Raw genomic sequence first — 57,671 nt, forward strand, 5'->3', positions numbered from 1 at the left:
ACTGTGGCCGTGGCCGTGGCCCACGGTGCCGTGTCCGGGGGTGCTGTTCTCCGCCGGGCCATGGTCGGCCGTGGTGGGGCCGGCGGTGTCCTGGTCGACCGAGCCATGCCCGGTGGCGCTGTGGCCGACGGGCTCGTGATCGCCGGCCGTGTGCCCGACGGGGCCGTGGTCGCCGGTTGCGGGTCCGGCCGCGCTCCGGCCACCCCCGCGCTGGTCCGCGAAGTCGCGTCCGCCGACACCGCGATCGGCGGCACCGGCAGGGGCTGGTCCGGCTCCCCGCGGGGCTGGCCCCGCTCCACCCGGCGCCGTCCCCGCCCCGCCCTGCGCGGCATCCGCCCCGCCGGTCCGCGCGACCCGCATCAGCCGCAGTGCCGTGGCCACATCGCCGCTCAGCAGGGCGACCGCCCCGCACTCCCGGAACGTGGGCGACACCGTGCACGCCGCCTCGTAGGTCTCCGTCACCGGCGACGCGGGCGACGCCGAGGCCGTCTCGGCCAGGCACACGACATGGATCCCCGCGGTCGGCCCCTCCAGCGCGAGCCGTGCCACCGCCTCCCGCACATCGGCGCCCCCGGGATCGCCGTCCACGACGACCACGGTGTACGGCCCGGCGAATCCGCCCGCCGAGCCGGCCGGGTCGTCGGCCAACGCCCAGGAGGGCCGCCGGACGGCACCCTGCGCCGGTGCCGGGCCGCCCATGCCTCGCGCGGGGTCACCGGCACTGCCTGCGGCCTCGCCGCGCGTGTCCGTCGCCATGTCCTCCAGGCGGCGCAGCAGCTCTTCGGTGCGGGCCATGGCCTGTTCGCGGTCGTAGGCCAGCAGCAGACGGCAGTCCTGGCCATGGCCGGGGCGGACATGCGGGAGCCAGCCCAGCCAGGCCCACTCGGCGGTGCGCTCCTGCACGGTGCGGGAGCGGTCCGTGCTGATCAGGACCAGCTCCAGCACGTCCGGCGAGTGCAGCGCGGCGAGCTGGGCGATCACCGCACGGGCCAGCCCCGAGAGCCGCTCGCGGGGGCCGGCCAGCCCCAGCGCCCCGGCCTCCCGCAGATCGGCGGTCACCGGCACCGCGGGCAGCAGCCCCGAGCCGTCGGGTGCCGTCCGGTCGGCCGTGCCGAGCCGCACCGTGAGCGCCTCGGGGTGCCCGGGTGCGCGCTCCCACAGCCGGGGCCCGGGGCCGAGGGCCGTCAGCAGCAGGGACGCGGGGTCCGGCCAGGTGTCCGGCAGCCGAGGACCGCGCGTGACGGAGGGGAGGTCCCTCGTCTCGGCCGGCGAGTCGTCGTCGGGCCTGCCGCGCCGGGCGGCCGTGCCCTGGTCGCCGCGTCCGCCGGTCAGCCGCCGCGCCCACGCACCGAGCCCACCCCGCTTGCGCACTCCGGGCGGTACGTCGGTGCCCCGCAAGGGGGTTCCCTTGCGGCGACCGCCTCCCGTCCCACCGGCTGCGGGCCGGGCTCCCTCGGAAGCATCGGCCGTACCGGACCCACCGAAGCCGTCGGAGGCATCGAATGCACCGGACCCACCGGACCCACCGCTCGCCTCGGACCCACCGGACCCACCGGACCCGCCGCCCGCACCGAGCCCATCGCTCGCACCGTACCCATGCGCCGTATAGCCGCCATCGGACGCCTCAGACGGAGAGGACCGCCGTCCGTCCCGCCCGCCCCCGCCGACCCCCGCGCCATGCGTCTCGTCGCCCCGCGGCCCCGGTGGCAGCGGCCTCTGGGACCCGCCCTGCCATTCGATCCGCGGCGCCCCGCCCTGCACCGGCACGACGGGCGGCTCGACCCCACCGTGTCCGTGTTCCTGGGCGGACGAGCCACCGCCGTCCGCCACGCGCGCGTGAGGCACCGTCGCGCCGGCCCGGGCCGACCCCACCGCGCCGTCGCCCCGAGGGCCGGCGGCACCGACGGCCGCGTCGCCCACGCCCCGCCCGCCCACGGCGGGCACGCGTGTGTGCCCCTCCCCGTCCGGCTCCGTCGGCACCCGCGTCCCCGGTCCGCCGGCCGGAGCCAGCCGCAGCGCGGACTCGCCGATCCGCAGCAGCGCACCCGGCGCGAACCGCACCGGGCGGGTCGTGACACCGGAGCCGTCCAGTGTCGTGCCGTTGGTGGAACCGAGGTCGGCGACGGAGACGCGGCCGTCCGCGGCGACCGTGACCGCGCAGTGGAGGCGGGAGACGTCCGGGTCGTCGAGTGGGACGTCGGCGTCGGCGGAGCGGCCGATGCGGATCTCGCCGCCGTGCAGCAGATGGACGCCGCCCGCGTCCGGGCCGGCCACGACATGCAGCTGGGTCGGGGCGTCGTCCAGCTCGGGGTGTGGTTCGGGTGCGAGCGGGGCGCCCAGGGAGAGCACGGCGCCGTCCGTGAGCGGGGGCTCGCCGAGCGTGCTGCGGCGGTCGTCCAGGCGCTCGGCCCCGGCGTAGAGCACGACCGGGCCGTCGCCTCCGGACACCGCCGAGGCGAGTGCCGACGCCACCGCGGCCAGGGCCGTGCCGGCGGGCGCCGTGACCAGCACGTCGCAGCTCGCGGCGCGGCCCCGCGCCGGGGCAGGTGGGGCCAACGGGTCTACGACGGTCAGCCGGATCTGCATCGGCGTCAGCGGTCCCTTCTGCGCGGGCGCGGACCGGGGCCCGGCCGGGCCCTCCCCACGCCACACGAGCACATCGGCCAGTACTGCACGCATCCTCGCACCTGCCACTGACACCGCGCCCCCCGCCCGAAGGCAAGTGATCTTGATTGGTCGGCTCTGCCCGCAAAAGTGCCTGACAGTTGCCTTACCGGCGATCGCTTGAGATCGGTCACGTCCGCTTCGGGCAACCGGGAGACAGAGGCGAGCGTCTTTCCTTCGAACATGTACGGGAAGCCGTACGTAAGACGCACAGAATGACGACAGGCCGGTGCCCCGGGGGACGGCACTACAGTGGGTCGGAACGTAGGCAAGCAGCAGGGAGCGCGACGTGCGGCCGGTAGGCAGCAAGTACTTCCTCGAGGAGCCGCTCGGTCGCGGCGCCACGGGGACCGTCTGGCGAGCCCGCCAGCGGGAGACCGCGGGCGCCGAGGCGGCCGTGCCGGGCCAGCCCGGCGAGACCGTCGCGATCAAGGTCCTCAAGGAGGAGCTTGCCAGTGACGCCGACATCGTCATGCGCTTCCTGCGGGAGCGGTCCGTCCTGCTCCGGCTGACCCACCCGAACATCGTCCGGGTCCGTGACCTGGTCGTCGAGGGCGAGCTGCTGGCCCTGGTCATGGATCTCGTCGACGGCCCGGACCTGCACCGCTACCTGCGCGAGAACGGCCCCTTCAGCCCGGTCGCCGCCAGCCTGCTCACCGCGCAGATCGCCGACGCGCTGGCCGCCAGCCACGCCGACGGCGTCGTCCACCGAGACCTCAAGCCCGCCAACGTCCTGCTCCAGCAGAACGACGGCCAGATGCACCCGATGCTGACCGACTTCGGCATCGCCCGGCTCGCCGACTCCCCGGGCCTGACCCGCACCCACGAGTTCGTCGGCACGCCCGCGTACATCGCGCCGGAGTCCGCCGAAGGCCGCCCGCAGACGTCCGCCGTCGACATCTACGGCGCCGGCATCCTCCTGTACGAGCTGGTCACCGGGCGCCCGCCGTTCGGCGGCGGCTCCGCCCTGGAGGTCCTGCACCAGCACCTGAGCGCCGAGCCGCGTCGCCCGTCCACGGTCCCCGACCCGCTCTGGACCGTCATAGAACGCTGCCTGCGCAAGAACCCCGAGGAACGGCCCAGCGCCGAGAACCTCGCCCGTGGCCTGCGCGTCGTCGCCGAGGGCATCGGCGTGCACGCGAACTCCGCGCAGATCGCCGCGGCCGAGGGCGTCGCCGCGCTGCTCGCGCCCGACCCCGCGCCGACGACCGTGCCCGGCTCGGCCGACCCCACGCAGGTGCTCCAGCACGGCGCGGGCGCCTTCGACCCGAACGCCGCGACCAGCGTGATGCCGCACACCGGCGCCCCCGGCCCGGCGGGCGCGGCGGACCCCACGGCCGTACTGCCGAACACGGGCGGCCCGGGTGGCCGCGGCGCCGCCGACCCGACGGCCGTCATGCCCTCGATGCCGCCGGGTCCGCCCGGACAGCAGCCGGGGCAGCCCGGCCCCGAGGACCCGCACCCCTGGCAGAACCAGCTGCGCGCCGCCCGGGACCGCAACGAACAGACGCAGGTCCAGTACCTCGACCCCGACCAGGACCCGCTGCGCCGCCGCCCCCAGCGGCAGGTCGCCCGCCCCCAGCAGCAGCCCCGCCCGCAGCAGCAGCCCCGCCGGCAGCAGGGCCCGCCGCAGGGCCGCCAGCAGGGGTACGGCCACCCGCAGCAGCACCAGCCGCAGCCGTACGCCCCGCCGCACCAGCCCCAGCAGCAGCCGCAGCGGTACGCCCCGCCGCCCACGCCGCAGCCGCAGCGCCCGCAGCGCGAGCCGCGGCAGCGCAGCGCGAACCGGATGCGGATCCCCGGGCTCGGCTGTCTGAAGGGGTGCCTGTTCACGCTCGTCATCCTGTTCGTCGCGGGCTGGCTGATCTGGGAGCTGAGCCCGTTGCAGGAGTGGATCGGCACGGGCAAGGGCTACTGGGACCAGCTGAGCGACTGGTTCAGCACCGTCACCGGCTGGATCGGCGACCTGAGCGGCAGCTCGGGCGGAGGATCGGGCACCGGCTGACCCAGGACGGCGCGGCTGCCGCCAGTTTGGAAATTTGTCGACATCTGGCGGGTGATTTCCGCCGCCGCGATGAAGGTTGGTCTGCCGAGCGCGTAGTTTTGTCGACCGGGGTTCCCGGGATTGTCGGCTGGGGGTCCGGGGGTCATCCCCCGGAATGACGCAGCAGCGACACAACGCGTCGGTAGGAGCAGTCTTGGCACGGAAGATCGGCAGCCGGTACACCGCCAACCAGATCCTGGGGCGGGGCAGCGCCGGCACGGTGTGGCTGGGCGAGGGGCCCGAGGGGCCCGTCGCCATCAAGCTGCTGCGTGAGGATCTCGCCTCCGACCAGGAGCTCGTCGGGCGCTTCGTGCAGGAGCGGACGGCGCTGCTCGGCCTGGAGCACCCGAACGTCGTCTCCGTGCGCGACCTGGTGGTCGACGGCAACGACCTCGCGCTGGTCATGGACCTCGTCCGCGGCACCGATGTGCGCACCCGCCTCGACCGCGACCGGCGGCTGGCGCCCGAAGCGGCGGTGGCGATCGTCGCCGACGTGGCGGACGGACTCGCGGCGGCGCACGCGGCCGGGGTCGTGCACCGGGACGTCAAGCCGGAGAACGTCCTGCTGGACATGCAGGGCCCGCTCGGACCGGGCGGCTCCCACCCCGCCCTGCTGACCGACTTCGGCGTGGCGAAACTCATCGACTCACCGCGCCGCACCCGCGCCACGAAGATCATCGGTACCCCGGACTATCTGGCCCCGGAGATCGTCGAGGGCCTGCCGCCGCGCGCGGCGGTCGACATCTACGCGCTCGCCACGGTGCTGTACGAACTGCTGGCGGGCTTCACCCCGTTCGGCGGCGGGCACCCCGGCGCCGTACTGCGCCGCCATGTCACGGAGTCGGTGGCGCCGCTGCCCGGCATCCCCGACGAGCTGTGGCAGCTGATCGTGCAGTGCCTGGCGAAGGCCCCGGCCTCCCGGCTGCGGGCGTCGGAGCTCGGGGCCCGGCTGCGGGAGCTGCTGCCGCTGGTGGCCGGGATGCCGCCGCTGGACGTGGACGAGCCGGACGCCGAGCCCGCCGAGGAGGAGCCGCCGGCCGTCCAGGAGACCGCGGGACCGGGCGCCGGCGAGGAGCGGGTGCGGCGGCGCGGGGCGGTGCCGCTGGTGCCGGGGGCCAAGCCGGCCGACTCCAACCGGGACACGCATACGTCGATGAGGGTGCCGGCCCCCGATGAACTGGCGGGCGGAGCGCGGGGCACGGCGCGGGTGCCGAGGCCGGTGGGTGCGCCCCGGCCGGGTTCCGCCCGGCACCGCGCGGTGGCCCGGCGCAGGCGGATCGCCCTGGGCGCCGCGGCCGTGGCCCTGGTGGCGGCGGCCGTGGTGGGCACCTGGCTGGCGACCTCGGACGACGACGCCGACGCCACCCCCCAGGACACGAACAACTCGGCCCCGGCGACCCCCTAGGGGGCGTCTCCCCGCCCCCTGGCTCCCCGCGCCCTCCGTCGGCCGAGGGCGCCCGGGCCGTGCCGCCCGGCGGAGCCGTTACGCTGGAGGCGTGGCAGTCGTCGATGTATCCGAAGAGCTCAAGTCCCTCTCCTCGACCATGGAGTCGATCGAGGCCGTTCTGGACCTCGACAAGCTGAGGGCAGACATCGCCGTGCTCGAGGAGCAGGCGGCAGCGCCGTCCCTGTGGGACAACCCGGACGAAGCGCAGAAGATCACCAGCAAGCTGTCCCACCTCCAGGCCGAGGTGCGCAAGACCGAGGCGCTGCGCGGTCGTATCGACGATCTCGCCGTGCTCTTCGAGATGGCCGAGGAGGAGGACGACCCGGACACCCGCGCCGAGGCCGAGTCCGAGCTCGCCGCCGTCCGCAAGGCACTGGACGAGATGGAGGTGCGCACCCTCCTCAGCGGTGAGTACGACGCCCGTGAGGCGCTCGTCAACATCCGCGCCGAAGCCGGCGGCGTCGACGCCGCGGACTTCGCCGAGCGGCTCCAGCGCATGTACCTGCGCTGGGCCGAGCAGCGCGGCTACAAGACCGAGATCTACGAGACGTCGTACGCCGAAGAGGCCGGCATCAAGTCGACCACCTTCGCGGTCCAGGCGCCCTACGCCTACGGCACGCTCTCCGTCGAGCAGGGCACGCACCGGCTCGTGCGCATCTCGCCCTTCGACAACCAGGGCCGCCGGCAGACGTCCTTCGCCGGTGTCGAGGTGCTGCCCGTCGTCGAGCAGACCGACCACATCGAGATCGACGAGTCCGAGCTGCGCGTGGATGTGTACCGGTCCTCGGGCCCCGGCGGCCAGGGCGTGAACACCACCGACTCCGCGGTGCGGCTCACCCACATCCCCACCGGCATCGTCGTCTCCTGCCAGAACGAGCGGTCGCAGATCCAGAACAAGGCCACCGCGATGAACGTCCTCCAGGCCAAGCTGCTCGAGCGGCGCCGGCAGGAGGAGCAGGCCAAGATGGACGCCCTCAAGGGCGACGGCGGCAACTCCTGGGGCAACCAGATGCGGTCCTATGTGCTGCATCCGTACCAGATGGTCAAGGACCTGCGCACCGAGTTCGAAGTCGGCAACCCCGAGGCCGTGTTCAACGGTGAACTCGACGGGTTCCTCGAAGCCGGAATTCGCTGGCGCAAGCAGCAAGAGAAGTAAATTTGTCGACAAGACAACTGCCGCCGTCTCGGCGGCAGTTGTCTTGTCTGTGCCTGCATGTCTGGGTTTTACATCACACTCACAGCCTCCAACCCCCGGCATAGCTCCCGTAATTGGACATGGCGCCCGCAAACGCCCTTGACGTGTCTTTGAAAAATGGGAAGGGTAAAGCGCGGCATGCGTATCTCTGGGGCGCATGTGAACCGGGGGGCTCACATTCGGCTACTCCCGTCGATCACGGCCCCGAGCGCCGCCTCACTGACGATTCAGCTACTGGGGGTAGCAACCACATGACGAAGAAGACGCGGGTCCGTATCGCGCGAATAGCGGCCGGTGCCGTGATCGCGGCCGGCGCCTCGCTGACCGCCGCGGGTGCGGCGTCCGCCGCCCCGAACGACGACGACTGCATCCTCGGCATCTGCATCGGGGACGACGACCCGAGCGACCCTCCGGTCCCCACCGACCCGCCGACGGACATCCCGACCGACATTCCGACCGACCCGGTCCCGACCGACGAGCCCACGGTCGACCCGACCGAGCCGACGCTCGAGCCGACCGAGCCGACGGAGCCCACCGACGAGCCGACCACCGACCCGGCGGACCCGGGTGACGACGGCGACAACGGCGGCGGCAACGACAACGGCGGCGGCAACAACGGCGGCGGCAACAACGCCGACCCCGACGGTGGCACCTCCCCGCAGCAGGAGGGCTCCTCCGGCCTCGCCGACACGGGCTCGGACGCCAACACCGGCACGGGCACCAGCACCTCCGCCCAGGGCGGTGGCGGCGAGCTCGCCGAGACCGGTGCCGCTCAGACCACGTTCCTGCTGGTCGGCGCTGCCACGATGATCGCCGGTGGCGTGGGCTTCCGCATCCTGCCGCGCCTCGTCGGCGGCCGTGGCGGTGCGGCTGCCTGACGGTAGCCGATCCTTACGCGGTGTGATTCACGCCGTACGGCCGAGGGGCCCGGAGCGCGCTCGCTCCGGGCCCCTCGCCATGTCCGCGTACGGTCGCCTCTACGGCGCGGGCGGCGCCCTAGGCGGTCTGGTGGGCCAGCAGTGCCACCGCGGCGATCAGCACCGCCAGCAGGGCGATCAGGGTCATCGGGTTCAGGCCCGCGAACAGGTTCTCCTGCTGGAGTCGCTCACGGTTCGCCCGGCAGACGGGGCAACGGCCCTCACTCACGGGTGCGGCGCAGTTCGCGCACACCAGCCGGTCGTACGTCATGCGCCACCCTCCTAGCCACTGGTTCCCTCTGGACAACGCTCGCGGGCAACCGAACGTTCCCCCTCCACTGTGCCAGGTTCCCGCCGAACCCGCGCCGGGTCGCTCGCACAGGGGTGGTGGAGGGCCCGGGGCGTTGCGCCTGTCCGGCACAAAAGGGCACAACCCTTGCGCAACCCCCACCGGTGCCTGCGCCGGGACACTCGGTTCGCGTATGGTCACGCTCATCTACCCCCGGCGACCCGTGGTGCATCCGTGATCCGATTCGACAACGTCTCCAAGGTCTACCCCAAGCAGACCCGCCCCGCACTCAGGGATGTGTCCCTGGAAGTGGAGAAGGGCGAGTTCGTCTTCCTCGTGGGATCCTCCGGTTCCGGAAAGTCCACCTTCCTGCGGCTGATCCTCCGCGAGGAGCGGTGCAGCCACGGTCAGGTGCACGTGCTGGGCAAGGACCTCGCGCGGCTGTCCAACTGGAAGGTGCCGCAGATGCGGCGCCAGCTGGGGACGGTGTTCCAGGACTTCCGGCTGCTGCCGAACAAGACGGTCGCGGAGAACGTGGCCTTCGCGCAGGAGGTCATCGGAAAGTCGCGCGGCGAGATCCGCAAGTCCGTGCCGCAGGTGCTCGACCTCGTCGGGCTCGCCGGGAAGGACGACCGGATGCCCGGCGAGCTGTCGGGTGGTGAGCAGCAGCGCGTGGCGATCGCGCGGGCCTTCGTCAACCGGCCCAAGCTGCTGATCGCCGACGAGCCCACCGGAAACCTCGACCCGCAGACCTCCGTCGGCATCATGAAGCTGCTCGACCGGATCAACCGGACCGGCACGACCGTCGTGATGGCCACGCACGACCAGAACATCGTGGACCAGATGCGAAAGCGCGTCATCGAGCTGGAGAAGGGCCGCCTCGTCCGCGACCAGGCCCGCGGCGTCTACGGCTACCAGCACTGACCGCCCCGTCCACGGAAAGGCCCAACCAGTCGCCATGCGCGCCCAGTTCGTACTGTCCGAGATCGGTGTCGGTCTCCGCCGCAATCTGACGATGACCTTCGCGGTCGTCGTCTCCGTCGCCCTGTCGCTCGCCCTGTTCGGCGGGTCGCTCCTGATGAGCGACCAGGTCAGCACGATGAAGGGCTACTGGTACGACAAGGTCAACGTCTCGGTCTTCCTCTGCAACAAGAGCGACGCCGAGTCCGACCCCAACTGCGCCAAGGGCGCGGTCACGGAGGACCAGAAGAAGGAGATCCTCGGCGACCTCGACAAGATGTCGATCGTCGAGAACGTGACGTACGAATCCCAGGACCAGGCGTACAAGCACTACAAGGAGCAGTTCGGCGACTCCCCGCTGGCCGCCTCGCTCACGCCGGACCAGATGCAGGAGTCGTACCGGATCAAGCTGAAGAACCCGGAGAAGTACCAGGTCATCGCGACCGCCTTCAACGGGCGGGACGGCGTGCAGTCCGTGCAGGACCAAAAGGGCATCCTGGACAATCTCTTCAAGTTGCTCAACGGCATGAACTGGGCGGCGCGCGCGGTGATGGCGCTGATGCTCGTCGTCGCGCTGATGCTGATCGTCAACACCGTGCGTGTCTCGGCGTTCAGCCGTCGGCGGGAGACCGGGATCATGCGCCTGGTCGGCGCCTCCGGCTTCTACATCCAGGCGCCTTTCATCATGGAGGCCGCGGTCGCCGGGCTCATCGGCGGCGCGGTCGCCTGCGGATTCCTGGTGATCGCCCGGTACTTCCTCATCGACCACGGGCTGGCCCTGGCCGACCAACTGACCTTGGTCAACTTCATCGGCTGGGACGCCGTGTTGAAGTACCTGCCGCTCATCCTGGTGACGAGCTTCCTGATGCCGGCGTTGGCTGCGTTCTTCGCGCTGCGCAAGTATCTGAAGGTGTGACCAACGCCAAGGGGGCCGTACGGGCAAGGGACCGTACGGCCCCTTTGCGTTGTCCTAGACTCACCGGCATGTCAGGTCGTGACCTGTTCTGTCAGCCCCGCCGCTTCGGCCGCGGGGCCGCCCTGACATTGGTCTTCGCGAGCGTGCTCGTCGCCGGCGCCGCCACCGGCACACTGCCCGGACCGGAGCGGAAGTCCCCGTCCGGCGCGGCCCGTTCGGCCGCCCCCGTCGGCGGTCACGAGGAGGTGGCCCGGGCGGCGGCCGAGGCCATGGCCGCGGGTAAGTCCCCCGTGGAGGCCGCCGAGCGCGCGGTGAGCCGCAGCGGGGACCGCTGGGGCGCCGTCTACTCCCAGGGCGAGTACGAGGAGTTCGAGGAGGCCCTGGACGGCGAGTACACCGGCGTCGGCCTGTGGGCGCGACGCGAGCGGGACGGCCGGATCGAGGTGACCAGGGTCCGCTCCGGGTCACCGGCGGCGACGGCCGGGATCCGCGCGGGCGACCGGCTGCGCAGCGTCGACGACCGGAAGGTCGACGGGCGCCCGGTCAGCGAGGTGGTCTCGTTACTGCGGGGCGACGCGAAGGACGCGCGAGCCGGTACGGCGGTGAAGGTGGGCCTGGAGCGCGGCACGCGCGCGTGGGACCTGACGCTGCGCCGGGCCAGACTCTCCACCGACTCGGTCACGGTGCGCACGCTCGCCGACGGGATCACCGTCATCCGGATCGCCTCCTTCACCAAGGGCTCGGGGGACGACGTCCGCACCGCGATCCAGCAGGTCCCCCCCGAAGCCGGCCTCGTCCTCGACCTGCGCGGCAACGCCGGCGGCCTGGTCACCGAGGCCGTCACCGCAGCCTCCGCCTTCCTCGACGGCGGCCTGGTCGCCACCTACGACGTCGACGGCGAACAGCGCGCCCTGCACGCCGAGCCCGGCGGCGACACCGCCCGTCCCCTGGTCGCGCTCGTCGACGAGGGCACCATGAGTGCGGCCGAACTGCTCACCGGCGCCTTGCAGGACCGGGGCCGCGCGGTCGTCGTCGGCACCCGCACCTTCGGCAAGGGCTCGGTCCAGATGCCCAGCCGCCTGCCCGACGGCTCCGTCGCCGAGCTGACCGTCGGCCACTACCGCACCCCCTCCGGCCGCACCGTCGACGGCCGGGGCATCACGCCCGACCTGGAGGCGGACCGGCAGGTCCTGCAGCGCGCCGAGACGGTCCTCAGCGGCCTCGGCGAATCGTAAATCGGCTTTCCCCGCACCCGGTCCGTAGTGCGAAAATGGACGGCACTATGAGCAAGGGAATGTACGTACCGAAGGAGTCCCAGCCCAAGCAGGGCGGGAGCGCCGCGAAGGCCAGGGACGGCGAGAAGGGCGGCAAGCGCAAGATCGTCGCCCAGAACAAGAAGGCCCGGCACGACTACGCGATCATCGACACCTATGAGGCCGGCCTGGTGCTCATGGGGACCGAGGTCAAGTCGCTGCGCGAGGGCCGGACCTCACTGGCCGACGGCTTCGTCCAGATCGACCGGGGCGAGGCGTGGCTGCACAACGCCCACATCCCGGAGTATCACCAGGGCAGCTGGACCAACCACTCCGCGCGCCGCAAGCGCAAGCTGCTCCTGCACCGCGAGGAGATCGACAAGCTGGAGGCCAAGTCCCAGGAGACGGGGCACACGATCGTGCCCCTCGCGCTGTACTTCAAGGACGGTCGCGCGAAGGCCGAGATCGCCCTGGCCCGAGGCAAGAAGGAGTACGACAAGCGTCAGACGCTCCGGGAGAAGCAGGACCGGCGGGAGTCGGACCGTGCGATCGCGGCGGCGAAGCGGCGGCAGCGCGCCCAGTAGCGGCCCGCGAGGAATGCGCTGGCACGGTCGTGCGTTGGTCACGTACGATGGCACTGCACCTCACAGAGGGTGCGCGCCCCTCTCAGGTGACCTGAGGGTCCTGAGGGGATTGATAAAACAACATGGGGATGATCGGTTTCGACAGCGGCTGTTTGAGCAGGGGAAGCGTGTCGAGGAAGCGGCAATGATCTCGTAAACCATATGTCGCAAAAAATAATCGCCAACACCAAGCGCGATTCCTTCGCCCTCGCTGCCTAAGTAGCGACTTGCGAAGTGTCAGCCCGGGGCTGTTCCCGACCCGGATCCTGGCATCAGCTAGGGAACTAAACCTTGATCCCGGTCACGGGGTGAAGAGGGAAACCAAACAGTGACTGGGCCCGTCGGCGACTTGTTCGCGTGATCGCCGGGGCCGAGAAAATCACAGCGGACTGCACACGGAGAAGCCCTGTTTTTGCACCGTTGGACGCGGGTTCGATTCCCGCCATCTCCACGATCGGGAGATTCTCGCGAATCTCCTTACCCATGTGGGCGAAGGCCCCGCTGCTTCCGGGCAGCGGGGCCTTAGTCATGACCAGCTCCGACGCCGCCCGGCATCCGCTCCCGGGCCGAGTGATCTGTGACACCCCTGTGACCGGAGGTGTGGGTTCCGCCACAGCTCATGCGGCGTGGGCCCTGGTGAGGTGAGCGGATGACCATCGCCTCCCGTGCCGTTCCCGCCGCCGTCGCCGGTGTCCTGCTGCTCGCCGCCTGCGGCTCGGAGCGCTCCTCTGACCAACCCGGCGCCGCGCGGGCGGGCGGTGGCGGGGGGCCGGTCGCTGCGGAGGCGCTGTGTCCGTCCGACTTCGCGCAGTACGGCAGCCCTCCGCCGACCGGCGGACCGACGGCCGACCAGACCCCCTCCGGTACGCCGTCACCGCTTCCCCTGCCGCAGCTCGACGCCACCGCCGACCAAGACGCGAAGGTCACCGGGCTCTACTTCTGGGGACCAGGCAGCGGCTGCGGGGCCGACTATTCCGCCGACGTCGAGATCACCAACCGGCAGAAGGTGGCGGCCACTTACACCGTCACCATCAGCTTCCTCTCGGCGAGCCGAGGGGCGGTCGGCGACGTCGTGGAGACCGTCGAGTCCCTCGCGCCGGGGCGCACGGTCAAGCGGTCCGTCGCCCTGAGCGAGCCGGCCGCGGCGACGGCCGAGGTGACGGGTGCCAAGGTGCTCAAGGTGCGCAGCGTCCCCGACGGCGAGACGGCGACCGCATCGGGGCAGTGCCCGGCTTCCGGGGTGCACGTCTTCACGGACCGGGGGGACGCGGCCATGGGCCTGCGTGTCATCGGCCTGCATCTCGTCAACTGCGGTACCGAGCCCTACCGGATCAACGGCTATCCGAAGCTCGAACTCCTCGACGAGAGCCACGACTCGGTGCACGGTGTGCGGATGCTCCAGGGGACCGAGCGCATCAGCACGGGCGTCGGTGGCCAGGGCAGCCCACGGCCCGTCGTCCTTCAGCCGGGCGAGGCCGCGCAGGCGATGCTGGCCTGGCGCAACACCACCGGTGCCGGCACAGCGGTGAACGCGCCGTACGCGCGCGTGTGGGCGAAGCCGGGGGCGCGGCCCGTGACGGTGATGCCGGAGTTCGACCTGGGGACGACCGGGCAGCTCGGTGTCGGGGCGTGGAAGAAGGACGAGACGTACCGCGCCGACGCCCCGGCCGACGACGCCGGTCGGCCGACGACGCCGTAGGTCGCGCCGAACGCACATGGCGGAGGCGGCCGTTGTGTTGTCCGGCCCTATGTCGACGGGTCGTTCACGCTTCTACGGTCCGTCCGCATGACACAGACCAGAGCCGCAAGCCGTCCCATCACCGTCGGGGTGACCACCCTTCTCCTCGCCCTCGTCACCGCCCTCCTGCCGGGCCGGGCAGCCGCTGCCTCGCTCCAGGAGGTCACCGGGTTCGGGAACAACCCAGGGGCGCTGCGCATGTTCCGGTACGTCCCCGACGGACTGCCCACCGGGCGGCCCGTGGTGGTCGCGCTGCACGGCTGCACCCAGAACGCCTCCGGCTACGGCACCGGCAGCGGCTGGACGGAGCTCGCCGACCGGTGGGGCTTCTCCGTCGTCCTGCCCCAGCAGCAGAGCGCCAACAACCTCTCGTCCTGCTTCAACTGGTTCCAGAACGGCGACATCGCACGCGGTCAGGGTGAGGCCGCGTCCGTCTCGCAGATGGTGGACCGGCAGCTCGCCGATGTCTCCGGCGACGCGTCGCGGGTGTATGTCACCGGGCTGTCCGCCGGGGGCGCGATGACCTCCGTGATGCTGGCCGCGTATCCGGAGAGGTTCGCGGCGGGCGGGATCGTCGCCGGACTGCCCTACGGGTGCGCGCAGGCCGCCGGGTCGCCGTACGTCTGCATGTACGTCGGTGCCACCCAGACCCCGCGCCGGTGGGGCGACCGCGTGCGAGCCGCCCGCCCCGGCCACACCGGTCCCTGGCCCACCCTGATCGCCTTCCATGGCACCGCCGACCACACCGTCAAGCCCGTCAACATGACCGATCTGACGCGGCAATGGACGGACGTGCACGGCACGGACCAGACCGCCGACGCGACCGACACGGTCGCCGGCTACCCCCACCAGGTCTTCCGTGACTCGGGCGGACGCACGGTCGTCGAGACGTACAGCCTCACCGGCATGGGCCACGGCCAGCCCGTCGACCCGGGAACCGGCAGCGAACAGTGCGGCAGCGCCGGGGCCCACCTGCTCGACGTGAACCTGTGCGCGGCGTACCGGATGGGGCGGGCCTGGGGGCTGGGCTGAGCACGCACGGATGCGGGTCAGACCGCCCTGCCGGTCGGACGGGCCGTCAGGGAGATCAGCAAGGCCACGGCCGCCGCCGTGACCGGCGCGCCGAACCCCGCCGCCGGGGACAGGTGTTCCACCAGCCAGCCGCCGATCGCGCTGCCGCAGGCGATGCCGCCGAGCAGCGCGGTCACCGCGAGGGTCATGCCCTCGTTCAGGCGGCCCGGCGGGGTGCGCCGCTGGACCAGGGCCATGTTGGTGATCATGGTCGGTGCCGTGGCCATGCCGGAGATCAGCAGGGCGACGGAGAGCGCGAGGAGGGAGCCGGTGAGTGACGCGGCGAGCAGCGGCAGGGTCAGCAGGGCCGTCATCGCCGCTATGCACCACGGGTAGCGGTGCTCGGCGGGACCGGAGAGCCCGAGCCGGCCGTACCACAGGCCCGCCGCGCAGGACCCGGCTGCCTGGAGGGCGAGCACCGCGCCCGCCGCCGTACGGTGTCCCTCGGCGTCCGCGAACGCGAGGGTCACGACCTCCGTCGAGCCGAACACCGCCCCCATGGCGAGGCAGACGGCCAGCAGCCCGGGCATGCCGGGGGCGCGCACGGGCGAGGTCGCGCGCCTGCCCCCGGTGTGGCCCCGTGCCGGCGGCTCGGTCGACCGCTGCGCGGCGAAGACCAGCACGCCCGTCACGAGGAGCACCGCCCCGGCCAGCGTCCCCGCCTCCGGGAAGAACGTCCCGCACAGGAAGGCCGCGAGCACCGGGCCCAGCATGAAGCACAGTTCGTCCGCGGCCTGTTCGAAGGAGTTGGCGGTGTGCAGGGACTCGGCGTCGTCCTTCAGCAGATGGGCCCAGCGGGCGCGGGACATGCCGCCGGTGTTGGGCATGGTCGCGGTGGCGGCGTAGGCGGCGAACAGCGTCCAGTCGGGGGCGTCGTGGCGCACGCACAGCAGCAGCGCGAGGCTGCCCAGCGCCGCGAAGACCGTGGCCGGTACGGCCACCCGCGCCTGCCCGTACCGGTCGACGAGCCGCGCGGTCCACGGGGCGACCACGGCCGTCGCCGCGAGCCCGGTCGCGGTGACCGCGCCGGCGAGGGCGTACGAGCCCCGCGAACCGGCGATCATGAGGACCGCGCTCACACTGAACATGCCCATCGGCAGCCGCGCGACCAGGTTCCCGAGGGTGAAGGCGAGGGTGCCGGGCCGGGCGAAGAGCCTGCGGTACGGGCCGGGCGGGCGGTAGCGGCCACGGGGGCCGAAGTCGACGGCCACGAGGGTGTCGGCGGTGACGGTGAGCAAGGGGGCGTGCCTGGGGCGACTTGCATGGGTGGCGTTGCTGGCGTTGCCGGCGTTTCTGGCGTTCACGGCGGGCGGTTGCGGCATGGCTTCACCCTCGCCCGGAGCGGATCATGGGGTCCAACACCGGTTCGGCGGGCATTCACGCACCTGTGTTGTGAAAGGGGCGGGTGGCGGATCCGCCGCGGGAGGTAGTTTCCCCGCATGCCCGCACCCGCACCCGCACCCGCTCACCTCGACCCGCGCCTCCTGCGCTGCTTCCTCGCCGTCGCGGAGGAACTGCACTTCACCCGCGCCGCGGCCCGTCTGTACGTCGCCCAGCAGGCGCTCAGCCGGGATGTCCGGCGCCTGGAGCGGGAGTTGGGCGCCGAACTCTTCGTGCGCACGACGCGGCAGGTGACCCTGACGGCCGACGGTGAGCGGCTGGTGCCGTACGCCCGCCGTGCCCTCCAGGCCCAGGACGATCTGCTCGCCGCCTTCGGGCAGGCCCGCCCCCTGCTGGTCGACCTGAACTCGCCGGGCCTGGCCACCAGTCACAGGGTGCTGCACCGGGCCCGCGAACTCGCCCCCGACCTCGAGCTCATGGCCCGCTACGAGAGCGGCCTCACGGGCGCGGCCGGCGAGATCGTCGCGGGGCGGCTCGACGCCTCCTTCGGGCGGTTCGCGGGACTGGACCCGGCCCTGCGCGCCGGCCTCGACCATCAGCCGGTCCGCTATGAGCCGATGGCGGTCCTGCTGCCCGAGGACCATCCACTGGCCGCACAGGAACGGGTGCCGCTGGCGGCACTCGCCGGCGAGACCGTGTACGCCGGTGCCGGCAACCCCCGTACGCCGGAATGGACCGACCTCGCCCACCAACTGTTCGACGGGCGGGGCATAACCGTCGCCCCGCCGGCGCCGCTCGCGGTCGGCCGCGAGGAGTTCCAGCGGATCATGGCGAAGACAAGGTGCCCCGTCCTTGCCGTGGTCGACTTTCCGGCCATGCCCGGCGCGGTGTTGCGGCCCTTGATCGATCCCGTGCCCTTGTCACCCGTTTCGGTGGTGTGGCGAAAGGGGCTGGTGCACCCTGCGTTGGACGCCCTTCGGCGGGCTGCGGCCCAGGTGGCGGCCGAGGAGGGGTGGTTGAGGAGGCCCTCTGACGGATGGATTCCGGCCATCGATTCGACTGTTATGTACATGCACAATTGACACATCGCCCACAGGAAACCTCCCCGTGCGCTACATTCTCTGTCTGAGCACATTGTGGTAAGGGGGGCGCTCGGCCGGGTGGGGGCTCGGTACGGCGACGGTGCTCAGGGTCGTACGCGCACCCGGAACGGTCCTGTGGGGGGATGTGCGTGCGCGTGAAGAAGTGGCAAGAAGACGCCCAACCGGAGTGGCCCGAGGTCGCATCAGGGCCCGGGGGCGGCTCCTCGCCGGCTGGTCCGAGACTCGACACCCATGCGGTCGAGGCGGCAGGGGAGACCGAGGTGCTTCCCGGCGGCCGGCGTGCCTATTCAGCCAAAAGTGACACGGAAGTCTTGAGCGGTCCCGACGCGGACGTGCGCCCGACCGGCGCGGCCGGGACGGACACGGAGGTGTCCGTGTCCGGGACGGACAAGGGCGTGTCCGCGTCCCCCGTCCCCCGGACGAAGCGGCTCCGCTCGCGCGGCGCATCCGGCGCCACGCCCGTGGCGACCGCGAACTCCGCCTCGCCCGCAACCGCCGTCCGCGACCCGTGGGCCGAGTCCGACTCCTGCGAGGGCGACCCCGCGTGCGCCTCCGAGGGCGATCCCGCGGGCGATCCCGCGAGCGACCCCGAGGGCGGCACCGACCCCGCGCGGCCCGACGGCCCCGGCGCCACCCACGACCCGCACGAGGTCACCATCCAGCTCGACGGCGTCTCCCTCCAGCGCGACACCGTGCTGAGCGCGGCCAAGGACGCCCCGGGCGGCGGCGAGAGCTCCGACGGACCGGTGTTCGTCGACGAGTCGGGCCGCCGCAGCCGCCGCTTCCGCCGTATCGGCATGGCCGTGGCCCTGGCCTGCGCGGTCTACGCCGTGGTCATCGTCGCCACGGTCCTGTCCGGCAACTCCGACGCGCCCTGGCTGCCCGTGGAGCGCCCCGAGGAGAAGCCGGCCGGCCAGGTCGACACCCCGCCGCTGCCCGCCGAGTCGGCCCCGCAGGAGTCCACCGGCACCGGCGACGTCCTGCCGGGGACCTCCCCGACGGCCACCGCCGACGCCACCCCGTCCACGGGACCCGCCGCCAGCACGCCGGACGCGGCGGCCGACGCCGAGGAGCCGGGCCGGTCCACCGCTCCGAAGCCGAGCGCGACCAAGAACACCCAGGGCCCCGGCACGGATCCCACCCCGGACCCCGACCCGCCCGCCGAGCCCGGCACGCCCCGTCCCGAACCGACCCCGACCGACGGCGGCGGCCCCACCGAAACGCCGACCGACACCCCGACCACGGAGGAACCCGCGGGCGGGACCGTCGCGAACGGCCCGAGCGACCCCACGCCCGTCGCGCAGGAGCCGGCCGACACCGCCTCCTCGCCCGCCGCCCCGTCCCCGGAGTACGTCCTCTGATGGCATCCCGCACCCGCCGTCCCGGGTCCGCACCCGCGGCCCGCGACGGCTCCCGGCGCCGCCGTGTGCCCATGCGCCTGCTCCTGCCCGCGTTCGTTCTCGTCGCCCTGATGGCGATGCTGATGCTGCGGGGCTACGTCCACAGCGAGATCCTCGCCGACCACCGGGTGCGGCCCGCCGCGGCCAACGACAAGGTCCCGCGGGAGGTTCTCGAGGGCGGGCCGGTCATCGACACCCGCGGCGGCCGGTCCACCACGCTGAGCGTGCCGGACGACAGCGTCGTCCTCACCTTCGACGACGGCCCGGACCCCGAGTGGACGCCGAAGGTGCTGGACGCACTGAAGCGCAACGACGCGCACGCGGTCTTCTTCATCACCGGCACGATGGCCTCCCGCCATCCCGAACTCGTCCAGCGCATGGTGGACGAGGGGCACGAGATCGGCCTGCACACCTTCAACCACCCCGATCTCTCCTACCAGTCGAAGAAGCGCATCGACTGGGAGCTGTCCCAGAACCAGCTCGCGCTCGCGGGCGCGGCCGGCATCCGCAGCTCGCTGTTCCGGCCGCCGTACTCCGCCCAGGCGGGGAGCATGGACAACAACTCCTGGCCGGTGACCGAGTACATCGGCAGCCGTGGCTACATCACGATCGTCAACAACATGGACAGCGAGGACTGGCGCAAGCCGGGCGTCGAGCGGATCATCCGCAACTCCACGCCCGAGCCCGGCAAGGGCGCGATCGTCCTGATGCACGACTCCGGTGGCGAACGGCACCAGACGGTCCAGGCGCTGGACCGGCTCATCCCCGAACTCAAGAGCCGCGGCTACCGGTTCCAGAACCTCACCGAAGCCCTCAAGGCCCCCAGCGCGCACACCGAGGTCAGCGGCCTCGAACTGTGGAAGGGCCGGGCCTGGGTCTTCGTGGTCGACATCTCCGACAACGTCACCGCGATCCTCGTCGTCGGCCTGGCGGCCATCGGCTTCCTCGTCTTCGCCCGCTTCGGCCTGATGCTGCTGCTGTCCGGCATCCACACCCGCCGCACCCGCCGCCGGGACTTCACCTGGGGCCCCGACGCGCCGGTCACCGAACCGGTGTCGGTGCTGGTCCCGGCGTACAACGAGGCCAAGTGCATCGAGAACACCGTGCACTCGCTGATGAAGAGCGAGCACCCCATCGAGATCATCGTCATCGACGACGGCTCCAGCGACGGCACGGCCCGGCTCGTGGAGGGCCTCGCGCTGCCGAACGTACGGGTGATCAGACAGCTCAACGCGGGCAAGCCCGCCGCACTCAACCGCGGTGTGGCGAACGCCCGTCACGACCTGATCGTGATGATGGACGGCGACACCGTCTTCGAGCCGTCCACCGTCCGTGAACTGGTCCAGCCCTTCGCCGACCCGCGCGTCGGCGCGGTCGCCGGCAACGCCAAGGTCGGCAACAAGGACACCCTCATCGGCGCCTGGCAGCACATCGAGTACGTGATGGGCTTCAACCTGGACCGCCGTATGTACGACGTCCTCCAGTGCATGCCGACGATCCCGGGCGCCGTCGGGGCGTTCCGGCGCGCGGCCCTGGAACGGGTCGGCGGCATGAGCGACGACACGCTCGCCGAGGACACCGACATCACCATGGCGATCCACCGCGACGGCTGGCGCGTGGTGTACGCCGAGAAGGCCCGCGCCTGGACCGAGGCGCCCGAGTCGGTCCAGCAGCTGTGGTCGCAGCGCTACCGCTGGTCGTACGGCACCATGCAGGCGATCTGGAAGCACCGCCGGGCCCTGGTGGAACGGGGCCCCTCGGGCCGGTTCGGCAGGGTGGGCCTGCCGCTCGTGTCCCTCTTCATGGTCCTGGCCCCGCTGCTGGCCCCGCTGATCGACGTCTTCCTCGTATACGGCCTGGTCTTCGGCCCCACCGACAAGACGATCCTGGCCTGGTTCGGCGTCCTCGCCGTCCAGGCGGTCTGCGCGGCCTACGCGTTCGTCCTGGACCGCGAGCGCCTGACCCCGCTCATCTCGCTGCCGCTCCAGCAGATCCTCTACCGCCAGCTCATGTACGTCGTACTCCTCCAGTCCTGGATCACGGCCCTCACCGGCGGCCGGCTGCGCTGGCAGAAGCTGCGCCGCAAGGGCGGGGTGTCGGCCCCGCCGACCGTGCCGGCCCAGCGGCAGCAGGTCAGGGACGAGAGGCCGGTCGGATGACGTCGCCTTCGGTCGAACCGTCCATGCCGACGGCGGCCGGCGCCCTGCACGCGAAGCCGACGCCGGCCCCGGTCCCGGCCGCCACGCAGCCGGAGGACGGGCCCCGCCCGGCACCGGCCCGCGACCGCTACTTCGACTTACTGCGCGCCCTCGCCCTCTTCCGCGTGGTCCTGTACCACCTGACGGGCTGGGCCTGGCTCCCTCTCCTCTTCCCGTCGATGGGCGTGATGTTCGCCCTCGCCGGCAACCTCATGGCCCGCTCCCTCAGGCGTCCGCCCATGCAGGTCATCAGGGGCCGCATGCGCCGCCTGCTGCCCCCGCTCTGGCTGCTGGGCGTGGTCGGTGTCACCGGCATGGTGATCCAAGGGTGGGGTCCGGACGCCGACGGCCACCCGGGCTGGTGGTGGCTCCATCTCGTCTACTGGATCGTCCCGTTGAGCGACCCGCCGTACGCCGAGGGCCTGCCCGGCCTCCACGGCCTCATCGGCGAGAACTGGGCCGCGGAACTCGCCGGACCGCTCTGGTACGTCCGCGCCTACCTCTGGTACGTCCTGCTCTCACCGCTGATGCTCAAGGCCCTGCGGGCGCTGCCGCTGGTGACGCTCCTCGCCCCCCTCGCCCTGTCGGCGGCGTTCGAGCTGGGGTACCTCGACCTGCCCGGCGAGCGCATTCCGTCCGCGCTCACGGACTTCACCACGTTCGGCGCCTGCTGGATCCTCGGTATGGCACACCAGGAGGGCGTTCTGCGCCGACTCCCGCTCTACGTCGTGCCGTCCATCGCCCCGATCCTCGCCGCCGCCGGGCTCTGGTACGCCCTGCGCCACGACTTCGGCGAGGGCAACGACCTGGACAGCATGCCCCTGGCCCAGGCCCTGTGGTCCTTCGGCACGGTCCTGCTGCTCCTGCACATCAGCCCGACCTGGTCCGAATGGCCCCACCGCCTGCGCCGCTGGGACCGCCTGATCACCCTGCTCAACTCCCGCGCGGTGACGATCTACCTCTGGCACACCACCTGCATCCTCGTGGCCGCGACCCTGTGGGACCGCCTCTGGGACATCGACGTCATGTGGACGCACTTCTCCTGGCTCCTGGAGAGCCCGTGGCCGGTCCTTGCCTTCACCTGGGTACTCATCGGCGCCTGCGTCGTGTGCTTCGGCTGGGCGGAGGACTTGGCAGCCGGGCGGAAGCTGCGGCTGTGGCCGGACGGCTCGCGCAGACGGGGCGGCCACCGGGCCCGTCGCTGACAGCACCTACGCCCCCCTCACCGCGGGCACGGAATCTCGCCGGGCCCCGCCGCCCTGGGGGTGGGCTGGACCCGGCGACGGCCCGGCGCTGGAGGCACTTCCCTTCCATGGAACACTGACCGGGTTGCGGAAGGGAACGGGGCCGTCGGTGTGGGCCGGTGGGGAGTGGGTGGCTGATGAGCAAGCGGCAAGTGCAGAAGATGCTGCGGCTGATGGCGAGCGGGGAGCCCGTTGAGCTCACCAGTGCCATGGCCTCCGTGAAGAAGCTCGCCCGGCTCGCCTTCGTCGCCCAGCAGTTCGGCTACGAGTACATGGACGTACGGCAGAGCGGCGGGCGCAACAACGCGCTCGTCATGCTGATCGTGCCCGACCCCAGCCCCCAGGCCCGCGCCCGCGCCGCGCAGAACTGGGCTCAGTTTCCGAACGCCGGGGACGGGGTCTCGGTGCCGCCGCTCGTGCCCGACGCCTTCGAACTTCTCAAGGCCCGCATCAACTTCGACCTCACCGGCAAGAACGCCGAGAAGCGGATGTGGTGGGCGGCGGGCGGTATCACGCTCGGATTCGTCATCGCCGTCGTCAAGGCCGGTGGGGACGCGGACGCCGTTCTCTTCGGCGGTCTCGGCTGGGCCGGGCTCCTCGCGCTGCTCGGGATCGGTCTCGTCGTCACCCGTAAACGCAACGCCAAGTTCGCGGGCCGGCTCCAGGCCGCGGGATTCACGCCGATCACGGACGAGACGGGTCGGGTGCGGTACCTCCCGCCCGGTGGTCACCTGCCCGGCCACGGCAACCCCTTCGCCGCCGGTCCCTACGGAGGTCGCGCGCCTGCTCCCGCGGGCGCGCCGGGCCCTTACGGCAATCAGCCCCCGGCACCGGGTGCCCCGGCCGGTTACGGCCAGCCCGTTCCCGGCCCGTATGCCGGTCAGCCCGCCGCCCCCGCTTCGTACCCCGCCCAGCCGCCGGCCCCGGCACCCGGCCCCTTTGGCAACCAGCCCGCCCCCGGCCAGCACGGCCCGGGCTCCTACGGTGCCTCCCAGCAGCCCTACGGTCAGCTGCAGCCCCATCAGCCCCATCAGCCCCAGCCGCCGCACCACCAGCAGAACCCCCACTGGCAGCCCCCGCAGCACTGAGCCGCATGGGGGGCGGGGGAGCGGACGGGGCGACCTCTCATCCCCTCACCCCACCCCGTGAGAGCAAAGTTCCTTCACGGTCATTCGTCGCCACAGCACGGAAACGCATCCTGCCTACCTTCGGAATCAGCCACTCGTAGCGCGACCGAGCAGCGCGAGCGAGCCCGAAGACCGTGGAGGCGACATGACAGCCCCTAGCACAGCCCCCGCCTCGAGCAAGGGAGGCCGCTGGATCGATCACTGGGACCCCGAGGACGAGACCTTCTGGAACGAGACGGGGGAGAAGGTCGCCAAGCGCAACCTCTTCTTCTCGGTCCTCTCCGAGCACATCGGGTTCTCGATCTGGACCCTGTGGTCGGTGATGGTGCTGTTCATGGGGCCGGAGTACGGGCTCACCCCGGCGGACAAGTTCGTCATCGTCTCCATGGCCACCCTGGTCGGCGCCGTCGTGCGCGTCCCGTACACCTTCGCCGTCGCCGTCTTCGGCGGCCGCGCCTGGACGGTGATCTCGGCCAGCCTGCTGCTCCTGCCGACGGTCGCGGCCTTCAGCGTCATGGAGCCGGGGACGTCGTTCACCACCTTCCTGGTGTGCGCGATGCTGGCCGGCGTCGGTGGCGGGAACTTCGCCTCCAGCATGACCAACATCAACGCCTTCTTCCCGCTCCGCAAGAAGGGGTGGGCGCTCGGTCTGAACGCCGGTGGCGGCAACATCGGCGTCCCCGTCGTGCAGCTGATCGGTCTGGCGGTCATCGGTGCCGGCGGCGGCCCCCGCCTGCTGCTCGGCATCTACATCCCGCTCATCGTGGTCGCCGCCGTCCTCGCCTGGTTCAAGATGGACAGCATCTCGTCCGTCAAGAACGACACCGGAGCCGCCAAGGACGCCGCGAAGGACCCCCACACCTGGATCATGTCCTTCCTCTACATCGGTACCTTCGGTTCGTTCATCGGCTACAGCTTCGCGTTCGGGCTGGTCCTGCAGACACAGTTCGGACGTACGCCGCTCCAGGCCGCCTACGTCACCTTCATCGGTCCGCTGCTCGGCTCCCTGATCCGCCCCCTCGGCGGCGCGCTCGCCGACCGGTTCGGCGGCGCCAGGATCAGCCTGTGGAACTACGTCGCCATGGCCGCGGCAACCTCCGTGATCATCGTGGCCTCGATGCAGGAGTCGCTGCCCCTGTTCACCACCGCGTTCATCGCCCTGTTCGTGCTGAGCGGCCTCGGCAACGGCTCGACCTTCAAGATGATCCCCGGCATCTTCCACGCGAAGGCCCTGGCCAAGGGGCTGGAAGGGGACGAGGCCGCTGCCTACGGCCGTCGGCTCTCCGGTGCCTCCATGGGGCTCATCGGCGCGGTGGGAGCGATCGGCGGCCTCGGCATCAACCTCGCCTTCCGCCAGTCCTTCCTCACCGTGGGCTCCGGAACCGGCGCTTTCATCAGCTTCCTCGCCTTCTACGGCGTCTGCTTCCTGGTCACCTGGGCTGTATACCTTCGCCGCCCGGTCGCCCCGGAGACGCACGCCACACCGGCCTCCGACGAAAAGCCGCAGCTCAGCTACGCCGAGGTGTGACGTAACACCGCCGACATCAAGCCGAACCGAGCCTGTCACGCACCGTTGACAGGCTCGCTCGGCATGCAGGTGTAACCACCAAGGGTGCGTTCAGGGACCACCTTCGGTGCGGCAGCCTGAGGCAGGCACCACGACTCGAGTGCGGGACGAGAGTTATGTACGACGAACAGCAGCAACCAGAACACGGGCCCCTCGCGGGCTTCACCGTGGGCGTGACCGCAGCGCGCCGGGCCGACGAGCTCGGCGCGCTGCTCCAGCGGCGCGGCGCCTCCGTTCTGCACGCCCCCGCCCTGCGCATCGTGCCGCTCGCCGACGACAGCGAGCTGCTCGCCGCCACCAAGGAGATCATCGAGCGGACGCCGGACGTGGTGGTCGCCACCACCGCGATCGGCTTCCGGGGCTGGATCGAGGCCGCCGACGGGTGGGGACTGGGCGAGGACCTGCTGGCCCGGCTGCGCGAGGTCGAACTGCTCGCGCGCGGGCCCAAGGTCAAGGGGGCGGTCCGGGCCGCCGGGCTCACCGAGGAGTGGTCGCCGTCCAGCGAATCGCTGGCCGAGGTGCTGGACCGGCTCCTGGCGGAGGGTGTCGACGGCCGCCGGGTCGCCGTACAGCTGCACGGTGAGCCGCTGCCGGGGTTCGTGGAGTCGCTGCGGGCCGGGGGAGCGGAGGTGCTCGGGGTGCCGGTGTACCGGTGGCTGCCGCCGGAGGACCTCGGTCCGGTCGACCGTCTGCTGGACGCGGCCGTCTCGCGCGGTCTGGATGCCGTCACGTTCACCAGCGCGCCCGCGGCCGTGTCGCTGCTGGCCCGTGCCGAGGAGCGCGGGCTGCTGGCCGAACTGCTCTCGGCGCTCAACCACGACGTGCTCGCGGCCTGCGTGGGACCGGTCACCGCCCTGCCGCTCCAGGCGCGCGGCGTGGCGACCGTGCAGCCCGAGCGCTTCCGGCTCGGACCGCTCGTACAGCTCCTCTGCCAGGAACTTCCGGGCCGGGCCCGGTCGTTGCCGGTGGCCGGGCATCAGGTGGAGATCCGGGGGCACGCGGTCCTCGTCGACGGGGTGCTGAGGCCCGTGCCGCCGGCCGGCATGTCCCTGTTGCGGTCGCTGGCCCGGCGGCCGGGTTGGGTGGTCGCCCGGGCGGATCTGCTGCGGGCCCTGCCGGGGGCGGGGCGGGACGAGCACGCGGTGGAGACGGCGATGGCCCGGCTGCGGACGGCTCTGGGGACGCCGAAGTTGATCCAGACGGTGGTGAAGCGGGGGTACCGACTGGCGCTGGATCCGGCGGCCGACGCGACATACGCGGACGCGTGAAGCCGCCGTCAACTGCCCGTGCCCGCCTGGGCCCCAGCTGAGCCCGTGCTTTTCCCGCCTGGGCCCACATGTATCCCGCCTGAGCCCAGGTGCGCCCGGCTTGTGCACGGCTGTGTCACCTGAGCCGGGTTGCGTCCTTCTTGAGCCCGGCCGTGTGACGCCAGAGCCCGGTTGCGCCCGTCTTGAGCCGGGTTGTGTCCCGCCTTGGCATGGCTGTTCCCCGTCTGACCCGCGTTGCGTCCGGCCTGAGCGCGGCTGTGTCCCGGCCTGAGCCGTGCAGTGTCACGCCAGAGCCGGGATATGTCCCGCCTGAGCCCACCTTCATCCGCCTGACCCGCGTTGCGTCCGGCCTGAGTCTGGTTGTGATCCGGCCTGAGCCCGGCTGTGCCCCGCCCTGCCCCCCGGCTGTGACCCGCCCTGAGCCCGGCCGTGATCCGGCCTACGCCCGGTTGCGTCCGCTTGAGCCCGGCTGTGCCCGACCGCTCCGGCCGTTTTCCCCGGCCCCTCTCCTGACCGATCCGGCCGTTTCCGCCGGCCCCTGTCCTGACCGATCCGCCCGTTTCCCCCGGCCCTGTCCCGCCCGCCCCCGGCCAGGTGCCGTCCCCGCCCGGCCGTACCCCACCAGTGCCCGCCCGAGGCACCCCAGTGCCACCGTCGACAGCACCGCGCGCGCCGCGTTCCACGCCACCCACGGTCCTTCGAACCGGGCCCGCAGCGCGGCCGGGTCACCCGTCCCGGCCAGCTCGTCGTTCAGCGGGACGTTGAAGGTCACGGTCACCAGGAAGGCCATCGCGTACGCCGCCACCGCCGTCCACACCCACCTCCGGTACGGCGTCGCGCGCAGCTGCCACGCCGACACTCCCGTCAGCACCAGCGCTCCGAGGAAGCTCAGGAAGAACACCGGGTTCTGGATCACGTCGTTGATGTCGCGCATGACCGCGACGTACATCCGGTCGTCGCTGCGGGCCAGCCCCGGCATCACCCCGCAGGAGAAGACGTAGAAGGCCCCGGCGATCAGCCCGGTCGTGACGGTCGCCGCACCCAGCACGGCTCCGGTGACGGCGTTGCTTCGTGTCATGCCCTCCAGTCAACGGGCCCGGCGCCGCCCCGGACATGGTCGTCCCGCGCGTGCGCATAAGCGGTCGTCCACGCGCCAACCGCCGGTACGAGGGGTTCCGGCTGTGCCGGTGGGCAGGCACTGTTAGAGGGAACGGTTCCCCCAGCTCTCCTCACGGCATCTCACCGACCCCTTCTGACCGGGGTGACCCCTAGGCGGTGACAGGCACATGGCACTGGGTACGGTCACGGGCGCGTACGAGCCCCGGTTCGACGCCGGGCGGATCTGTCTGGATCTCCTCGCGACCACGCACCCCGGCGAACGGTTCGACTCGGTGGAGGTGCTGTGCGCCTGGATCGCCCGTTCCGGACTCGTCCCACCGGGCACACCGCTGGCACACGCCGACGCCTCCTGGCTCGTCGCGTTCCGGGAACTGCGCGGCCGGGTCGGTCAGTTGGTACGCGGCGGCGGACTCGCACCCGAGCCCTGGCCGTCGTACGACATCGCGCTGGCCCAGGTGAACGACCTCGCCCGCGTCGCGCCGCCGGCGCCCCGGGCCCGGCGGGGTGAAGACGGCACCCTCGTGCGTGAGTTGGATCAGCCGCCCGAGTGCGCCGCGCTGCTCGGCGCCATCGCGCGGGACGCGGTCGAGCTGCTCACGGATCCGCTCGCACGGGCCGGGCTGAGGGAGTGCGAGGGTGACAACTGTCCGATCGTCTATGTCGATACGTCCCGGGGACGCAGGAGGCGCTGGTGCTCCAGTGAGGTCTGCGGGAACCGGGAAAGAGTGGCCCGGCATCGTCGCCGCGCGGCCCTCTCCCGCGCCTGACCGTCCGTTATGCGGCTTCTGTGAAACGCGTATCGAAGTGATTTCGATTACATGTCGTTTACCTACGCACCCGTAGGGAAGCGCAGAATCGATCTTGCCGATGTGACGGATATGTAAAGATCGCGCGGTTGGAATGTGCTGCCATGTCCCCCCTCGTCACGTCACTCCGAAGAAAACTGTCTTCTCGGTTTGAACACTCAACCCACCCCTCACGTAAAGGTGGTCGAGCGACCGACTGGGGGAACCCCCGGACATCGGAGGTGGGCGTGCGCAAGGATTCCGTCGTGGCCAATGAACGTGGATCGAGGGCCCGACATCGCATGTCCCAGCCCTCGGAACCTGATGAGGAGCTGATGCGTGCGCTGTACAGAGAGCACGCCGGACCCCTCCTTGCGTATGTCCTTCGACTGGTCGCCGGTGATCGGCAACGAGCAGAGGACGTCGTGCAGGAGACGCTCATCCGTGCCTGGAAGAACGCCGGACAGCTCAATCGAGCGACCGGATCGGTACGCCCCTGGCTGGTGACGGTCGCCCGGCGCATCGTCATCGACGGCCACCGCAGCCGGCAGGCCCGGCCGCAGGAGGTCGACCCGTCGCCGCTGGAGGTCATCCCCGCGGAGGACGAGATCGACAAGGCGCTGTGGCTGATGACGCTGTCGGACGCGCTCGACGACCTGACCCCAGCTCACCGGGAGGTTCTGGTCGAGACGTACTTCAAGGGGCGTACCGTCAATGAGGCGGCCGAGACGCTGGGGATACCCAGCGGCACGGTCCGTTCCAGGGTGTTCTACGCCCTGCGGTCGATGAAGCTGGCTCTGGAGGAGCGGGGGGTGACGGCGTGATGAGTGTTTACGGGGGTAACCAGGGATTCGGGATGGGCGGTTCGGGTATGTCTGGACCCATGCAGGGACATCCGGTTCCGAGCGAGCACGAGACCGTCGGCGCCTACGCCCTCGGGATTCTCGACGACGCCGAGGCAACCGCTTTCGAAGCCCACCTCGCGACGTGCGAATGGTGCGCACAGCAACTGGACGAGCTCGCGGGAATGGAACCGATGCTGGCCGCGCTCGCGGACCTGCCCGGTGCCGGCACTCCCGCCATCGGCGACTCCCTGTCGGCCAAGCCCAGCCCGCGGCTGGTGAACAAGCTCGTCGACGAGGTCGCCGAGCGCCGCGCCCAGAAGCGCCGGCGCAGCTTCTACATGGTCGCCGCGGCTGCCGCGCTCATCGTCGGCGGCCCCTTCGTGGCCGTGGCGACGAACGGCGGCGGTTCCGAAGACGGCGGTGGCGAGGCCAACCGGACCGTGCAGGCGGCCAACCCCGCCAAGGATCTGTTCGACAGCATGGAGACCAAGGCTTCGGGAAGCGACCCGGGGTCCGGCGTCAGCGCGACCGTCGCCATGTCGGAGAAGCTCTGGGGCACCGAGACGGCCCTCGAGCTCAAGGGGGTCAAGGGCCCGCTCAAGTGCTCCCTGATCTTCGTCAGCAAGGACGGCGAACGCGAGACCGCCGCCTCCTGGTCCGTCCCGAAGTGGGGTTACGGCATCCCGGACGCCAAGACCGAGCAGGCCAGGAACCCGCTCTACGTCAGCGGCGGTGTGTCCATGTCCCCGGACGACGTCGACCATGTGGAGGTCATGGACTTCGACGGGAACAAGCTCGCCGAGGTCGACGTATAGGACAGATCCTAGGCCGCTCCTAGGCCGTGCCGTAGCTTTTCCGGGTCCCCTTCGCGTACGGTTGACGGCTGCCCAGCACGTCAGAAGGGGGCCCGGTGGCCGCTCAGGCTCAACAGGAAACCGCGCTCGAAGACTCCCTGAGAGATCGAGAGATCGGCGTCGAACAGGAACACCTGGACCGGGTGTACCGGCGTCTCGAGGAGAAGATCCACGAGGCCGAGTTCCTGATGAACGACGCGGCCAAGCGCGGCCAGGTCGGCACGCCCGGCGCGCTCGCCGAGCGCGACGCGCAGGTCTTCCGCGCGGGCGTCCACCTCAACCGGCTCAACAACGAGTTCGAGGACTTCCTCTTCGGGCGTATCGACCTGCTGCTCGGCAAGGACGGCAAGAAGGGGCCCGACGGCGCGTACACCGCCGTCGAGCCGGCCGAGGGCGCGGTCCGCGAGGACAACACCGCCGACATCGCCGAGACCCTGCACATCGGCCGCATCGGCGTGCTCGACGCCGACTACGCCCCCCTGGTCATCGACTGGCGGGCCCCGGCCGCGGCGCCGTTCTACCGCTCCACCCCGGTCGACCCCGGCCGCGTCGTACGGCGCCGGGTCATTCGTTCCAAGGGCCGCAAGGTGCTCGGCGTCGAGGACGACCTGATGCGCCCCGAGCTGCGGGCCTTCATCGGCGGCGACGAGCTGCCCGTCATCGGTGACGGCGCCCTCATGGCCGCCCTCGGCCAGGCCCGCAGCCACACCATGCGGGACATCGTGGCGTCCATCCAGGCCGAGCAGGACCTGGTCATCCGCGCCCCCGCTGCCTCGGTGACGTACGTCGAGGGCGGCCCGGGCACCGGCAAGACCGCCGTCGCCCTGCACCGCGCCGCCTACCTGCTCTACCAGGACCGGCGCCGCTACTCCGGCGGCATCCTGATCGTCTCGCCGACCCCGCTGCTGGTGGCGTACACGGAGGGCGTGCTCCCGTCCCTCGGCGAGGAGGGGCAGGTCGCCATCCGGGCGATCGGCTCCCTGGTCGACGGCGCCGAGGCCACGCTGTACGACTCCCCGGCCACCGCCCGCGCCAAGGGCTCGTACCGCATGCTCAAGGTGCTGCGGAAGGCGGCGCGGGGCGCGCTGGAACTGGGGCCCGGAGGCGGCACCGGTCAGGGCCGGGCGGGACAGCTCGCCCTCGGCGAGGACATGGGCGAGGACTCCGGCGGTGACACGGGCCGCGCCTCGGGCGACGACCGCACCGGCGTGTCCGCGCGGCGCCTCGCCGGACCGCCCACCCGGTTGCGCGTGGTCGCCTTCGGGCGCCGGCTGGAGCTGGAGGCCGACGCGCTGGAACGTATCCGCCGTACCGCCCTCGGCGGCACGGCCCCCGTGAATCTGCTGCGCCCGCGCGCCCGCAAGCTGCTGCTCGACGCCCTGTGGGCACAGTCGGGCGGCGCCACCCGGCACACCGACCCGGAGCTCGCCGCCGAGCTGCGCTCCTCCTTCGACGAGGACGTGACCTCGGAGGACAGCTTCCTCGCCTTCCTCGACGCCTGGTGGCCGGAGCTCACCCCGAAGGCGGTCCTCGCGGCGATGGCCGACGAGCGCCGCCTCGGCCGCTGGGCCCGCCGGATCCTCAACCCCGGCGAGGTCCGCAAGGTGGCCCGTTCCCTGAGACGGGACGGCCTGTCCGTGCACGACATCGCCATGCTCGACGAGCTCCAGGCGATCCTCGGCGTCCCCGCCCGCCCGCGGAAGAAGCGGGACCTCGACCCGCTGGACCAGCTCACCGGTCTGGAGGAGCTGATGCCGGTGCGTGAGGAGTCGCAGCGCGAGCGCGCCGAGCGGCTGGCCGCCGAGCGCACCGAGTACGCCCATGTCATCGTCGACGAGGCCCAGGACCTCACGCCGATGCAGTGGCGCATGGTCGGCCGCCGCGGCCGGCACGCCACCTGGACGGTCGTCGGCGACCCGGCCCAGTCCTCCTGGTCCGACGTCGACGAGGCCGCCGAGGCCCGCGACGAGGCCCTCGGCACCCGCCCCCGGCGCCGCTTCGAGCTCACCGTGAACTACCGCAACCCCGCCGAGATCGCCGAGCTGGCCTCGAAGGTCCTGGCCCTCGCCATGCCCGGCTCCACAGCACCGGCGGCCGTCCGCTCCACCGGCGTCCGGCCCCGCTTCTCGGTCGTGGGCGAGTCCCTCGCACAGACCGTGCGCGACGAGGCCGCCCGGCTGCTGGACCAGGTCGACGGAACCGTCGGTGTGGTCGTCGCCATGCAGCGGCGCGAGGAGGCGGCCAAGTGGCTCGCCGGGCTCGGCACGGGGGTCCCCCCGGTCGAGCGAAGCCGAGACTGGGGGAGGGTCGTGGCGCTGGGCAGTCTGGAAGCCAAGGGCCTGGAGTACGACGCCACGATCGTCGTCTCCCCGGCCGAGATCGCGGACGAGTCACCGGCCGGGCTGCGTGTGCTGTACGTCGCCCTGACCCGGGCCACCCAGCAGCTGACGGTCGTGTCGGGGGAGCGGGACGAACCGGATGCCTTCGGGGTGCCCGACCTGCTCAGGGACTGATCCGGACCTTTCCGGACCGATCCCGACCGATCCGGAAACCGCGTTCCGGCGGGGTGGCGGTGCGGGAATGGCCTTATGGGATCTGTTTGTTAGCCTGGGTGTGGCACCGGCTCGATCCAAGCCCCCGGGCCCAACCATCGTCGCTACGAGCGACCACTTGCCGCGAGGCGAGCATGGCGGGTCGGTGTCATGAACGTAGAGAAGGGACCCACGTCACCCGGTGACGTGGGTCTCTCTCATGAGTGGGCGCGGAAGCGGACGCAGAAGCGGACTCCTTGAGCGGGCTCAGCAGGAGACGTGGCGAACAATACGTTCGCAATTCAAGCCCGGCTAACTCCTACTCGGCGGTAGGTGCGACGATCGGACGGCACATCTCAGCTATACGGTGAAAGCAGAGGAAGTCGGCCATGGCAACGGCGCCCAGCGTCTCCTACTCGATGACGGTCCGGCTGGAGGTGCCCGCGAGCGGAACCGCGGTCTCCCAGCTCACCACGGCCGTGGAGTCCCACGGAGGCTCGGTCACCGGCCTCGACGTGACCGCGTCCGGCCACGAGAAGCTCCGTATCGACGTCACCATCGCCGCCACCTCCACCGCGCACGCCGACGAGATCGTCGAGCAGCTGCGCCTGATCGAGGGCGTCACGCTCGGCAAGGTCTCCGACCGTACGTTCCTGATGCACCTCGGCGGCAAGATCGAGATGGCGTCGAAGCACCCCATCCGCAACCGTGACGACCTGTCCATGGTCTACACGCCCGGCGTGGCCCGCGTCTGCATGGCGATCGCCGAGAACCCCGAGGACGCCCGGCGTCTGACCATCAAGCGCAACTCCGTTGCGGTTGTGACGGACGGCTCGGCCGTGCTCGGTCTCGGCAACATCGGCCCGAAGGCCGCGCTGCCCGTCATGGAGGGCAAGGCGGCCCTCTTCAAGCGGTTCGCCGGCATCGACGCCTGGCCGATCTGCCTGGACACCCAGGACACCGACGCGATCGTCGAGATCGTCAAGGCGATCGCCCCCGGGTTCGCCGGCATCAACCTGGAGGACATCTCCGCGCCGCGCTGCTTCGAGATCGAGGCCCGGCTGCGCGAGGCCCTCGACATCCCCGTCTTCCATGACGACCAGCACGGCACCGCGATCGTCGTCCTGGCCGCCCTCACCAACGCCCTGCGTGTGGCGGGCAAGCCGATCGAGAACATCCGCGTCGTCATGTCCGGCGCCGGCGCCGCCGGTACGGCCATCCTCAAGCTGCTGCTCGCCGCCGGTGTGAAGAACGCCGTCGTCGCCGACATCCACGGCGTCGTGCACGCGGGCCGCGACGACCTGCGTCAGGCCCCGGCGGACTCGCCGCTGCGCTGGATCGCCGACAACACCAACCCCGAGGGCCTGACCGGCACCCTGAAGGAGGCCGTGCGCGGCGCCGACGTCTTCATCGGTGTGTCGGCCCCGAACGTGCTCGACGGTGACGACGTGGCCGCCATGGCCGAGGGCGCCATCGTGTTCGCGCTCGCGAACCCGGACCCCGAGGTTGACCCGGCAATCGCCCGTCAGACGGCGGCAGTTGTGGCCACGGGCCGCTCCGACTTCCCGAACCAGATCAACAACGTGCTGGTCTTCCCGGGTGTCTTCCGCGGTCTGCTGGACGCGCAGTCCCGCACGGTCAACACCGACATGATGCTGGCCGCCGCGAAGGCGCTGGCGGACGTGGTGACCGAGGACGAGCTGAACCCGAACTACATCATCCCGAGCGTGTTCAACGACAAGGTCGCCGGCGCGGTCGCCGGTGCGGTGCGGGAGGCCGCGAAAGCGGTGTCCGCGGTGACGTCCGGCGAGTGATCGCCGGGGTTCGGTGCCTCACAGCCCCGAAAAGTGTGCGTGGGCTGTGAGGATCGCCACGGCAAGCCCTTGTGACGGCGCGTCGTGGAACCTGGGGCCTTCGGACGGCGTTTATCGTGACGGCCAGGCTCAGGCCCTCTCTTCGTGTGACTCCCACGGGTGTTCTCACGACTCCTCCGGGTGCCGGATTGGCTTTCCCGCCGCAGGTAGGGGCAGGATGCGTCCCTGGGCGCAAGGGGTCTGAACCATGGACCCGGGTCCGGGGACCCACCGAGGACCCTGGCAGCATCGACATCGCTGTGCCCGACATGCGGCTCCGCCGCGTGGCACGCCTCAAGGCAAATGAACACGGGAGTAACAACATGAACCGCAGTGAGCTGGTGGCCGCGCTGGCCGACCGCGCCGAGGTGACCCGCAAGGACGCCGACGCCGTGCTGGCCGCGTTCGCCGAGACCGTCGGCGAGGTCGTCGCCAAGGGCGACGAGAAGGTCACGATCCCCGGCTTCCTGACCTTCGAGCGCACCCACCGTGCCGCTCGCACCGCCCGCAACCCGCAGACCGGCGACCCGATCCAGATCCCCGCCGGCTACAGCGTGAAGGTCTCCGCGGGCAGCAAGCTCAAGGAAGCCGCCAAGGGTAAGTAAGGGTTCGCCCGAGCGCCGTCGTGGCGTGGCGCCGTGGGCGACTGCGGGCCCGTCCCGGCTGGTCGCGCAGTTCCCCGCGCCCCCTTTCAGGGCGCTGTACCAACGCCGATGGGGCGGTCACCCGGTACCGGGTGACCGCCCCATCGGCGTATGCGCGGCCGGCCGCTATCCGAGGGCCTTGCCCGGCAGCTCCACCTTCGCGCCCAGCTCGACCAGTTTCTCCATGAAGTTCTCGTAACCCCGGTTGATGAGGTCGATGCCGTGGACCCGGGACGTGCCCTGGGCCGCGAGGGCCGCGATGAGGTAGGAGAAGCCGCCGCGCAGGTCGGGGATGACCAGGTCGGCGCCCTGGAGCTTGGTGGGGCCGGAGACGACCGCCGAGTGCAGGAAGTTGCGCTGGCCGAAGCGGCAGTCGGAGCCGCCCAGGCATTCGCGGTACAGCTGGATGTGTGCGCCCATCTGGTTCAGCGCGGAGGTGAAGCCGAGCCGGGACTCGTAGACCGTCTCGTGGATGATGGACAGGCCCGTCGCCTGCGTGAGGGCCACCACCAGCGGCTGCTGCCAGTCCGTCTGGAAGCCCGGGTGCACGTCCGTCTCCAGGGCGATGGACTTCAACTGGCCACCGGGGTGCCAGAACCGGATGCCCTCGTCGTCGATCTCGAAGGCACCGCCCACCTTCCGGTAGGTGTTGAGGAACGTCATCATCGAGCGCTGCTGGGCGCCGCGGACGTAGATGTTGCCCTCGGTGGCGAGCGCCGCGGACGCCCACGAGGCGGCCTCCAGGCGGTCCGGGAGGGCGCGGTGGGTGTAGCCGCCGAGCGAGTCCACACCGGTGACGCGGATGGTGCGGTCGGTGTCCATCGCGATGATGGCGCCCATCTTCTGCAGGACGCAGATGAGGTCCTCGATCTCGGGCTCCACCGCGGCGTTGGACAGCTCCGTGACGCCCTCCGCCAGCACGGCCGTCAGCAGCACCTGCTCGGTCGCGCCCACGGACGGGTACGGCAGCCGGATCTTCGTACCGCGCAGCCGCTGCGGAGCCTCCAGGTACTGTCCGTCGGCCCGCTTCTCGATGGTCGCGCCGAACTGGCGCAGCACCTCGAAGTGGAAGTCGATGGGACGGCCGCCGATGTCGCAGCCGCCGAGGCCGGGGATGAAGGCGTGGCCGAGGCGGTGCAGCAGCGGACCGCACAGCAGGATCGGGATACGGCTCGAACCCGCGTGGGCATCGATGTCAGCGACGTTCGCGCTCTCCACGTGCGACGGATCCATCACCAACTCGCCCGGTTCCTCACCCGGACGGACCGTCACACCGTGCAGTTGCAGCAGACCGCGTACGACACGCACGTCACGGATGTCCGGTACGTTGCGCAGTCGACTCGGCGCGCTGCCCAGCAGGGCGGCGACCATGGCCTTCGGTACGAGGTTCTTCGCACCGCGGACACGGATCTCGCCCTCCAGCGGGGTTCCGCCGTGGACAAGCAGGACATCGTCGTTGACGGTCATGTATCTCGCGTTCCGATGAGTTGGGCAGGGGCCAGGAGGGAAAGGGTAATCGCCGTCGGCCCCCCTTAAGTAAGCCCGAGTACGGCTCAGGATCGTCATATCTGTGTCACAACACGAACGGTTGGCTCTCGGGCACGAGCGGTCACCGTTTCGGCCGGGTGCCGGGCGGCGCTCCCGTCCCCCCTCCCGAATCCCACCACCACCCTCGAACGCGGCCTTACCAGGCCACTCCTCGATTCATGGCCGCATTCACCCGCGAACCGGCATTGCCTCCCCACACGAAGGGAAGATGCGGGATCATGTCTGGCATGACCGAGGTGTCCTCGCTCACAGGGCGGCTGCTCGTGGCCACGCCCGCCCTGGCGGACCCGAACTTCGACCGTGCGGTGGTGCTTCTTCTCGACCACGACGAGGAGGGCTCCCTCGGCGTCGTCCTCAACCGTCCGACTCCCGTGGACGTGGGCGACATCCTGGAGGGCTGGGCGGAGCTCGCGGGCGAACCCGGGGTGGTCTTCCAGGGCGGCCCGGTCTCCCTGGACTCGGCGCTCGGCGTGGCCGTCATCCCCGGTGACGCGTCCGGCGAGAGCGCCCCGCTGGGCTGGCGCCGGGTGCACGGCGCGATCGGGCTCGTGGATCTGGAGGCCCCGCCGGAGCTGCTCGCCTCGGCCGTCGGCAGTCTGCGGATCTTCGCCGGGTACGCCGGCTGGGGACCCGGCCAGCTGGAGGACGAGCTGGTGGAGGGCGCCTGGTACGTGGTCGAGTCCGAGCCGGGGGACGTGTCCTCGCCGGCGCCGGAAAGACTCTGGCGCGAGGTGCTGCGCCGGCAGCGCAGCGAGCTGGCGATGGTGGCCACGTATCCGGACGACCCTTCGCTCAACTGATGCGTGTGAGCTTCAGTACCCTTGGCGGTATGAGCACTCTCGAGCCCGAGCGCGGGACTGGTACGGGGACCCTCGTCGAGCCCACGCCGCAGACTTCCCACGGCGACGGCGACCACGAGCGCTTCGCCCACTACGTCCAGAAGGACAAGATCATGGCGAGCGCCCTCGACGGCACCCCCGTCGTGGCGCTCTGCGGCAAGGTCTGGGTGCCCGGCCGTGACCCGAAGAAGTACCCGGTGTGCCCCATGTGCAAGGAGATCTACGAGTCCATGGGTGCCGGCGGCGACGACAAGGGCAAGGGCAAGGGCGACAAGTAACGGCTCCCCGGCCGGTCGCGCGTAGGTCGACCTAGGCCCCCGAGGTGCGTTTTGCGCGGCTCGGGGGCCTTTGTGCTGCCCGGGCGTTGCACGGGGTGCGTCCGCCTGTCACAGAGTGGTTGAGACCTCTTGTGGACGTGTTCATGAACTCCCTAGCCTCCGTTGTGTTGTGCAGAGCGAAACACTCATTGCGTATGTTGCAACGCACCTTCGGAGGAACACTCCATGAAGCTCTCTCCCCGACTCCCCGCCCTGCTTCTCACCGCCCTCGTGGTCACGGCCTGTGCCCCCCAGACCTCCACCAACTCCTCCTCCGACAAGGACGACAGGACCGGGACCCTGCGGGTCTGGCTCTTCCAGGAGGTCGGCAACCAGCCGAAGGAGAAGGTCGTCGACTCCGTCGTCACCGCCTTCGAGAAGGCCCACGAGGGCACGAAGGTCGACGTCGAGTACATCCCGGTGGAGACCCGCGCCCAGCGCGTCAAGGCCGCCTTCAACGACCCGGAGTCCGCGCCCGACGTCATGGAGTACGGCAACACCGACACCGCCGGCTATGTGAAGGACGGCGGACTCCTCGACGTCACCGAGGAGTTCGGCGCCTGGCGCGAGTCGAAGGACACCGACCCCACCGCCAAGCAGTCCGTCACCGTGGCCGGCAAGGTCTACGGGGCAGCGTTCTACGTCGGCGTCCGCGCCCTGTACTACCGCACGGACGTCTTCGAGGAACTCGGGCTGTCCGTGCCGAAGACCATGGCCGAGCTGGCGACGACGGCCCGCAGGATCCGTGCCGCCGAGCCCGAGCTGTACGGGCTCGTCGTGGGCGGCGCGTACACCTACGGCGCGATGCCGTTCGTGTGGGCCAACGGCGGAGAGCTCGCCACCGGCAAGGGCGGCTCGTACGTCTCGGCGATCGACAGCGCGGCGGCCCAGAAGGGCATCAAGGCGTACACCTCCCTGTTCAGCGACGACAACTGTCCCGCCGCCAAGTGCGCGGGCATGGGCGGCAACGACACGGTGACCGCGTTCGCCGCCGGCAGGGCGGGCATGGCGATCGGCGGCGACTTCAGCCATGCCGCGGTGGAGGCCGGGAAGGTGAAGGGCAAGTACGCGGTCGTGCCGCTGCCGGGTGTGCGGGCGGGGTCCGTCGCGCCGGCGTTCGCGGGCGGCAACAACATAGGCGTCCTGAAGAGCACGTCGCATCGGACGCTGGCGGTCGAACTCATGCAGCGGTTGGCGTCGAAGGAGACGCAGGAGTCGATGTTCCGGGCTATGGGGTTCCTGCCGACGTTCGCCGATGTGCGGGAGCGGGCGGCGGCGGAGGAGCCGTATGTGAAGCCCTTCGTGGAGACCCTGGCCGCGGGTACGAAGTTCGTTCCCGCGTCGCCTGCGTGGTCGCAGATCGACTCCTCTCTTGTGCTGCCGACGATGTTCCAGGAAGTCATCAGCGGCAAGAAGGATGTGGCCGCGGCTTCCGGGGATGCGGCGAAGAAGATGAACGAGGCGTTCGGGTCCGTGGGATGACCGCGCCCGGTGGCTCGGAGGTTCAGGAGCGTCGGCGCGTGCAGGCGGATCGCGGTTTCTCGCGCCCACGCGGCGGTGGCCGCACATTCACCACGGCCCCGCGCCCGCAGGGACGTCTCCGTCGCCGCAATCAGAAGACACCCTGGCTCTACCTCGCCCCCGCCCTCGTCGTTCTCGGCGGACTGCTCGTCTACCCCGTCTACCAGCTCGGGCTGATCTCGTTCTTCGAGTACACCCAGGCGCAGGTGAGCGGCGGCGAGCCGACGGCCTTCCAGGGTTTCGGGAACTACGCGGAGCTGTTCTCCGACGACCAGTTCTGGCAGGTGCTCCTCGCCACGGTCGTCTTCGCGGCGGCGTGTGTCGTCTCGACGCTCGCCGTGGGGTGCGCGCTTGCCGTGCTGCTCACGCGGGTGCGTGCCGTGCCGCGGCTCGCGCTGATGCTGGCCGCGCTGGGGGCCTGGGCCACGCCCGCCATCACCGGGTCGACCGTCTGGCTGTTCCTGTTCGACCCGGACTTCGGGCCGGTGAACCGGCTGCTGGGGCTCGGCGACCACTCCTGGACGTACGGACGGTTCAGCGCCTTCTTCCTCGTACTGCTCGAAGTGGTCTGGTGCTCCTTCCCGTTCGTGATGGTGACGGTGTACGCCGGTATCCGTTCGGTCCCGGCCGAGGTGCTGGAGGCCGCCGCGCTGGACGGGGCCTCGCAGTGGCGGATCTGGCGGTCGGTGCTGGCACCGATGCTGCGGCCGATCCTCGTGGTCGTCACCATCCAGTCGGTCATCTGGGACTTCAAGGTCTTCACCCAGATCTACGTCATGACGAACGGCGGCGGCATCGCGGGCCAGAACCTCGTGCTGAACGTGTACGCCTACCAGAAGGCGTTCGCGTCCTCGCAGTACAGCCTGGGCTCGGCGATCGGCGTGGTGATGCTGCTGATCCTGCTGGCCGTGACGCTCATATACCTGCGGTTGCTGCGCAGACAGGGGGAGGAGCTGTGAGATCCGTGCGTTTCGTACGGCGCCCGTGGCGGCTGCTCGCGGAGGCGAGCGCACTGGTGATCGCCGTGGTGGTGGCGTTTCCGCTGTACTGGATGGTGCTCGGCGCGTTCAAACCGGCCGGGGAGGTCGAGTCGAGCGAACCACGGCCCTGGACGCTCGCGCCTTCCCTGGATTCCTTCCGGCGGGTCTTCGAGCAGAACGAATTCGGCCGCTACTTCCTCAACAGCCTTGTCGTCGCGTGCACGGTCGTCGTCGTCTCGGCGCTGATCGCGTTTCTCGCGGCGACCGCGGTGACGCGATTCCGGTTCCGCTTCCGGACCACCCTGCTGATCATGTTTCTGGTGGCCCAGATGGTGCCGGTGGAGGCGTTGGCGATCCCCTTGTTCTTCCTCATGCGGGACTTCGGCCAGCTGAACACCCTCGGGTCGCTGATCCTGCCCCACATCGCCTTCTCGCTGCCGTTCGCGATCTGGATGCTGCGGGGGTTCGTGAAGGCCGTTCCCGAGGCCCTGGAGGAGGCCGCCTGCATCGACGGCGCGAGCCGGTCGCGATTCCTGTGGCAGATCCTTTTCCCCCTGGTCTTCCCCGGGCTCGTGGCCACCAGCGTGTTTTCGTTCATCGCGGCCTGGAACGACTTCCTGTTCGCCAAGTCCTTCATCATCAGCGACACTTCGCAGTCCACCTTGCCGATGGCCCTGCTCGTCTTCTACAAACCGGACGAGCCGGACTGGGGCGGGGTGATGGCCGCGTCCACGGTGATGACCATTCCGGTGCTGATCTTCTTCGTACTCGTGCAGCGACGGCTGGTGTCGGGGCTGGGCGGGGCGGTAAAGGACTGATGTGACTTCTGCTGTGACCCCTGCGATGGAACTGATCCCCGCGCCGAGCGCCGTCGAGGGCGGCCCCTTGCCCGGCGGATTCCGGCTCGACCGGACCACCGCCCTGTGGGCGGCCCCCGGCACGCAGACCACGGAACGCTGGCTGCGGGCCACCCTGGGCGCGGCGTTCGGCCTGCCGCTGCCGCCGGGGCCGCAGAACGCTCCGGGCGCCGTACGGCTGCTCCTGGACGACGAGCTGGGGCCGGAGGCGTACCGGCTGGGCGTCGGCGCGGACTCGGGTGTGGAGATCCGGGGCGGTGACGCGGCCGGCGTCTTCTGGGGCGCCCAGACACTGCGTCAGCTGCTCGGGCCCGACGCCTTCCGGCGCGCCCCCGTCCGGCCCGGCGGCACGCTCGAAATCCCGCACGGGACGATCCATGACACCCCCCGATTCCGCTGGCGCGGCCTCATGCTCGACGTCGCCCGGCACTTCATGCCCAAGGACGGCGTCCTGCGCTACCTGGATCTGATGGCCGCCCACAAACTCAATGTCTTCCACTTTCATCTGACGGACGACCAGGGCTGGCGCATCGAGATCAGGAAGTACCCCCGGCTCACGGAGACCGGCTCCTGGCGCGCCCGCACCAAATTCGGCCATCGCGCCTCCCCGCTGTGGGAGGACAAGCCGCACGGCGGCTTCTACACCCAGGACGACATCCGCGAGATCGTCGCGTACGCCGCCGAGCGGCATATCACCGTCGTCCCCGAAATCGACGTGCCCGGCCACTCGCAGGCCGCGATCGCCGCGTACCCGGAACTCGGCAACACCGACGTCATCGACACCACCGCCCTCTCCGTCTGGGACAACTGGGGGATCTCCGCCAACGTACTCGCCCCCACCGACACCACCCTGCGTTTCTACGAGGGGGTGTTCGAGGAGGTGCTGGAGCTGTTCCCCGCGGAGTTCGTCCATGTCGGGGGCGACGAATGCCTCAAGGACCAGTGGCGCCGGTCGCCCACCGCGCAGAAGCGCATCAAGGAACTCGGACTGCGCGACGAGGACGGCCTTCAGGCGTGGTTCATCGGACACTTCGACTCCTGGCTCTCCGCGCGCGGGCGCCGGCTCATCGGCTGGGACGAGATCCTGGAGGGCGGGCTGGCGAAGGGGGCGACGGTGTCGTCCTGGCGCGGGTACGCGGGCGGGGTCGCGGCGGCCCGCGCGGGGCACGACGTCGTCATGTGCCCCGAGCAGCAGGTGTACCTGGACCACCGTCAGGACCCGGGCGCCGACGAGCCGGTGCCGATCGGGTACGTGCGCACCCTGGAGGACGTCTATCGGTTCGAGCCCGTTCCCGCGGAGTTGACGCCGCAGGAGGCCCGGCATGTGCTCGGTGCGCAGGCCAATGTGTGGACGGAGGTGATGGAGGACCACGCGCGCGTGGACTACCAGACCTTCCCCCGCCTCGCCGCGTTCGCCGAGGTCGCCTGGAGCGGCCTGCCCGCCCCGGCGGAACGGGACTTCGCCGACTTCGAGCGGCGGATGGCCGTCCATTACGGGCGACTCGACGCCCTGGGGGTCGGCTACCGGCCGCCGACGGGACCGCGGCCGTGGCAGCGGCGGCCGGGGGTGCCCGGCCGCCCGATCGACGGGGCGCTTCCGAACAGGTAATGGAAAAAAACCGGCAAGGGGTCACCGAAGAGTGTCAATCGGCACTCACTGGTGATGCCGTGGCAAAACGGACCATCTCCCCGATGAGGTGGGCGAATGCCTCCTAGCGGACCCGTGTCCTCGGGTCCTGCGAAGATGTGCCAGAGTTGCCACGTCCGCCCTGTCAGCACGTACCGTACGGCAGCACAGGTGGGACCAGGTGGGGCAGCGGGAAGGGGCAGCCGGTTTGACCACGAGTGCACCGCAGGCGGCGCAGGCCGTCACGCTGCCCACGACGCTGGACGAGGCCGTGGCGGCACTGGCCGCCATGCCCGCCGCCGTGCCCGTCGCGGGCGGCACCGACCTGATGGCCGCCGTCAACTCCGGGCAGCTCAGGCCCGCCGCGCTGGTCGGCCTCGGCCGGATCAGCGAGATCCGCGGCTGGCAGTACCAGGACGGCCACGCCCTGCTCGGCGCGGGTCTCACGCACGCGCGCATGGGCCGCCCCGACTTCGCCGCCCTGATCCCGGCGCTCGCCGCCGCCGCGCGCGCCGCGGGCCCGCCGCAGATCCGCAACGCGGGCACCCTCGGCGGCAACATCGCCTCGGCGTCCCACACCGGTGACGCGCTGCCGGTCCTCGCCGCCCTGGAAGCGACGCTGATCATCGCGGGCCCGGGCGGAGCCCGCCGGGAGATCCCGGTGTCGCACCTGCTGGCGGGCATGGAGATGCTTCGCGCGGGCGAACTCATCGGCTATGTGCGCGTGCCGCTGCTGCACGCCCCGCAGGTCTTCCTCAAGGCCACCGGGCGCACCGGCCCGGGACGCGCCATGGCGTCCGTCGCGGTCGTCCTCGACCCCGCCCGGCGCGGAGTCAGGTGTGCCGTGGGCGCCATAGCGCCGATGCCGCTCAGGCCCCTGGAGGCCGAGGAGTGGGTCGCCCGGCTGATCGACTGGGACAACAGCCGCGCGATCGTCCCGGAGGCGCTGCACGCTTTCGGGGAGTACGTCGCCGCGGCCTGCATCCCCGACCCGGCCCCGGCCGAGGACGGTTCCGTGGCCCAGCATCCGCCCGCCGTACTGCACCTGCGGCGCACCGTCGCCGCGCTGGCCCGACGAGCACTGGGGAGGGCGCTGTCGTGACCGACGACCAGCACGGAGAGGGCACGCCCCAGGGCGCGGGCCGTTGGGACCCGCTGCCCCAGGGCGAGTACGACGACGGCGCCACCGCCTTCGTCAAGCTCCCCGAAGGGGGCATCGACGCCCTCCTGGCCTCCTCCGACAGTCCGCTCGCCGCGCCCGGCCACGGGTACGTCCCGCCGCAGATAACGGTCGCGCCGGGCTCGACCGCGGGTACCGACCCGGCGGCCCCCGGCGGCTGGCCGGTCGCGGGCACGCCCGCCGAGGGCGCCCGCTGGCCCGACCCGAACACCGGCGGGCAGGACACGGTCGGCGACCGCTTCACGTACAACCCCGGCGTGACCCAGCAGTGGAACTTCTCGGAGGCCGCGGCGGGTCAGGATGCCGCGGCGGCCGGTCAGGACGTCACCGGGCAGTGGTCGATCCCCGTCGCCGACGGTGACCTTCCGGACGAATCGGGCGAGTTCACCACGTCGTCGCTCGTCGAGCAGTGGGGCGGCAACCCTCCGGCCACACTGCCGGGCGGCGCGCCCGCACCGTGGGCCACACAGGCCACCGGAGAGCCCTGGGCGCAGCAGGCGGAGGCCGCGCAGGCCCAGGAGCACCCCGCGCACCCCATGCGGTCCGAGGAGCACGGCGGCGACCGGCCCGCCGTACGGCCCGACGCACGGCCCTCGGACCACCCGCGGCCCCCGCACGGCGGACAGTCCCACGAGCAGGCCGCGGCGGAGCGGGCGCCGGGGCGCACCGGCACGCACGAGCACCCTCCCTCGGCACCCGGCGCCGACCCGCACGCGCGCGTGGCGCCCGGATCCGACCAGGCCGCGCATCCGCACGAGCGAGCCGCCGGGGAGGTGTCCGCGCAGGCGTTCACCCGACCGCGCGACGAACCCGGCACGGCACCGGCACCGCCCGCTCCCGGGGCTCCTGAGGCCGCGGACGACACCCGGGGCGCCCAGGGCGTCCAAGAGCCCGCAGAGGCCGCCGACGACCCCGCCGGGTCCCGCGCGGAGGGCTCCCGGGGCGACGCCGCGGACGCGGAGCCGGAGACCGACACCGCCGCCGACCCCACCGAGCCGGCCGCCTCCGACGACGTACCGCCGCCTTCCGGCGAGGAACACCCCCTCGCCTCCTACGTCCTGCGCGTCAACGGCGTCGACCGGCCCGTATCGGACGCCTGGATCGGCGAGTCGCTGCTCTACGTGCTGCGCGAGCGGCTCGGCCTCGCGGGCGCCAAGGACGGCTGCTCGCAGGGCGAGTGCGGGGCCTGCAACGTGCAGGTCGACGGACGGCTCGTCGCGTCCTGCCTGGTGCCGGCCGTGACCGCCGCCGGCAGCGAGGTCCGCACCGTCGAGGGACTCGCCGCCGACGGGCAGCCCTCGGACGTGCAGCGGGCGCTCGCGCGCTGCGGCGCCGTCCAGTGCGGCTTCTGCGTGCCCGGCATCGCGATGACCGTGCACGACCTCCTGGAGGGCAACCCGGCGCCGACCGAGCTGGAGACCCGCCAGGCGCTGTGCGGCAACCTGTGCCGCTGCTCCGGCTACCGGGGCGTGGTGGACGCCGTCAAGGAGGTCGTCGCCGAGCGCGAGGCACAGACGGCGTCCGACGGCGAACACGACGGGGACGAACCGCGTATCCCACACCAGGCGGGCCCGGGGGCCGGCGGGGTCAACCCGTCGGCGTTCGAGGCGCCCGGCGCCATGGAACCGCGTGACCAGGCGTACGGACAGGACGGAGGCCAGGCGTGAGCAACGAAGCCGCCACCGCGACCACAGCCGCGGAGGCAGCACCTGCCCCCGAGCCGATCCCGCACGGCCTCGGCGCCTCCCTGCCGGCCGCCGACGCCCGTGCCAAGACCGAGGGCACGTTCCCGTACGCGGCCGACCTGTGGGCCGAGGGCCTGCTGTGGGCGGCCGTCCTGCGCTCGCCCCACCCGCACGCGCGCATCACGTCCATCGACACCTCCCATGCGCGCGAGATGCCCGGCGTCCGGGCCGTCGTCACGCACGAGGACGTCCCCGGCAGCCCGCTGCTCGGCCGTGGCACCTCCGACCGCCCGGTCTTCGCCTCCGAGGTCGTACGCCACCACGGCGAGCCCATCGCCGCCGTCGCCGCCGACCACCCCGACACCGCCCGCCTGGCCGCCGCGGCCGTCATCGTCGAGTACGAGGTGCTCGACCCGGTGACCGACCCCGAGCAGGCCTTCGAGGCCGAGCCGCTGCACCCCGACGGCAACCTGATCCGGCACATCCCGCTGCGCCACGGCGACCCCGACGCGGCCGGCGACGTCGTCGTCGAGGGCCTGTACCGCATCGGCCGCCAGGACCCGGCGCCCATCGGCGCCGAAGCGGGCCTCGCGGTCCCGCGTCCCGACGGCGGCGTGGAGCTCTACCTCGCCTCCACCGACCCGCACACCGACCGCGACCGGGCCGCCGCCTGCTACGGCCTGGACCCCGAGCGGGTCAAGGTCGTCGTCACCGGCGTGCCCGGCGCCACCGCCGACCGCGAGGACCAGGGCTTCCAGCTCCCGCTCGGCCTGCTGGCACTCAAGACCGGCTGCCCGGTGAAGCTCACCGCCACGCGCGAGGAGTCCTTCCTCGGCCACACCCACCGCCACCCCACCCTGCTGAGGTACCGCCACCACGCGGACGCCGAGGGCAAGCTGGTCAAGGTCGAGGCGCAGATCCTGCTGGACGCGGGTGCCTACGCCGACACCTCCGCCGAGGCGCTGGCCGCGGCGGTCGCCTTCGCCTGCGGTCCGTACGTCGTCCCGAACGCCTTCATCGAGGGCTGGGCCGTGCGCACCAACAACCCGCCCTCCGGCCATGTGCGCGGCGAGGGCGCCATGCAGGTGTGCGCCGCCTACGAGGCGCAGATGGACAAGCTGGCCAAGAAGCTCGGCGTGGACCCCGCGGAACTGCGCCTGCGCAACGCCATGGCGACCGGCGACGTACTCCCGACCGGTCAGACGGTCACCTGCCCGGCGCCCGTGGCCGAACTGCTCCAGGCCGTACGGGACTACCCCCTGCCGCCGCTTCCCAAGGACACCCCCGAGGACGAGTGGCTGCTGCCCGGTGGCCCCGAGGGCGCGGGCGAACCGGGCGCGGTGCGACGGGGCGTGGGCTACGGCATCGGCATGGTGCACATGCTCGGCGCCGAGGGCGCGGACGAGGTCTCCACGGCCACCGTGAAGGTCCACGACGGCGTGGCCACGGTGCTCTGCGCGGCCGTCGAGACCGGCCAGGGCTTCACGACCCTCGCGAGGCAGATCGTCCAGGAGACGCTGGGCATCGACGTGGTGCACGTGGCGCCCGTCGACACCGACCAGCCCCCGGCGGGCCCGGGCTGCCGCGGCCGGCACACCTGGGTGTCGGGCGGTGCGGTGGAACGCGCCGCCAAGATGGTCCGCACCCAGCTCCTCCAGCCCCTGGCGCACAAGTTCGGCATGTCCACCGAGCTGCTCCAGATCACCGACGGCAAGATCACCTCCTACGACGGCGTTCTGTCGACCACCGTCACCGAGGCGCTGGACGGCAAGGAACTGTGGGCCACGGCGCAGTGCCGCCCGCACCCGACCGAGCCGCTGAACGAGGCCGGCCAGGGCGACGCGTTCGTGGGCATGTCCTTCTGCGCGATCCGCGCGGTGGTGGACGTCGACATCGAACTGGGCTCGGTGCGCGTGGTCGAGCTGGCCCTCGCCCAGGACGTCGGCCGTGTGCTGAACCCGGCGCAGCTGGAGGCGCGGCTGGAGGCGGGCGTGACGCAGGGCGTGGGCATAGCGCTCACGGAGAACCTGCGCTCGGCACGCGGCCTGATCCGCCACCCGGACCTGACGGGCTACTCCCTGCCGACCGCCCTGGACGCCCCGGACATCCGGATCGTGAAGCTGGTGGAGGAACGGGACGTGGTGGCGCCGTTCGGCGCGAAGGCGGTGAGCGCGGTACCGGTGGTGACGTCCCCGGCGGCCATCGCCTCGGCCGTACGCGCCGCGACGGGCCGCCCGGTCAACCGGCTGCCGATCCGGCCGCAGGCGGCGGTCGTGACGGGGCAGTGAGCTGCCCGCGACGCGCGCGATTCCGGCGGGGCGGGAACGCTCGAGGGTGTGCTGAGCGTCTCGTGATGTGAAGCGCTGTCATCGGTCGTGCCGCTCCGGGGCGTCGCCCGGCGATCGGGCCGGTTCCAGGGGCGTTGTCAGTGGTGGCGCGTAGTGTTCTGGGCAGTGGGACGGCTGCCGGTCGCGGTGGCCGGCCGGTCGGCCGTGTCCTGCTGCCCGGGGGCGGTGAGCAAGCGCATGCGGGGGAGCCATGAGCACGACGATCACGAACCACGCCGGTGACACAGCGATCATCCTGACCGAGTCCGAGCTCGATCCGTACGTCACGCACGCGCCGACGCGGCGCCGGCTGACGGGGCCCGGACTGCCCGCCGACAGCGGAGTGCTGAGCTTCGCCGAGCTGTGCCGCGCGGGCCTGCGGACGGTGGCGGACTCGACGGGCGACCCGCAGGACCGGCTGGCCGCCGAGCTGCGCGACCAGCTGGTGATAGGCGGACTGCTGGGCCCCGGCGCCCTGGAGACGGAGTCGGTCCTGCTGGACGGCACGACGGGTGAGATCTCGACGACGTACTTCCTGCACGACCGCCCCGACCTGATGGACCGCCGCCCGCTCGCCCCTTCGCTGCACACCCTGGTCCGCTTCGCGGAGGCGACGGACGAACTGGCGGGGCTGCGCGGCCAGTTCGCGTCCTACGTCGGCCGCTACGGCCCGCAGCCGGTCGCGGAGGCATCACGGCAGCTGCTGGCCGTGTTCGAGGAGGGCACCCAGGGCAGACCGGCACCGTTCTGGAGGATGGCGGCCCTGATCCGCCCGCTCGCCCTCGTGGCGGGCCGCGCCGGGGAGTCGGGCCTGGCCCTGGACCTGCCGCCGCGACTGCTGGAGCAGGAGTTCGGCCACGGCAAGGTGGTGCGCTTCGAGGAGGTCGACTTCCCCGCCACGCTCACCCACCAGCCGACGCGCCGTTTTCTGCGCGAAGTGGGGCTCCCGGAGGACGGCTTCCTGTTCGCCCTCGACACGGACATGCCGCTGGCGACCCTGGCCGAGCACTACGCCGAAGCCGACCCCTCGGCCGATCTCCCCGCCCGCGCGGACCACTTGATCCGCCTCGGTCATCTCGTCGAGGACGACAGCCTGGTCATCGATGGCGAGTCCGGCGCGATCCTGAACTGGAGCGAGCCCGAGGCGAGGCTGTTCCCCCTGAACACGGACGTCTCGACGCTCGCCTTCACCCTCTGGCTGCTGCACCGCGAGCAGGTGATGGACGAACAGTCGGGCCATGAGCTGACGACCGCCGCCTACGACCAACTGGCCATGACCATGCTCCAGGTCCTGTCGGCGGTCGACCCGACCGGCGTCACCGCGGCGGACAGGGACGGCCGGCACTACTGGACGGAGGCGTTCCAGGACGAGGCGAGCGGGGTGCTGGAGTCGACGGGCGGGAGCTGGTGAGCCGACGGGCGGGGACCGGTCGGTCGACGGCGGGGGACCGGTCGGTCGACGAACCGGAGCGGGCCGTCGTCCAGGCGCGGGTCCCGCACGAGATACGGCCCCCCTGAGGCCGGGACCTCAGGTCGGCGGTCTCGGGGGTGGGCGGACGACGGTGGGGGGATGGCGGGCGCCGGCAGCAGTGCGTTCTGTACAGGGTGCGCGCGCTGTCAGGCGCGTGCTGTCAGGCCGCGCGGACTGTCAGGAGGACCGGGCGCCGGGGCGGCGGCGTACTGCCAGGATCAGCGCGCCACCGAGGGCGGCTGCGGTGGCTGCGGCGCCGGCGAGGAGCGGGGTGCCGTCGGAGCCGGTGGCGGCGAGGTTGCCGTTGACGGATCCGGTGGTGGAGCCGCCCGTCGAGGAGCCGGCCGAGGTGGAGCCCGTGCTGCCCGTGCCGCCGGTGGACTGGCCTTCGTGGTCGTTGCCGGTGCCGCCCGCGGTGGAGCCGCCGTCCGTCGAACCGCCGCCGGTGGAGGGGCTGCCGGAGGGGGTGGGTTCGGGCTCGTAGTCGGTGGGGATGGCGATGCGGATCCGCGCCTTGTCGTTGGCGGGGTTCTTGTCGAAGGCCGGGTGGATGTCGTACACCGAGGTCGCCTTCACCTCACCCGTGGTGGTCTTGGTGCCCTCCTTGATCTTCACCGTGAAGGTGAAGGAGAGCGACTCGCCGACCTCGATGGTGTGGTCGGCGGGCCAGCAGACGTACCTGGCCTTGCCCGGCGTCCCTCCGGGCCCGGACGGGCCGTCGATGCCGAACGGCGCGCACTCCTCGGGCACTTCGGTGGCGACCGTGCCCGGCGGTATCCGCACCATCAGCGCCGTCTGGTCGTCGCTCTCCTGGTTCTGGATCCAGCCGGGCCCGTCGTTGCGCAGCTGCACCGTGAACGACTGCCCGTCACCGGCCAGCCCCTCGGTGTCCTCGCCGACCGCGACGAGGTCGGCCGAGCTGTCCGCGGTCAGGGTGAGGCGGTGGTGGCTGTCGTCGAAGCCGTCGCCCGGGGCCTCGCCGGTGCGTCCGGTGCCGTACTCGACGGCCTCCATCAACGCCTTGGGCAGCGCCTTGAACCGTACGGGCGTCTCGATGGAGGCACCGGGTTCGATGACGGTGTCGAACTCGCAGAGCGCCTGTCTGACCTGGTCCCCGACGGTCGAGTAGGTGCAGCCCGCCACCGGCTCGGGGAAGTCGAGCCCGCGGGTCAGCCGGACCCGGAAGGTGACGCCGTCCGCTGGTGCGGTGCCCTTGTTGGTGATGACGACGGACTCGTCGTACACCTCGCCGGGCTTGGGAGACGTGCGCGGCAGGTTCGAGACGACCAGGGAGGGCTCGGCCTCCTCGGCCGACGCCGCGGGAGCGGTGACCACGGGAACGGCAGCCGCGGCGAGCGCGGCGGCGGCCACCAGGGCCGCCGAGGGGCGCGGGTTCGGGCGGGTGTGCGGGCGGGGGTGCTGGCGCACGTGGGTCTCCTCGTCGGGGCATCGAGCACGGCGACCGGAGCTTTGCCGTCCAGTCATGTTCTTGACACTCGGAAGGGGGGCAGGGTTGTGCCGCTGTACGAGGAGACGTGGGGGAGAACAGGTGCCCGCTCCTCCGCCGTGAACGCCCGGCGGTCGTAGGACCAAGGTCCCAGCGCGGGGCCGTCTCCCGACAGGGGTCAACGGCGGTTGCGGCCCTTACGCTGGCGGGCATGACTGCCCTCGAGCCGCGCGACGCCGACACGGACGCCGACGCCGACGTCGACGTCGCGAAGACGTCCGACGCCCCCTCACAGCCCGCGACCGAGGACACCGTATGGGGCCGGTCCTACCGGGCCCTCAGTGTCGGGATCGTCTCCGTCGTGCTGCTCATCGCGTTCGAGGCGACCGCCGTGGGCACGGCCATGCCCGTCGCCGCGCGGGAGCTGGACGGGGTCTCGCTCTACGCCTTCGCGTTCTCGGGGTACTTCACCACCAGCCTGTTCGGGATGGTGCTGTCGGGCCAGTGGTCGGACCGGCGGGGGCCGTTGGGTGCGCTGAGCACGGGGATCGCCGCCTTCGGGGCCGGGCTGCTGCTCGCCGGGACGGCCGGGGTCATGTGGGTGTTCATCCTCGGGCGGGCCGTGCAGGGCCTCGGCGGAGGGCTGGTCATCGTCGCGTTGTACGTCGTCGTCGGCCGGGCCTACCCCGAGCGGCTGCGGCCGGGAATCATGGCGGCGTTCGCGGCGAGCTGGATCGTGCCGTCGATCGTGGGGCCGCTCGCCTCCGGCGCGGTGACCGAACATCTGGGCTGGCGCTGGGTGTTCGTCGGGATACCGGTGCTCGTCCTCCTCCCGCTCGCACTCGCGCTGCCGCAGATACGCCGCCGCGCGGGCGGGCCGGTCGACGACTCCGTCCGACCCGCCTCCTTCGACCGGCGCCGCATCCGGCTCGCCCTCGGCATCTCCCTCGGCGCGGGGCTGCTGCAGTACGCCGCCCAGGACCTGCGCCCGCTCTCCCTCCTCCCCGGCGCCCTCGGCGCCGCGCTCCTCGTACCGGCCGTGCTCGGGCTGCTCCCGCGCGGCACATACCGGGCGGCGCGGGGGCTGCCGTCCGTGGTGCTGCTGCGCGGGGTCGCCGCGGGGTCCTTCATCGCCGCCGAGTCCTTCGTGCCGCTCATGCTGGTCACCCAGCGGGGACTGTCGCCGACGCTCGCCGGTTTCTCGCTCGCGGCGGGCGGCGCGACCTGGGCGCTGGGGTCGTGGGTGCAGTCCCGGCCGCGTGTGGAGCCGTACCGGGAACGCCTGATGACGCTCGGGATGCTGCTGGTGGCAGCCGCGATCGCCGGCGCCCCGAGCGTGCTGATCGACTCCGTGCCGGCCTGGACCGTGGCCGTCGCCTGGGCGTTCGGCTGCCTCGGGATGGGGCTGGTGATCTCCTCCACCAGCGTGCTCCTGCTTCACCTCTCCCCTCCCGGGGAGGCAGGCAGCAACTCGGCCGCCCTCCAGATCTCCGACGGCTTGTCCAACGTGGTGCTGCTGGCCGCGGGCGGCGCCGCGTTCGCCGCGCTGGGCGGCGGCACGGTGAGCCACGCGGCCACGGAGGCGTCCGGCGCGGGGTCCCATCCGGCGGCGTTCGCGGCGGTGTTCCTGCCGATGGCGGGGGTGGCGTTGGTGGGGGCTTGGGTGACCACTCGGCTGCGGCGGTTGTGACGTCGGTCCCACCCTCGGGTCACCCGGCCTGGTCCGCGCGTCGGCACCGCGGGGCCGCCGGTAGGGTGGCCCGGTTGTCATACGTAGCCGAGCCCGACCCTTAACGGAGACCGTGACTACCACCGCCGCCTCCTCCTCGCACCACCTTTCCCCCGCCTTCCCCGGCCGCGCCCCCTGGGGCACCGCCAGCAAGCTGCGTGCCTGGCAGCAGGGGGCGATGGAGAAGTACATCCAGGAGCAGCCGCGTGACTTCCTCGCGGTCGCCACGCCCGGCGCCGGAAAGACGACCTTCGCCCTGACGCTCGCCTCCTGGCTGCTGCACCACCACGTCGTGCAGCAGGTCACGGTGGTCGCGCCGACCGAGCATCTGAAGAAGCAGTGGGCGGAGGCGGCGGCGCGGATAGGCATCAAGCTCGACCCCGAGTACAGCGCCGGACCACTCGGCAAGGACTACCAGGGCGTCGCCGTGACCTACGCGGGCGTCGGCGTGCGGCCCATGCTGCACCGCAACCGCGTGGAGCAGCGCAAGACGCTCGTCATCCTCGACGAGATCCACCACGCAGGCGACTCCAAGTCCTGGGGCGAGGCGTGCCTGGAGGCGTTCGAGCCCGCCACCCGACGGCTCGCCCTCACCGGTACGCCCTTCCGGTCCGACACCAACCCCATCCCCTTCGTCACGTACGAGGAGGACAACGCCGGTATCCGGCGCTCGGCCGCCGACTACACCTACGGCTACGGATCCGCGCTCACCGACGGCGTCGTGCGGCCCGTCATCTTCCTCTCCTACAGCGGCAACATGCGCTGGCGGACCAAGGCGGGCGACGAGATCGCCGCCCGGCTGGGCGAGCCGATGACCAAGGACGCCGTCAGCCAGGCATGGCGCACCGCCCTCGATCCGCGCGGCGAGTGGATGCCCAGTGTGCTGCGCGCCGCGGACCAGCGGCTGACCGAGGTCAGGAAGGCCATCCCGGACGCGGGCGCCCTCGTCATCGCCTCCGACCAGGACTCCGCGCGCGCCTACGCCAAGCTCATCCGCGAGATCACCGGCAACAAGGCGACCCTCGTCCTCTCCGACGACGCCGGGGCCTCCAGCCGTATCGACGAGTTCAGCGGCAGCACCGACCGGTGGATGGTCGCCGTCCGGATGGTCTCCGAGGGTGTCGACGTGCCGCGGCTGGCGGTCGGGGTGTACGCCACCACCATCTCCACGCCCCTCTTCTTCGCCCAGGCCGTCGGCCGCTTCGTACGGTCCCGGCGGCGCGGCGAGACCGCGTCCGTCTTCCTGCCGACCATCCCCGACCTGCTCACCTTCGCCAACGAGATGGAGGTCGAGCGCGACCACGCCCTCGACAAGCCGAAGAAGGAGGGCGAGGAGGACCCCTACGCCGAGTCCGAGAAAGAGATGGAGGAGGCGAACAAGGAGCAGGACGAGGACACCGGCGAGCAGGACATGCTGCCCTTCGAGGCGCTGGAGTCCGACGCCGTCTTCGACCGGGTCCTCTACGACGGCGCCGAGTTCGGCATGCAGGCCCACCCCGGCAGCGAGGAGGAGCAGGACTACCTCGGGATTCCGGGACTGCTCGAACCCGAGCAGGTGCAGCTGCTGCTCCAGAAGCGCCAGGCCCGGCAGATCGCGCACAGCCGCAAGAAGCCGGCCGAGGAGGCGGACCTGCTGGAGCTGCCCGCGGAACGGCGGCCCGTCGTCTCGCACAAGGAGATGATGGAGCTGCGCAAGCAGCTCAACACCATGGTCGGCGCATACGTCCACCAGAGCGGCAAGCCGCACGGGGTCATCCACACCGAGCTGCGGCGCGTGTGCGGCGGCCCGCCGAGCGCGGAGGCGACGGCCGGGCAGCTCAAGCAGCGCATCGCCAAGGTGCAGGAGTGGGCCACCCGTATGCGGTGACGCCGGTGTCGTGACGTCGGTGCCGTGACGCCCCCTGCGCGGGTCCCGGCGCCCGGACGGCGCCACGCGCCGGTCGAGGCCCCGCTCGCGCCGTATCTATCGGGGCAAAGGGGAGTGGGTCGTACCGCCCGTTGCCCGGATTCTGGACGGAGCCTTCCGCTCAGCGAACCGGCTTCGCTAATGTCCGCCTACGCATACGCCCCGTGGCAGCGCCGCCGCGGAGCGCAGCCGTGAAGCGACGCGGTCCGGACTCACCGGGCCGCCGGCCGATCGGCGGCCTCTGACGCGCGTCGCCGAACGGGACTCGGTGACGCATCTGCCGCGATGAGGCCGTCGACCTCACCACTAAGGAGTGGGCGTCGTGACCGCGGAGACCTCTCAGACGCTCGACCGAGGACTGCGTGTCCTCAAGCTGCTGGCCGATACGGACCATGGGCTGACCGTCACCGAGCTTTCCAACAAACTGGGCGTGAACCGGACCGTCGTGTACCGGCTGCTCGCCACGCTCGAACAGCACGCCCTCGTCCGCCGTGACCTGGGCGGTCGCGCCCGGGTCGGGCTCGGCGTGCTGCGCCTTGGCCGGCAGGTGCATCCGCTGGTACGGGAGGCCGCGCTGCCGGCGCTGCGCTCGCTCGCCGAGGACATAGGCGCCACCGCTCATCTGACCCTGGTGGACGGTACGGAGGCGCTGGCCGTCGCCGTCGTCGAGCCGACCTGGACGGACTATCACGTGGCCTACCGGGCCGGGTTCCGGCACCCGCTGGACCGCGGTGCGGCGGGCCGGGCGATACTCGCCGCCCGTCGGCAGCCGATGGAGGAGCCCGGGTACACCCTGACCCACGGGGAGTTGGAGGCCGGGGCGAGCGGGGCCGCCGCACCGCTGATCGGGGTCACCGGGGTCGAGGGCAGCGTGGGCGTGGTGATGCTGGCCGACGCTGTCCCGGAGCGGGTGGGTCCGCGGGTGGTGGACGCGGCCCGGGAGGTCGCGGAGGCGCTGCGCTGAGCGTGTCCGATCGGTCGAGCCTGTCCGATCGGCTGACCGTGTCTGATCACCTGAGCCTGCCCGATCAACTGAACGTGTCTGATCGACTGAGCCTCTGCGATCGCTGAGCGTGTCCGATCCGCGGCTGCGTTCCGGTGTGCGCCCTAGGCAGGGCCCTCGCCGCCTCCGACACTCGACTCATGACCTCACTGAGCATCCGCACCGTCCATGACGTCGCCGGATTCGCGGCCGTCGCCGACTACTTCAGTGACGTGTGGAACACACCGCGCAGCGCACCGCCCCTGCTGTCCGAGACGCTGAACAGCCTCGCCCATGCGGGCGGCGCCGTGCATGCCGCGCACGACGGGCCGCGGCTGGTCGGGGCGTCCGTAGCGGTGTTCGGGCCACCCGCGTCGAGAGAGACGTACTCGCTGCTGACCGCGGCCGAGCGGGGCCTCGGCTACCAGGTGAAGCAGGCCCAGCGGGTGTGGGCGCTGGAACACGGGGCGCGCACCATGCGCTGGACCTTCGATCCGCTGGTCGGCCGGAACGCCCGCTTCAACCTGATCAAGCTGGGCGGCGAGGGCACCGAGTACATCGTCGACTTCTACGGCCCCATGGCCGACGGCGTCAACGACGGCGACGAGAGCGACCGGCTGGCGGTGACCTGGGAACTCGCACCGTCCCTGCGGTCGTCCGGCCCGCCGGACGGCACGGTCGGCCGCGATGCCGCCCCCGCCACGCACACCGCCCCCGACGGCGCCCCGCTGGCCCGCCGTGACCTCGACGACCGGCACATATGGTGCCGGGTGCCGGACGACATCGTGGCGTTGCGGGCCGCGGACCCCGAGCTGGGGCTGCGCTGGCGACGGGCCGTGCGCGAGGTGTTCACCAAGGCCTTCGCCGACGGATTCACCGCGACCGGGATGTCCCGGGACGGCTGGTACACCCTCACCCGCCCGGAGGCCGCCGCGTGAGACTCGAAGCGGGTCGACACGGCGAGACCTGTACGTGACCTGAGTCGGGCACCCTGGGCAGCCGCGACCTGGACCGGGTCGGAATTCGGAAATCGCCGTCACGTTAGATTGATCCCGTGCTCTCTCGCCTCACACGCCCCCGGGCCGCCGCCGTCTGTGCCGTGCCGTTCGTGGCCCTGCTCGCCACGGCGGCCTTCGCGCCGCTGCCGTTCTCACTGACGCAGCCCGGTCTGACGGCGAACGTGCTCGGCGAGAACAAGGGCGAGCCGGTGATCACGATCTCCGGTGCGCCGACCCGTGACACCAGTGGCCAGCTGCGCATGACCACCATCACGGCGACGTCGCCCGACACCGACGTCCGGCTCGGCGATGTGATCGACGCCTGGTTCAGCACGGACCAGGCGGTCATGCCGCGCGACTCGGTCTATCCGAGCGGACGCAGCACACAGGAGATCCAGCAGTACAACTCGGAGCAGATGCAGGAGTCCCAGGACGCCGCGACCGAGGCCGCGCTGAACTACCTGAACCTGAACGACAAGGACATCGACGTCTCCCTGAAGCTCGCGGACGTCGGCGGGCCCAGCGCCGGTCTGCTGTTCTCCCTCGGCATCATCGACAAGCTGAAGGGCGACGGCTCCGGCGGCGACCTCACCGGTGGCCGCAACATCGCCGGCACCGGCACGATCGACGCCGCCGGCAAGGTCGGCGCGGTCGGGGGCGTGTCCCTGAAGACACAGGCGGCCAGGCGGGACGGGGCCACTGTCTTCCTGGTACCGAAGGCGGAGTGCGCCGACGCGAAAGCAGAACTCCCCAAGGGCCTACGCCTGATCCCGGTGACGACCCTGAAGGCCACGGTGAACGCCCTGAAGTCACTGGACTCGGGGGAGGGCGCGGTTCCGAGCTGCTAGGGGGTGTTTCGAAAGTCCCGCACAGCACCCACGGCGCCCGGCACGCACCCTCGCCGCACCGGCCAAAGGCCCAAGTACGTCCAGTACGAGGGCCTTCGTCCGGCACGCCGAGGGCACGCACCGGACACCGCGGGCACCGCACGAGACTTTCGAAACACCCCCTAGTGCGCCGGTAGCGGCGGCTTGGGGGTGACGAGGCGAAGCCCGACTTCCACCAGCGTCCAGCCGAGCCGTATACGCAGGTCACGGTCGCCCTTGGCCCGGAGAACGAGCCGATGGGCCGCGGCCTGGGCCTGGAGATCGGCGGCTCGGAGCCGATGCAGGGCGAGATGGGTTTCCGGGGTGATCACTGGGACCCCTTTCGGTCCGTGGCGATGGGGAAGACGTGCGTGTGGATGCGGACCTGCTCCGCG

General features: G+C 71.6%; 46 protein-coding genes and 1 other RNA gene (2 of these 47 cut by a window edge). 39 read left to right on the forward strand and 8 right to left on the reverse strand.

The window, feature by feature from the left end; genetic code table 11:
• A protein-coding gene (locus ACHBTE_RS16360; protein ID WP_394724719.1) for an FtsK/SpoIIIE domain-containing protein crosses the window boundary here: on the reverse strand, positions 1-2,586 show its 5' portion. 1,620 nt of this gene lie to the left of the window's left edge; 2,586 of the gene's 4,206 nt are visible here — the first part of the coding sequence; its start codon is at positions 2,584-2,586; its stop codon lies off the left edge, out of view.
• 367 nt (positions 2,587-2,953) lie between these two features.
• On the opposite strand from ACHBTE_RS16360, the gene ACHBTE_RS16365 reads away from it, so the two are divergent.
• The 4 genes from ACHBTE_RS16365 to ACHBTE_RS16380 all read left to right on the forward strand — a co-directional run bounded on the left by ACHBTE_RS16365 (position 2,954) and on the right by ACHBTE_RS16380 (position 8,228).
• Positions 2,954-4,669 carry a serine/threonine-protein kinase gene (locus ACHBTE_RS16365; protein ID WP_394724595.1) on the forward strand — a complete coding sequence of 572 codons (1,716 nt, stop codon included), beginning with the start codon at positions 2,954-2,956 and terminating at the stop codon, positions 4,667-4,669.
• Positions 4,670-4,862: 193 nt separating this feature from the next.
• Positions 4,863-6,113, forward strand: coding sequence for a serine/threonine-protein kinase (locus ACHBTE_RS16370; RefSeq protein ID WP_394724596.1), 1,251 nt, complete (start codon positions 4,863-4,865; stop codon positions 6,111-6,113).
• A 91-nt stretch (positions 6,114-6,204) separates the two neighbouring features.
• A complete protein-coding gene (prfB, locus tag ACHBTE_RS16375) occupies positions 6,205-7,311 on the forward strand; it encodes a peptide chain release factor 2 (RefSeq protein ID WP_394724597.1) in 1,107 nt (368 codons plus the stop codon).
• Between the two features lie 290 nt (positions 7,312-7,601).
• Complete coding sequence (locus tag ACHBTE_RS16380; RefSeq protein WP_394724598.1) at positions 7,602-8,228, forward strand: hypothetical protein; 627 nt, start codon at positions 7,602-7,604, stop codon at positions 8,226-8,228.
• 118 nt (positions 8,229-8,346) lie between these two features.
• Here the strand turns inward: ACHBTE_RS16380 and ACHBTE_RS16385 are convergent, their stop codons facing one another.
• Positions 8,347-8,538: a hypothetical protein gene (locus ACHBTE_RS16385; RefSeq protein ID WP_190074618.1), complete on the reverse strand. Its 192-nt coding sequence runs from the start codon at positions 8,536-8,538 to the stop codon at positions 8,347-8,349.
• A 252-nt stretch (positions 8,539-8,790) separates the two neighbouring features.
• On the opposite strand from ACHBTE_RS16385, the gene ftsE reads away from it, so the two are divergent.
• The 7 genes from ftsE (at position 8,791) to ACHBTE_RS16420 (ending at position 15,078) form a co-directional block, all read left to right on the forward strand.
• Complete coding sequence (ftsE, locus tag ACHBTE_RS16390) at positions 8,791-9,480, forward strand: cell division ATP-binding protein FtsE (protein WP_394724599.1); 690 nt, start codon at positions 8,791-8,793, stop codon at positions 9,478-9,480.
• A gap of 34 nt (positions 9,481-9,514) precedes the next feature.
• Complete coding sequence (gene ftsX / locus ACHBTE_RS16395; RefSeq protein ID WP_394724600.1) at positions 9,515-10,432, forward strand: permease-like cell division protein FtsX; 918 nt, start codon at positions 9,515-9,517, stop codon at positions 10,430-10,432.
• A gap of 68 nt (positions 10,433-10,500) precedes the next feature.
• Positions 10,501-11,667: a S41 family peptidase gene (locus ACHBTE_RS16400; protein WP_394724601.1), complete on the forward strand. Its 1,167-nt coding sequence runs from the start codon at positions 10,501-10,503 to the stop codon at positions 11,665-11,667.
• Positions 11,668-11,726: 59 nt separating this feature from the next.
• Positions 11,727-12,269, forward strand: a complete 543-nt coding sequence (smpB, locus tag ACHBTE_RS16405) for an SsrA-binding protein SmpB (RefSeq protein ID WP_394724720.1) — start codon at positions 11,727-11,729, stop codon at positions 12,267-12,269.
• Positions 12,270-12,393: 124 nt separating this feature from the next.
• Positions 12,394-12,762: a transfer-messenger RNA gene (gene ssrA / locus ACHBTE_RS16410) on the forward strand.
• A gap of 195 nt (positions 12,763-12,957) precedes the next feature.
• A complete protein-coding gene (locus tag ACHBTE_RS16415; RefSeq protein ID WP_394724602.1) occupies positions 12,958-14,007 on the forward strand; it encodes a DUF4232 domain-containing protein in 1,050 nt (349 codons plus the stop codon).
• A gap of 87 nt (positions 14,008-14,094) precedes the next feature.
• Entirely contained in the window at positions 14,095-15,078 is a 984-nt protein-coding gene (locus tag ACHBTE_RS16420) for an alpha/beta hydrolase family esterase (RefSeq protein ID WP_394724603.1), read from the forward strand.
• Between the two features lie 17 nt (positions 15,079-15,095).
• Here ACHBTE_RS16420 and ACHBTE_RS16425 read toward each other — a convergent pair whose 3' ends face one another.
• Complete coding sequence (locus ACHBTE_RS16425) at positions 15,096-16,439, reverse strand: MFS transporter (RefSeq protein ID WP_394724604.1); 1,344 nt, start codon at positions 16,437-16,439, stop codon at positions 15,096-15,098.
• A 117-nt stretch (positions 16,440-16,556) separates the two neighbouring features.
• Between ACHBTE_RS16425 and ACHBTE_RS16430 the strand changes: the two genes are divergently transcribed.
• From ACHBTE_RS16430 to ACHBTE_RS16460, 7 genes are all read left to right on the forward strand, one after another.
• Entirely contained in the window at positions 16,557-17,540 is a 984-nt protein-coding gene (locus ACHBTE_RS16430; RefSeq protein ID WP_394724605.1) for a LysR family transcriptional regulator, read from the forward strand.
• 332 nt (positions 17,541-17,872) lie between these two features.
• On the forward strand, positions 17,873-18,922 hold the full coding sequence (locus ACHBTE_RS16435) for a hypothetical protein (protein WP_394724606.1): 1,050 nt from the start codon (positions 17,873-17,875) through the stop codon (positions 18,920-18,922).
• Positions 18,922-21,120, forward strand: a complete 2,199-nt coding sequence (locus ACHBTE_RS16440; RefSeq protein ID WP_394724607.1) for a bifunctional polysaccharide deacetylase/glycosyltransferase family 2 protein — start codon at positions 18,922-18,924, stop codon at positions 21,118-21,120. Before ACHBTE_RS16435 ends, ACHBTE_RS16440 begins: the two co-directional genes overlap by 1 nt.
• Positions 21,121-21,143: 23 nt before the next feature.
• A complete protein-coding gene (locus tag ACHBTE_RS16445) occupies positions 21,144-22,364 on the forward strand; it encodes an acyltransferase (RefSeq protein ID WP_394724721.1) in 1,221 nt (406 codons plus the stop codon).
• A 176-nt stretch (positions 22,365-22,540) separates the two neighbouring features.
• A complete protein-coding gene (locus ACHBTE_RS16450; RefSeq protein ID WP_394724608.1) occupies positions 22,541-23,491 on the forward strand; it encodes a hypothetical protein in 951 nt (316 codons plus the stop codon).
• Positions 23,492-23,675: 184 nt separating this feature from the next.
• Positions 23,676-25,058, forward strand: coding sequence for a nitrate/nitrite transporter (locus ACHBTE_RS16455; RefSeq protein WP_394724609.1), 1,383 nt, complete (start codon positions 23,676-23,678; stop codon positions 25,056-25,058).
• 155 nt (positions 25,059-25,213) lie between these two features.
• Complete coding sequence (locus tag ACHBTE_RS16460) at positions 25,214-26,365, forward strand: uroporphyrinogen-III synthase (RefSeq protein ID WP_394724610.1); 1,152 nt, start codon at positions 25,214-25,216, stop codon at positions 26,363-26,365.
• A gap of 439 nt (positions 26,366-26,804) precedes the next feature.
• On the opposite strand, the gene ACHBTE_RS16465 is transcribed toward ACHBTE_RS16460, so the two are convergent.
• Positions 26,805-27,443 (reverse strand): DUF1772 domain-containing protein, encoded by a 639-nt coding sequence (locus ACHBTE_RS16465; RefSeq protein ID WP_394724611.1) that lies wholly within the window; start codon positions 27,441-27,443, stop codon positions 26,805-26,807.
• Between the two features lie 208 nt (positions 27,444-27,651).
• Here ACHBTE_RS16465 and ACHBTE_RS16470 point away from each other — a divergent pair, with 208 nt between their 5' ends.
• From ACHBTE_RS16470 to ACHBTE_RS16495, 6 genes are all read left to right on the forward strand, one after another.
• Positions 27,652-28,251: a CGNR zinc finger domain-containing protein gene (locus ACHBTE_RS16470; RefSeq protein ID WP_394724612.1), complete on the forward strand. Its 600-nt coding sequence runs from the start codon at positions 27,652-27,654 to the stop codon at positions 28,249-28,251.
• A 320-nt stretch (positions 28,252-28,571) separates the two neighbouring features.
• Positions 28,572-29,093: a sigma-70 family RNA polymerase sigma factor gene (locus tag ACHBTE_RS16475; protein ID WP_010039908.1), complete on the forward strand. Its 522-nt coding sequence runs from the start codon at positions 28,572-28,574 to the stop codon at positions 29,091-29,093.
• Positions 29,093-29,929: an anti-sigma factor family protein gene (locus tag ACHBTE_RS16480; protein ID WP_394724613.1), complete on the forward strand. Its 837-nt coding sequence runs from the start codon at positions 29,093-29,095 to the stop codon at positions 29,927-29,929. The genes ACHBTE_RS16475 and ACHBTE_RS16480 overlap by 1 nt, the downstream gene beginning before the upstream one ends.
• 95 nt (positions 29,930-30,024) lie before the next feature.
• A complete protein-coding gene (locus ACHBTE_RS16485) occupies positions 30,025-32,481 on the forward strand; it encodes a HelD family protein (protein ID WP_394724614.1) in 2,457 nt (818 codons plus the stop codon).
• Between the two features lie 407 nt (positions 32,482-32,888).
• Complete coding sequence (locus ACHBTE_RS16490; RefSeq protein WP_394724615.1) at positions 32,889-34,313, forward strand: NAD-dependent malic enzyme; 1,425 nt, start codon at positions 32,889-32,891, stop codon at positions 34,311-34,313.
• 362 nt (positions 34,314-34,675) lie between these two features.
• A complete protein-coding gene (locus tag ACHBTE_RS16495) occupies positions 34,676-34,957 on the forward strand; it encodes an HU family DNA-binding protein (protein WP_007498188.1) in 282 nt (93 codons plus the stop codon).
• Between the two features lie 165 nt (positions 34,958-35,122).
• Here ACHBTE_RS16495 and murA read toward each other — a convergent pair whose 3' ends face one another.
• The gene (murA, locus tag ACHBTE_RS16500) at positions 35,123-36,463 is read right to left on the reverse strand and encodes a UDP-N-acetylglucosamine 1-carboxyvinyltransferase (protein WP_217214737.1); all 1,341 of its coding nucleotides are present in this window, start codon (positions 36,461-36,463) and stop codon (positions 35,123-35,125) included.
• A gap of 308 nt (positions 36,464-36,771) precedes the next feature.
• On the opposite strand from murA, the gene ACHBTE_RS16505 reads away from it, so the two are divergent.
• From ACHBTE_RS16505 to ACHBTE_RS16550, 10 genes are all read left to right on the forward strand, one after another.
• Positions 36,772-37,344 carry a YqgE/AlgH family protein gene (locus ACHBTE_RS16505; protein WP_394724616.1) on the forward strand — a complete coding sequence of 191 codons (573 nt, stop codon included), beginning with the start codon at positions 36,772-36,774 and terminating at the stop codon, positions 37,342-37,344.
• A gap of 29 nt (positions 37,345-37,373) precedes the next feature.
• Entirely contained in the window at positions 37,374-37,661 is a 288-nt protein-coding gene (locus tag ACHBTE_RS16510; RefSeq protein ID WP_019754409.1) for a DUF3039 domain-containing protein, read from the forward strand.
• A gap of 225 nt (positions 37,662-37,886) precedes the next feature.
• Complete coding sequence (locus tag ACHBTE_RS16515; protein ID WP_394724617.1) at positions 37,887-39,182, forward strand: extracellular solute-binding protein; 1,296 nt, start codon at positions 37,887-37,889, stop codon at positions 39,180-39,182.
• Positions 39,179-40,180, forward strand: coding sequence for a carbohydrate ABC transporter permease (locus ACHBTE_RS16520; RefSeq protein WP_394724618.1), 1,002 nt, complete (start codon positions 39,179-39,181; stop codon positions 40,178-40,180). The genes ACHBTE_RS16515 and ACHBTE_RS16520 overlap by 4 nt, the downstream gene beginning before the upstream one ends.
• Positions 40,181-40,185: 5 nt before the next feature.
• Positions 40,186-41,019 (forward strand): carbohydrate ABC transporter permease, encoded by an 834-nt coding sequence (locus ACHBTE_RS16525; RefSeq protein ID WP_394724722.1) that lies wholly within the window; start codon positions 40,186-40,188, stop codon positions 41,017-41,019.
• Positions 41,020-41,044: 25 nt separating this feature from the next.
• Entirely contained in the window at positions 41,045-42,667 is a 1,623-nt protein-coding gene (locus ACHBTE_RS16530; protein WP_394724723.1) for a beta-N-acetylhexosaminidase, read from the forward strand.
• 226 nt (positions 42,668-42,893) lie between these two features.
• On the forward strand, positions 42,894-43,787 hold the full coding sequence (locus tag ACHBTE_RS16535; protein ID WP_394724619.1) for an FAD binding domain-containing protein: 894 nt from the start codon (positions 42,894-42,896) through the stop codon (positions 43,785-43,787).
• Positions 43,784-45,532 carry a 2Fe-2S iron-sulfur cluster-binding protein gene (locus ACHBTE_RS16540; RefSeq protein ID WP_394724620.1) on the forward strand — a complete coding sequence of 583 codons (1,749 nt, stop codon included), beginning with the start codon at positions 43,784-43,786 and terminating at the stop codon, positions 45,530-45,532. Before ACHBTE_RS16535 ends, ACHBTE_RS16540 begins: the two co-directional genes overlap by 4 nt.
• The gene (locus ACHBTE_RS16545) at positions 45,529-47,838 is read left to right on the forward strand and encodes a xanthine dehydrogenase family protein molybdopterin-binding subunit (protein ID WP_394724621.1); all 2,310 of its coding nucleotides are present in this window, start codon (positions 45,529-45,531) and stop codon (positions 47,836-47,838) included. The genes ACHBTE_RS16540 and ACHBTE_RS16545 overlap by 4 nt, the downstream gene beginning before the upstream one ends.
• A 250-nt stretch (positions 47,839-48,088) precedes the next feature.
• Positions 48,089-49,288, forward strand: a complete 1,200-nt coding sequence (locus ACHBTE_RS16550) for an SUKH-4 family immunity protein (RefSeq protein ID WP_394724622.1) — start codon at positions 48,089-48,091, stop codon at positions 49,286-49,288.
• Positions 49,289-49,525: 237 nt separating this feature from the next.
• On the opposite strand, the gene ACHBTE_RS16555 is transcribed toward ACHBTE_RS16550, so the two are convergent.
• Positions 49,526-50,776 carry a hypothetical protein gene (locus ACHBTE_RS16555; protein ID WP_394724623.1) on the reverse strand — a complete coding sequence of 417 codons (1,251 nt, stop codon included), beginning with the start codon at positions 50,774-50,776 and terminating at the stop codon, positions 49,526-49,528.
• A 230-nt stretch (positions 50,777-51,006) separates the two neighbouring features.
• On the opposite strand from ACHBTE_RS16555, the gene ACHBTE_RS16560 reads away from it, so the two are divergent.
• The 5 genes from ACHBTE_RS16560 to ACHBTE_RS16580 all read left to right on the forward strand — a co-directional run bounded on the left by ACHBTE_RS16560 (position 51,007) and on the right by ACHBTE_RS16580 (position 57,258).
• Complete coding sequence (locus ACHBTE_RS16560; protein ID WP_394724624.1) at positions 51,007-52,485, forward strand: MFS transporter; 1,479 nt, start codon at positions 51,007-51,009, stop codon at positions 52,483-52,485.
• A gap of 112 nt (positions 52,486-52,597) precedes the next feature.
• Complete coding sequence (locus ACHBTE_RS16565) at positions 52,598-54,391, forward strand: DEAD/DEAH box helicase (RefSeq protein WP_394724625.1); 1,794 nt, start codon at positions 52,598-52,600, stop codon at positions 54,389-54,391.
• 361 nt (positions 54,392-54,752) lie between these two features.
• On the forward strand, positions 54,753-55,394 hold the full coding sequence (locus ACHBTE_RS16570; protein WP_394724626.1) for an IclR family transcriptional regulator: 642 nt from the start codon (positions 54,753-54,755) through the stop codon (positions 55,392-55,394).
• 179 nt (positions 55,395-55,573) lie between these two features.
• Complete coding sequence (locus ACHBTE_RS16575; RefSeq protein WP_394724628.1) at positions 55,574-56,350, forward strand: chorismate synthase; 777 nt, start codon at positions 55,574-55,576, stop codon at positions 56,348-56,350.
• Positions 56,351-56,466: 116 nt separating this feature from the next.
• Positions 56,467-57,258, forward strand: coding sequence for a PDZ domain-containing protein (locus tag ACHBTE_RS16580; protein WP_394724629.1), 792 nt, complete (start codon positions 56,467-56,469; stop codon positions 57,256-57,258).
• 161 nt (positions 57,259-57,419) lie between these two features.
• Here ACHBTE_RS16580 and ACHBTE_RS16585 read toward each other — a convergent pair whose 3' ends face one another.
• Positions 57,420-57,605 carry a hypothetical protein gene (locus tag ACHBTE_RS16585; protein WP_394724724.1) on the reverse strand — a complete coding sequence of 62 codons (186 nt, stop codon included), beginning with the start codon at positions 57,603-57,605 and terminating at the stop codon, positions 57,420-57,422.
• Positions 57,605-57,671: the final stretch of an ArsR/SmtB family transcription factor gene (locus tag ACHBTE_RS16590; RefSeq protein ID WP_394724630.1), read on the reverse strand. It continues 530 nt past the right edge of the window; 67 of the gene's 597 nt are visible here — the last part of the coding sequence; the start codon falls outside the window, past its right edge — the gene reads right to left on this strand; it ends in the stop codon at positions 57,605-57,607. The genes ACHBTE_RS16585 and ACHBTE_RS16590 overlap by 1 nt, the downstream gene beginning before the upstream one ends.

It is taken from the genome of Streptomyces sp. M41, assembly GCF_043673425.1.
GTDB lineage: Bacteria > Actinomycetota > Actinomycetes > Streptomycetales > Streptomycetaceae > Streptomyces.

Bases quoted from the DNA above. Each gene is read 5' to 3' on its own strand.
- ACHBTE_RS16465 (WP_394724611.1), bottom strand. From the start codon at position 27,443: ATGACACGAAGCAACGCCGTCACCGGAGCCGTGCTGGGTGCGGCGACC.
- ACHBTE_RS16380 (WP_394724598.1), top strand. From the start codon at position 7,602: ATGACGAAGAAGACGCGGGTCCGTATCGCGCGAATAGCGGCCGGTGCC.
- ACHBTE_RS16440 (WP_394724607.1), top strand. From the start codon at position 18,922: ATGGCATCCCGCACCCGCCGTCCCGGGTCCGCACCCGCGGCCCGCGAC.
- ACHBTE_RS16475 (WP_010039908.1), top strand. From the start codon at position 28,572: ATGTCCCAGCCCTCGGAACCTGATGAGGAGCTGATGCGTGCGCTGTAC.
- ACHBTE_RS16550 (WP_394724622.1), top strand. From the start codon at position 48,089: ATGAGCACGACGATCACGAACCACGCCGGTGACACAGCGATCATCCTG.
- ACHBTE_RS16430 (WP_394724605.1), top strand. From the start codon at position 16,557: ATGCCCGCACCCGCACCCGCACCCGCTCACCTCGACCCGCGCCTCCTG.
- ACHBTE_RS16425 (WP_394724604.1), bottom strand. From the start codon at position 16,439: ATGCCGCAACCGCCCGCCGTGAACGCCAGAAACGCCGGCAACGCCAGC.
- ACHBTE_RS16515 (WP_394724617.1), top strand. From the start codon at position 37,887: ATGAAGCTCTCTCCCCGACTCCCCGCCCTGCTTCTCACCGCCCTCGTG.
- ACHBTE_RS16455 (WP_394724609.1), top strand. From the start codon at position 23,676: ATGACAGCCCCTAGCACAGCCCCCGCCTCGAGCAAGGGAGGCCGCTGG.
- ACHBTE_RS16560 (WP_394724624.1), top strand. From the start codon at position 51,007: ATGACTGCCCTCGAGCCGCGCGACGCCGACACGGACGCCGACGCCGAC.
- smpB (WP_394724720.1), top strand. From the start codon at position 11,727: ATGTACGTACCGAAGGAGTCCCAGCCCAAGCAGGGCGGGAGCGCCGCG.
- ACHBTE_RS16385 (WP_190074618.1), bottom strand. From the start codon at position 8,538: ATGACGTACGACCGGCTGGTGTGCGCGAACTGCGCCGCACCCGTGAGT.
- ACHBTE_RS16460 (WP_394724610.1), top strand. From the start codon at position 25,214: ATGTACGACGAACAGCAGCAACCAGAACACGGGCCCCTCGCGGGCTTC.
- ACHBTE_RS16420 (WP_394724603.1), top strand. From the start codon at position 14,095: ATGACACAGACCAGAGCCGCAAGCCGTCCCATCACCGTCGGGGTGACC.
- ACHBTE_RS16530 (WP_394724723.1), top strand. From the start codon at position 41,045: ATGGAACTGATCCCCGCGCCGAGCGCCGTCGAGGGCGGCCCCTTGCCC.
- ACHBTE_RS16470 (WP_394724612.1), top strand. From the start codon at position 27,652: ATGGCACTGGGTACGGTCACGGGCGCGTACGAGCCCCGGTTCGACGCC.
- ACHBTE_RS16495 (WP_007498188.1), top strand. From the start codon at position 34,676: ATGAACCGCAGTGAGCTGGTGGCCGCGCTGGCCGACCGCGCCGAGGTG.
- ACHBTE_RS16520 (WP_394724618.1), top strand. From the start codon at position 39,179: ATGACCGCGCCCGGTGGCTCGGAGGTTCAGGAGCGTCGGCGCGTGCAG.
- ftsX (WP_394724600.1), top strand. From the start codon at position 9,515: ATGCGCGCCCAGTTCGTACTGTCCGAGATCGGTGTCGGTCTCCGCCGC.
- murA (WP_217214737.1), bottom strand. From the start codon at position 36,463: ATGACCGTCAACGACGATGTCCTGCTTGTCCACGGCGGAACCCCGCTG.
- ACHBTE_RS16490 (WP_394724615.1), top strand. From the start codon at position 32,889: ATGGCAACGGCGCCCAGCGTCTCCTACTCGATGACGGTCCGGCTGGAG.
- ACHBTE_RS16575 (WP_394724628.1), top strand. From the start codon at position 55,574: ATGACCTCACTGAGCATCCGCACCGTCCATGACGTCGCCGGATTCGCG.
- ACHBTE_RS16505 (WP_394724616.1), top strand. From the start codon at position 36,772: ATGACCGAGGTGTCCTCGCTCACAGGGCGGCTGCTCGTGGCCACGCCC.
- ACHBTE_RS16480 (WP_394724613.1), top strand. From the start codon at position 29,093: ATGAGTGTTTACGGGGGTAACCAGGGATTCGGGATGGGCGGTTCGGGT.
- ACHBTE_RS16415 (WP_394724602.1), top strand. From the start codon at position 12,958: ATGACCATCGCCTCCCGTGCCGTTCCCGCCGCCGTCGCCGGTGTCCTG.
- ACHBTE_RS16445 (WP_394724721.1), top strand. From the start codon at position 21,144: ATGCCGACGGCGGCCGGCGCCCTGCACGCGAAGCCGACGCCGGCCCCG.
- ACHBTE_RS16510 (WP_019754409.1), top strand. From the start codon at position 37,374: ATGAGCACTCTCGAGCCCGAGCGCGGGACTGGTACGGGGACCCTCGTC.
- ACHBTE_RS16400 (WP_394724601.1), top strand. From the start codon at position 10,501: ATGTCAGGTCGTGACCTGTTCTGTCAGCCCCGCCGCTTCGGCCGCGGG.
- ACHBTE_RS16450 (WP_394724608.1), top strand. From the start codon at position 22,541: ATGAGCAAGCGGCAAGTGCAGAAGATGCTGCGGCTGATGGCGAGCGGG.